The organism is Mesorhizobium sp. CNPSo 4684 (assembly GCF_057784315.1).
In genome coordinates, this window is record NZ_JBWLUX010000011.1 from 57532 (window position 1) to 115202 (window position 57671).

52 protein-coding genes and 1 pseudogene (2 of these 53 only partly in view) are annotated in these 57671 nt (G+C 62.6%); 28 read left to right on the top strand and 25 right to left on the bottom strand.

Going from position 1 to position 57671, the window contains the following annotated elements:
- From AC04SG_RS11995 to AC04SG_RS12020, 6 genes are all read right to left on the bottom strand, one after another.
- Positions 1–1116: the 5' portion of an ABC transporter ATP-binding protein/permease gene (locus tag AC04SG_RS11995; RefSeq protein ID WP_488551189.1), read on the bottom strand. Its footprint begins 918 nt before the window's first position; the window shows 1116 of its 2034 coding nt (coding positions 1–1116); it begins with the start codon at positions 1114–1116; its stop codon lies off the left edge, out of view.
- 66 nt (positions 1117–1182) lie between these two features.
- Complete coding sequence (locus AC04SG_RS12000) at positions 1183–2295, bottom strand: NAD(P)/FAD-dependent oxidoreductase (RefSeq protein ID WP_488551190.1); 1113 nt, start codon at positions 2293–2295, stop codon at positions 1183–1185.
- Between the two features lie 9 nt (positions 2296–2304).
- Positions 2305–3480 carry an N-acetylglucosamine-6-phosphate deacetylase gene (gene nagA / locus AC04SG_RS12005; RefSeq protein ID WP_488551191.1) on the bottom strand — a complete coding sequence of 392 codons (1176 nt, stop codon included), beginning with the start codon at positions 3478–3480 and terminating at the stop codon, positions 2305–2307.
- A complete protein-coding gene (locus tag AC04SG_RS12010) occupies positions 3477–4508 on the bottom strand; it encodes an SIS domain-containing protein (protein ID WP_488551192.1) in 1032 nt (343 codons plus the stop codon). The genes nagA and AC04SG_RS12010 overlap by 4 nt, the downstream gene beginning before the upstream one ends.
- A complete protein-coding gene (locus tag AC04SG_RS12015; RefSeq protein ID WP_112561221.1) occupies positions 4505–5287 on the bottom strand; it encodes a GntR family transcriptional regulator in 783 nt (260 codons plus the stop codon). Before AC04SG_RS12015 ends, AC04SG_RS12010 begins: the two co-directional genes overlap by 4 nt.
- Positions 5284–6162 (bottom strand): glucosamine kinase nucleotide-binding domain-containing protein, encoded by an 879-nt coding sequence (locus AC04SG_RS12020; RefSeq protein WP_488551193.1) that lies wholly within the window; start codon positions 6160–6162, stop codon positions 5284–5286. The genes AC04SG_RS12015 and AC04SG_RS12020 overlap by 4 nt, the downstream gene beginning before the upstream one ends.
- A gap of 198 nt (positions 6163–6360) precedes the next feature.
- Here AC04SG_RS12020 and AC04SG_RS12025 point away from each other — a divergent pair, with 198 nt between their 5' ends.
- From AC04SG_RS12025 to AC04SG_RS12055, 7 genes are all read left to right on the top strand, one after another.
- Positions 6361–7317, top strand: coding sequence for an N-acetylmuramic acid 6-phosphate etherase (locus AC04SG_RS12025; protein ID WP_488551194.1), 957 nt, complete (start codon positions 6361–6363; stop codon positions 7315–7317).
- 2 nt (positions 7318–7319) lie between these two features.
- A complete protein-coding gene (locus AC04SG_RS12030) occupies positions 7320–8579 on the top strand; it encodes an ABC transporter substrate-binding protein (RefSeq protein WP_488551195.1) in 1260 nt (419 codons plus the stop codon).
- A gap of 248 nt (positions 8580–8827) precedes the next feature.
- The gene (locus AC04SG_RS12035) at positions 8828–9757 is read left to right on the top strand and encodes a carbohydrate ABC transporter permease (protein WP_488551196.1); all 930 of its coding nucleotides are present in this window, start codon (positions 8828–8830) and stop codon (positions 9755–9757) included.
- 10 nt (positions 9758–9767) lie between these two features.
- Positions 9768–10607: a carbohydrate ABC transporter permease gene (locus AC04SG_RS12040; protein ID WP_436257785.1), complete on the top strand. Its 840-nt coding sequence runs from the start codon at positions 9768–9770 to the stop codon at positions 10605–10607.
- Complete coding sequence (locus AC04SG_RS12045) at positions 10604–11071, top strand: DUF4304 domain-containing protein (RefSeq protein WP_488551197.1); 468 nt, start codon at positions 10604–10606, stop codon at positions 11069–11071. Before AC04SG_RS12040 ends, AC04SG_RS12045 begins: the two co-directional genes overlap by 4 nt.
- A 1-nt stretch (position 11072) precedes the next feature.
- A complete protein-coding gene (locus AC04SG_RS12050; RefSeq protein ID WP_488551198.1) occupies positions 11073–12128 on the top strand; it encodes a Gfo/Idh/MocA family protein in 1056 nt (351 codons plus the stop codon).
- Between the two features lie 15 nt (positions 12129–12143).
- On the top strand, positions 12144–13142 hold the full coding sequence (locus AC04SG_RS12055; protein ID WP_488551199.1) for an ABC transporter ATP-binding protein: 999 nt from the start codon (positions 12144–12146) through the stop codon (positions 13140–13142).
- A gap of 19 nt (positions 13143–13161) precedes the next feature.
- On the opposite strand, the gene AC04SG_RS12060 is transcribed toward AC04SG_RS12055, so the two are convergent.
- The 5 genes from AC04SG_RS12060 to AC04SG_RS12080 are packed head-to-tail and all read right to left on the bottom strand — an operon-like array spanning position 13162 to position 17987.
- Complete coding sequence (locus AC04SG_RS12060) at positions 13162–14055, bottom strand: ROK family protein (RefSeq protein ID WP_488551200.1); 894 nt, start codon at positions 14053–14055, stop codon at positions 13162–13164.
- Positions 14052–14855 carry an alpha/beta fold hydrolase gene (locus AC04SG_RS12065; protein WP_488551201.1) on the bottom strand — a complete coding sequence of 268 codons (804 nt, stop codon included), beginning with the start codon at positions 14853–14855 and terminating at the stop codon, positions 14052–14054. Before AC04SG_RS12065 ends, AC04SG_RS12060 begins: the two co-directional genes overlap by 4 nt.
- Complete coding sequence (locus AC04SG_RS12070; RefSeq protein ID WP_488551202.1) at positions 14852–15688, bottom strand: sugar phosphate isomerase/epimerase family protein; 837 nt, start codon at positions 15686–15688, stop codon at positions 14852–14854. Before AC04SG_RS12070 ends, AC04SG_RS12065 begins: the two co-directional genes overlap by 4 nt.
- Positions 15688–16767, bottom strand: a complete 1080-nt coding sequence (locus AC04SG_RS12075) for a Gfo/Idh/MocA family protein (RefSeq protein WP_488551203.1) — start codon at positions 16765–16767, stop codon at positions 15688–15690. The genes AC04SG_RS12070 and AC04SG_RS12075 overlap by 1 nt, the downstream gene beginning before the upstream one ends.
- 14 nt (positions 16768–16781) lie before the next feature.
- On the bottom strand, positions 16782–17987 hold the full coding sequence (locus AC04SG_RS12080; RefSeq protein ID WP_488551204.1) for an ROK family transcriptional regulator: 1206 nt from the start codon (positions 17985–17987) through the stop codon (positions 16782–16784).
- A gap of 421 nt (positions 17988–18408) precedes the next feature.
- On the opposite strand from AC04SG_RS12080, the gene AC04SG_RS12085 reads away from it, so the two are divergent.
- The 3 genes from AC04SG_RS12085 to AC04SG_RS12095 all read left to right on the top strand — a co-directional run bounded on the left by AC04SG_RS12085 (position 18409) and on the right by AC04SG_RS12095 (position 21098).
- Positions 18409–18894, top strand: a complete 486-nt coding sequence (locus tag AC04SG_RS12085; RefSeq protein ID WP_488551205.1) for a hypothetical protein — start codon at positions 18409–18411, stop codon at positions 18892–18894.
- Between the two features lie 167 nt (positions 18895–19061).
- Positions 19062–20501: an aldehyde dehydrogenase family protein gene (locus tag AC04SG_RS12090; RefSeq protein ID WP_192249448.1), complete on the top strand. Its 1440-nt coding sequence runs from the start codon at positions 19062–19064 to the stop codon at positions 20499–20501.
- Positions 20502–20516: 15 nt separating this feature from the next.
- Positions 20517–21098 (top strand): DUF1349 domain-containing protein, encoded by a 582-nt coding sequence (locus AC04SG_RS12095; protein WP_488551206.1) that lies wholly within the window; start codon positions 20517–20519, stop codon positions 21096–21098.
- A gap of 33 nt (positions 21099–21131) precedes the next feature.
- Here the strand turns inward: AC04SG_RS12095 and AC04SG_RS12100 are convergent, their stop codons facing one another.
- The gene (locus AC04SG_RS12100) at positions 21132–21524 is read right to left on the bottom strand and encodes a nuclear transport factor 2 family protein (protein ID WP_488551207.1); all 393 of its coding nucleotides are present in this window, start codon (positions 21522–21524) and stop codon (positions 21132–21134) included.
- Positions 21525–21636: 112 nt separating this feature from the next.
- Here AC04SG_RS12100 and AC04SG_RS12105 point away from each other — a divergent pair, with 112 nt between their 5' ends.
- Positions 21637–22578 (top strand): LysR family transcriptional regulator, encoded by a 942-nt coding sequence (locus AC04SG_RS12105; protein ID WP_488551208.1) that lies wholly within the window; start codon positions 21637–21639, stop codon positions 22576–22578.
- On the opposite strand, the gene AC04SG_RS12110 is transcribed toward AC04SG_RS12105, so the two are convergent.
- Positions 22575–23354: a helix-turn-helix transcriptional regulator gene (locus AC04SG_RS12110; RefSeq protein WP_488551209.1), complete on the bottom strand. Its 780-nt coding sequence runs from the start codon at positions 23352–23354 to the stop codon at positions 22575–22577. The two genes, AC04SG_RS12105 and AC04SG_RS12110, sit on opposite strands and share 4 nt — an antisense overlap.
- Positions 23355–23464: 110 nt before the next feature.
- On the opposite strand from AC04SG_RS12110, the gene AC04SG_RS12115 reads away from it, so the two are divergent.
- From AC04SG_RS12115 to AC04SG_RS12135, 5 genes are all read left to right on the top strand, one after another.
- Positions 23465–25606, top strand: a complete 2142-nt coding sequence (locus AC04SG_RS12115; RefSeq protein WP_488551210.1) for a hydantoinase/oxoprolinase family protein — start codon at positions 23465–23467, stop codon at positions 25604–25606.
- A gap of 14 nt (positions 25607–25620) precedes the next feature.
- Positions 25621–27825, top strand: a complete 2205-nt coding sequence (locus AC04SG_RS12120; protein WP_488551211.1) for a hydantoinase B/oxoprolinase family protein — start codon at positions 25621–25623, stop codon at positions 27823–27825.
- A complete protein-coding gene (locus tag AC04SG_RS12125) occupies positions 27822–28307 on the top strand; it encodes an acetone carboxylase subunit gamma (protein ID WP_488551212.1) in 486 nt (161 codons plus the stop codon). Before AC04SG_RS12120 ends, AC04SG_RS12125 begins: the two co-directional genes overlap by 4 nt.
- 96 nt (positions 28308–28403) lie before the next feature.
- Complete coding sequence (locus AC04SG_RS12130; protein WP_488551213.1) at positions 28404–29231, top strand: SDR family NAD(P)-dependent oxidoreductase; 828 nt, start codon at positions 28404–28406, stop codon at positions 29229–29231.
- A 295-nt stretch (positions 29232–29526) separates the two neighbouring features.
- Positions 29527–30810 carry an O-antigen ligase family protein gene (locus AC04SG_RS12135; RefSeq protein WP_488551214.1) on the top strand — a complete coding sequence of 428 codons (1284 nt, stop codon included), beginning with the start codon at positions 29527–29529 and terminating at the stop codon, positions 30808–30810.
- A gap of 206 nt (positions 30811–31016) precedes the next feature.
- Here the strand turns inward: AC04SG_RS12135 and AC04SG_RS12140 are convergent, their stop codons facing one another.
- The 3 genes from AC04SG_RS12140 to AC04SG_RS12150 all read right to left on the bottom strand — a co-directional run bounded on the left by AC04SG_RS12140 (position 31017) and on the right by AC04SG_RS12150 (position 34328).
- On the bottom strand, positions 31017–32108 hold the full coding sequence (locus AC04SG_RS12140; RefSeq protein WP_488551215.1) for an acyltransferase family protein: 1092 nt from the start codon (positions 32106–32108) through the stop codon (positions 31017–31019).
- Positions 32109–32224: 116 nt separating this feature from the next.
- The gene (locus AC04SG_RS12145; RefSeq protein WP_488551216.1) at positions 32225–33475 is read right to left on the bottom strand and encodes a polysaccharide biosynthesis/export family protein; all 1251 of its coding nucleotides are present in this window, start codon (positions 33473–33475) and stop codon (positions 32225–32227) included.
- 175 nt (positions 33476–33650) lie between these two features.
- Entirely contained in the window at positions 33651–34328 is a 678-nt protein-coding gene (locus AC04SG_RS12150) for a sugar transferase (RefSeq protein ID WP_112560555.1), read from the bottom strand.
- A 607-nt stretch (positions 34329–34935) separates the two neighbouring features.
- Between AC04SG_RS12150 and AC04SG_RS12155 the strand changes: the two genes are divergently transcribed.
- On the top strand, positions 34936–35208 hold the full coding sequence (locus AC04SG_RS12155; RefSeq protein ID WP_488551217.1) for an exopolysaccharide production repressor protein: 273 nt from the start codon (positions 34936–34938) through the stop codon (positions 35206–35208).
- A gap of 46 nt (positions 35209–35254) precedes the next feature.
- On the opposite strand, the gene AC04SG_RS12160 is transcribed toward AC04SG_RS12155, so the two are convergent.
- The 6 genes from AC04SG_RS12160 to AC04SG_RS12185 all read right to left on the bottom strand — a co-directional run bounded on the left by AC04SG_RS12160 (position 35255) and on the right by AC04SG_RS12185 (position 41084).
- On the bottom strand, positions 35255–37090 hold the full coding sequence (locus AC04SG_RS12160; RefSeq protein WP_488551218.1) for an ABC transporter ATP-binding protein: 1836 nt from the start codon (positions 37088–37090) through the stop codon (positions 35255–35257).
- Between the two features lie 5 nt (positions 37091–37095).
- Positions 37096–38064 (bottom strand): phosphoenolpyruvate carboxykinase (ATP), encoded by a 969-nt coding sequence (locus AC04SG_RS12165; protein ID WP_488551219.1) that lies wholly within the window; start codon positions 38062–38064, stop codon positions 37096–37098.
- Entirely contained in the window at positions 38061–39980 is a 1920-nt protein-coding gene (locus AC04SG_RS12170; protein WP_488551220.1) for a lasso peptide isopeptide bond-forming cyclase, read from the bottom strand. The genes AC04SG_RS12165 and AC04SG_RS12170 overlap by 4 nt, the downstream gene beginning before the upstream one ends.
- Positions 39981–39983: 3 nt before the next feature.
- Positions 39984–40358, bottom strand: coding sequence for a lasso peptide biosynthesis B2 protein (locus tag AC04SG_RS12175; protein WP_488551221.1), 375 nt, complete (start codon positions 40356–40358; stop codon positions 39984–39986).
- 127 nt (positions 40359–40485) lie between these two features.
- A complete protein-coding gene (locus AC04SG_RS12180; RefSeq protein WP_488551222.1) occupies positions 40486–40755 on the bottom strand; it encodes a PqqD family protein in 270 nt (89 codons plus the stop codon).
- A gap of 176 nt (positions 40756–40931) precedes the next feature.
- Entirely contained in the window at positions 40932–41084 is a 153-nt protein-coding gene (locus AC04SG_RS12185) for a lasso RiPP family leader peptide-containing protein (RefSeq protein WP_023684233.1), read from the bottom strand.
- Between the two features lie 496 nt (positions 41085–41580).
- Between AC04SG_RS12185 and AC04SG_RS12190 the strand changes: the two genes are divergently transcribed.
- From AC04SG_RS12190 to AC04SG_RS12230, 9 genes are all read left to right on the top strand, one after another.
- Positions 41581–42708, top strand: coding sequence for a nucleotidyltransferase family protein (locus AC04SG_RS12190; protein ID WP_488551223.1), 1128 nt, complete (start codon positions 41581–41583; stop codon positions 42706–42708).
- A gap of 145 nt (positions 42709–42853) precedes the next feature.
- Positions 42854–43876, top strand: a complete 1023-nt coding sequence (locus AC04SG_RS12195) for a glycosyltransferase family 2 protein (RefSeq protein ID WP_488551224.1) — start codon at positions 42854–42856, stop codon at positions 43874–43876.
- 127 nt (positions 43877–44003) lie between these two features.
- Positions 44004–44399, top strand: a complete 396-nt coding sequence (locus AC04SG_RS12200) for a hypothetical protein (RefSeq protein ID WP_192249500.1) — start codon at positions 44004–44006, stop codon at positions 44397–44399.
- A gap of 122 nt (positions 44400–44521) precedes the next feature.
- Entirely contained in the window at positions 44522–45403 is an 882-nt protein-coding gene (gene exoK, locus AC04SG_RS12205) for an endo-1,3-1,4-beta-glycanase ExoK (RefSeq protein ID WP_488551225.1), read from the top strand.
- A 56-nt stretch (positions 45404–45459) separates the two neighbouring features.
- On the top strand, positions 45460–46791 hold the full coding sequence (locus tag AC04SG_RS12210; RefSeq protein WP_488551226.1) for a UDP-glucose dehydrogenase family protein: 1332 nt from the start codon (positions 45460–45462) through the stop codon (positions 46789–46791).
- A 31-nt stretch (positions 46792–46822) separates the two neighbouring features.
- The gene (locus AC04SG_RS12215) at positions 46823–47902 is read left to right on the top strand and encodes a glycosyltransferase (protein ID WP_488551227.1); all 1080 of its coding nucleotides are present in this window, start codon (positions 46823–46825) and stop codon (positions 47900–47902) included.
- 239 nt (positions 47903–48141) lie between these two features.
- Positions 48142–49383, top strand: a complete 1242-nt coding sequence (locus AC04SG_RS12220; protein ID WP_488551228.1) for a glycosyltransferase — start codon at positions 48142–48144, stop codon at positions 49381–49383.
- A gap of 221 nt (positions 49384–49604) precedes the next feature.
- The gene (locus AC04SG_RS12225; protein ID WP_203277735.1) at positions 49605–50774 is read left to right on the top strand and encodes a glycosyltransferase; all 1170 of its coding nucleotides are present in this window, start codon (positions 49605–49607) and stop codon (positions 50772–50774) included.
- Positions 50771–52234, top strand: coding sequence for a lipopolysaccharide biosynthesis protein (locus AC04SG_RS12230; protein ID WP_488551229.1), 1464 nt, complete (start codon positions 50771–50773; stop codon positions 52232–52234). Before AC04SG_RS12225 ends, AC04SG_RS12230 begins: the two co-directional genes overlap by 4 nt.
- 225 nt (positions 52235–52459) lie before the next feature.
- Here the strand turns inward: AC04SG_RS12230 and AC04SG_RS12235 are convergent.
- The 3 genes and pseudogenes from AC04SG_RS12235 to AC04SG_RS12245 all read right to left on the bottom strand — a co-directional run.
- Positions 52460–53512 (bottom strand): annotated as a pseudogene (locus AC04SG_RS12235) (polysaccharide pyruvyl transferase family protein); the annotation flags it as partial.
- Positions 53513–53843: 331 nt separating this feature from the next.
- A complete protein-coding gene (locus AC04SG_RS12240; protein ID WP_488551230.1) occupies positions 53844–54638 on the bottom strand; it encodes a family 16 glycosylhydrolase in 795 nt (264 codons plus the stop codon).
- Positions 54639–54920: 282 nt separating this feature from the next.
- The gene (locus AC04SG_RS12245; RefSeq protein ID WP_488551231.1) at positions 54921–56207 is read right to left on the bottom strand and encodes a glycosyltransferase family 4 protein; all 1287 of its coding nucleotides are present in this window, start codon (positions 56205–56207) and stop codon (positions 54921–54923) included.
- Here AC04SG_RS12245 and AC04SG_RS12250 point away from each other — a divergent pair.
- On the top strand, positions 56206–56604 hold the full coding sequence (locus AC04SG_RS12250) for a hypothetical protein (RefSeq protein WP_488551232.1): 399 nt from the start codon (positions 56206–56208) through the stop codon (positions 56602–56604). The genes AC04SG_RS12245 and AC04SG_RS12250 overlap by 2 nt on opposite strands.
- A gap of 86 nt (positions 56605–56690) precedes the next feature.
- Positions 56691–57671, top strand: partial view of a glycosyltransferase gene (locus tag AC04SG_RS12255; RefSeq protein ID WP_488551233.1) — the 5' portion only. The gene runs 192 nt beyond the window's last position; the window shows 981 of its 1173 coding nt (coding positions 1–981); its start codon is at positions 56691–56693; its stop codon lies off the right edge, out of view.

The window sequence follows — 57671 nt, forward strand, 5'->3', positions numbered from 1 at the left end:
CGAGCCTTCGAGGAATTTTGGCGCGCACAGCAGGATCGGCACGACCGGCGCAAACAGGCTCGATCCCTGCGACACCGCCGCCGTGCGCATGTGCTGTCCGGTCAGCAGCGCCCATTGCCTCAGCACATGGCCGAAATTCCTGTCGATGCCGCCGCGCTCCTCCTCCTCGCCGCCCAGCAAGGCGATGCTCTCGCCGTTTTCGCGCACGCGCGTCAGCGTGTAGCGCAGTTCGGCCTCCGCCTGGTTCTTCCGCTCGGAGAGCTGGACGAAATTGCGGCCGATGACCACCATCGAGGTCGAGGTGATGGCGGCATAGATGATCGCGGTGATGACCAGGAAGCCGGGAATGGTGATGCTCTCGCCGCCGATCGGCAGTGTGAGCGCGCCGCCGATGGTCCACAGCACGACAATGAAGGTCGAGGCCGACAGGAACGCGTTGAGGACGCCGGCGATGAAATCGACCGGCGACTCGGTGGCGATGCGCAGATCCTCGGTCATGCGGGCCTCGGGGTTCTGATGGTCGCCGCCCACGAGGTTCAGCTGGTAGTAGCGGCCGTTTGCCAGCCAGCGCGCGACGACCCCGGTGGTCAGCCAGGAACGCCAGCGGCGCTGGATCGTCATGCGCAGGTAGACCTGCGCGACGACAAGGCTGCCGCTGCAGATCACCAGCGGCACGAATACGGCGCTGAGGAAATAGACTGTGCGGGCGTTGCGCTGCTCGAGGGCATCGAACATCGAGCGGTTCCAGACATTGATGCCATACTGGAAACCGATGTTGACGCAGATCACCAGCAGCACACCGATCGTGAATGGCCAGGCGAGCCGGTCGCCGCGCCGGCTCCAGTAGCCGCGCGCGCTGATCCAGAAACGCCGCAGCAGGTATTTCTTGCGCGCCTGCTCGGCCTCTTCGGGCGTCAGCTGCGGATCGGGTTCGATAGCTTCCGGCGGCGGCCCCGCCTGGCCGTCGACCTCCGGCGCTGCGTCGGCAGGCGTTGGCTTCTTTTCGCGCGACACACCTTCGCGCGTTTGCCGTGACGGCTTTTCCCGGCGCGACTTTGGGGCATCGCTCGGTCTGATGCCGTCGGTCGGTCTCGATTTGGGTTTCGCCTCGGACATACGCCCCGACAACGGCCTCAAAATCAAAAGGTTTCATAGCTTGAGACGACAACAGCCGCAGCCCTGTCATTTCAGGCTGAGCAGCTCCACAATATGGTCGGCGATTGCCAGGCTCGCCGTCAGGCCGGGGCTCTCGATGCCGAACAGATTGACGATCGGCCCAGCGCCGTGCTCGGCCGGGCCCTGGATGATGAAATCTGCCACCGGCTGGCCTGGACCGGACAGTTTTGGCCTGACGCCGGCATAGGCGGGGTGCAATGCGCAATCGGCAAGGCCGGGCCAGTAGCGCCGGATCTCCTCGTAGAAGGCGGCGCTTCGGCCGGGATCGACGGTATAGTCGACGCGATCGATCCATTCGACATCGGGGCCAAAGCGCGCGCTGCCGCCGAGGTCGAGGGTCAGGTGAACGCCAAGACCGCCATGGACTGGCACCGGATAGATAAGCCGCGAAAAGGGCGAGCGGCCGGACAGCGCGAAATAGTTGCCGCGCGCCAGCCATAGCGGCGGAACGAGGTCTTGCGGGAAGCCTTCGATGCGTCTGGCCAATGCCTGGGCGTCGAGGCCGGCGGCGTTGATGAAGGCACCGGCCTTGAGACGGAACCCCTCACCATCGGCGTCACGCGTGTCGATCCGGATCCCGTCGGCTTCGATGGCCGCGCCGGTAACAGTCGTGAGCAGCGCGAAGGATACGCCAGCGGCTTCCGCGTCACCACGCAGCGACAGCATCAGCGCCTGGCTGTCGACGATGCCGGTCGACGGCGACAGCAACGCGCCGGCGCAGGTCAGCGCGGGCTCAAGCTTTTCGGCCTCTGCGCGCGTCAACAGCGTGAGGTCAGCGACTCCGCATTGCGCCGCGTTGATCTGGATTGCCTGCAACCTGTCCAACTGGTTGGGTTCGACGGCAACGGTCAGTTTGCCGGTGCGCCGGTGGGCGACGCCGTGCTCGCGGCAGTAGGCATAGAGGCGCTCGCGACCCGCGACGCAGAGCCGGGCTTTGAAGCTGCCCGGCGCATAATGGAGCCCAGCATGGATGACTTCCGAGTTGCGCGAACTGGTGCCCGTGCCGATGGCTGCGGCCTTCTCGACCACCAGCACCTCACGGCCCGCCAGCGCCAGCGCACGGGCAATGGCGAGGCCGACCACACCCGCCCCGGCAACAATGCAATCGACATCATGCATTGATGGACTTTAGCGCCGACTGTCCGCACCTGCAAAAACCCTGTCGCCGCCGATCCACACGCCCTTGACGTCGAGATCGTCCGACAGGGCGACGATATCGGCCGCGGTGCCGTTGGCGAAGCGGCCGAGCCGGTGCGCCTGGCCGACGGCTTTCGCCGGATAGAGCGAAGCCATCCGTAAGGCCTCCGACAGATCCAGCCCGACAATTCTGTGCACATAGCGGACGGCCGAGATCATATCGAGATCGGCCCCGGCCAACGTGCCGTCGGCCAGCCGCAGGCTGCCATCCTTGCGATAGATGGTGCGGCCGTTGAGGGTGAACGAGGTCATGTCGGTGCCGATCGTCGCCATGGCGTCGGTGACCAGCACGATCCTGCCCGGTCCCTGCTTGGCGCGCAGCGCAATCAGCATGGTGGCCGGGTCGACATGGATGCCGTCGGCGATGATGCCGGCGGACAGGCCGCCTATGTCGATGGCCGCACCAGCCAGTCCCGGCTCGCGGTTGCCGATCTGGCTCATGGCGTTGAACAGATGGGTGACCACACTGGCGCCGGCGTCGGCAAAGGCTCTGGCCGTGGCGTAGCCGGTGTCGGAGTGACCGAGGCTGACGACGATGCCGGCTTTGGCAAGTGCGGCGACCCGGGCGGGCTCGACGGATTCCGGCGCGATCGTCGTGAGCAGCACCGGCAGATTTTTGCGCGCCGCGATCAGGGCAGCCTGATCGGCATCCGTCATCGGCCGGATCAGCGCCGGGTCGTGCGCACCCTTGCGGGCGACCGAGAGATGCGGGCCTTCGAGATGCAGGCCGAGAAACCCCGGCAGCTTCTGCCGTGCCGCTTCAGCGCCGGCGGCAATGGCCGCGGCGGTGATCTCAGGCGTATCGGTGATCAGGGTTGGCAGCAGCGCCGTGGTGCCGAACGGCGCATGCGCCCGGCATATGGTTGCCAGCGAGGCGACATCGGGATGGTCGTTGAGCATCACGCCGCCGCCGCCATTGACCTGCAGGTCGACGAAGCCGGGTGCCAGCATGCCGCCGCCGGTGTCGATCCGGGCAACGCCTGACGGAACAGCGCCGACGGGAAGAATGCCTTCGACCGCATCGCCGTGCACGACAAGGGCGGCGTCATCATGCCAGTCGTCGCCGTCGAAAATCCGGGCGCCAGTCAGGGCAAAACGGTCGCTCATACGGTTTCCGTCACCTTGCGCAGATTGCGCGGTACATCCGGATCGAGGCCTCGATGGCGGGCGAAGGCCTCGACGAAGCCGTAGAAGGACACGATCAGCGTCAGCGGGTCGGTCAAGGGATGGCCGGTGGCGACATGGGGCAGGGATTGCGCGCTCCTCGCCTTGTCCGAAGTGACGAAGACGGCGGCGCCCTTGCCGGCAAGGTTGTCGGCGGCCTCGGCCACCGACGGCTCCGAGGCGTCGCGAGCGGCCAGCGCCAGCACCGGGAAGCCCGGCCCGACCAATGCCAGCGGGCCGTGCATGACTTCGGCAGCACTATAGGCCTCGGCATGCATGCCGCAGGTCTCCTTGAATTTCAGCGCCGCCTCATTGGCCATCGCCGCGGACGGGCCGCGGCCGAGAATGAACAGCGATTGCGGCGTCTCCAGCGCGCCGGCCAGAGCCATCCAGTCGCAGGCGATCGCCTTGCTGAAGTGTTCGGGCAGGCGGGCGAGGGCGGCCAGCAGCTTGTCGTCGCCGGTGCAATGCGCCATCAGCGCCAGCCCGGCCACGGCCGAATTGACGAAGGTTTTCGTCGCCGCGACGCTGCGCTCCGGCCCGGCCAGGATGTCGATGGCAAAATCCGATGCCCGTGCCAGCGGCGAATCGGCGGTGTTGGTGATGGCGACGGTGAGCGATCCGCCGGCCCTGGCCGTCTCGGCCATGGCGACGATATCAGGGCTCTTGCCTGACTGCGAGATCGCCAGACAGGCCGAGCCGGCGAGCTTGAGCTTGGCGCCATAGATCGAGGCGATCGACGGGCCGACCGAAGCCACGGCCAGACCGGCGGTCAGCTCGACGGCATATTTCATGAAGGTGGCGGCATGGTCGGACGAGCCGCGCGCGACGGTAACGATGAAGCTCGGATCGCGCTCGCGAATGCCGCGTCCGGCCTCGGTCAGCACCGCCGCCGAGCCGTCGAGCAGGCGCGCGACGGCTTGCGGGATTTCGTCGATCTCGCGCCGCATATGGGTGGTGTTGGGGATCATGGTCGGCCCTCTTCGCTCGGCCCTGTCAGCCGCAGTTCGGCGACGAAATCATAAGCGTCGCCCCGGTAGATGGAACGGGTGAATTCGATCACCTTGCCGCTCGCCAGATAGGAAATGCGTTCAATGTGCAGTCCGGCAATGCCTGGCGGCACTTCGAGCAGGCGCGCGTCACCGTCGCCGAGATTGGCGGCCGAAATGCGCTGCACCGCCCGCACCGGGCGGTTGCCGGTCAACTCCAGCGCCGCATAGAGAGAAGAGCCTATCCCGGCGGGGTCCGGCAGCACGCTGGCCGACAGCGAGGCGCGCTCGATGGCCAGCGGCGTGTCGTTGGCAATGCGCAGGCGCGACACACGCGCCACCAACTCGTTCGACGACAGGCCGAGCACCATCATCTCGTCGGGCGAGGGCGCATAGAGGCCGCGGTCGAGCCACGCTGAGCGCACCGCCATGCCGCGCCGGGCCATGTCCTCGGTGAAGGAGGTGAGCCGCGACAGCGATTGCTCGACGCGCTCCATGCGCGGCGCCACGAAGGTGCCGGAACCGTGGCGCTGCACCAATATGCCGCCCTTGACCAGGTCCTGGACCGCCTTGCGCACCGTGACACGGGAAATGTCGGCCTTGGTCGCGATGTCGCGCTCCGACGGCAGCGCGTCGCCTGGCCCGATCAGACCGCGATTGACCGCGTCCTCGATGCTTTTCCTCAGCTGCAGATAGAGCGGCGCGCCGCTTTGCGACGATTGCTTCAGCGTGGCGAAGATCTGGTCGGCGGCCTCGCTCATCGCGCCGCCTCCGCTTTGGCGAAGATGCGAGCCGCCATCTGCACGGCGCCGCCCAGCGCATCGTCGAGCGGCGCCTTCAGCAGCGCCTGGTAGCGCTGGGAAAGGCGCGGCGCATAAAGCGGCGCCAGCCCGCCGAGCAGGCAGAGCGGGGCATCGTGCGAAAGGTCGAGGGCGCCGAGCGACGCTTCGACATCGCCGACCGCCTTGTCGACGATCCAGTTGGCGACGGCGTCGCCCTTCCCGGCGTGCTCGAACACCTTGGGCGCGAAGCCGCCGAAATCGCCCGGTTTGGCGTTGGTGGTGAATTCGACCACGTCTTCGGGATTGTTGCGGAAGGTCGCCATCATGCTGTCGGTCAAGGGCGAGCCCGGGCGGACGCCGTCATGGGCGAGCAGCGTCTGTTCGAGCAAATCGCGGCCGATGCGCGCGCCGCTGCCCTGGTCGCCGACCTGGAAGCCCCAGCCGCCTATGGCACGCGATGTGCCGCCCTTGCGCGCCATATAGGCGGTGCCGGTGCCGAGGATGGCCATGGCGCCATCGCCCGAGCCGACCGCCCCTTCGAGCGCGATCTCGGCGTCAGTCTCGACGCGGCTGATGCTGAATGGCAGGATTGCTTCGAGTTGCTGCCGATAGGTGCCGACATTGGCGCCGGCAAGGCCAAGAATGGCTGGTGTCTGCGGGATCAGGTCCGGGTCTTGCCCTGCGGCGATGAATGCCTGCCGTGCCGCCTCGACAATATGGGTCCTGGCGCCGGTGAGATCGGTGCGGATGTTGGCGGCGCCACTTTTGGCACGGCCAATGACAGCGCCATCGCCTGTCGCAAGGGCTGCCCTGCAGCTGGTGCCGCCGCCATCGATACCGAGCACGAAATTCACGCGATTTCTCCTCGGGGCGGATAATACCAATAAAATACCAATAGCCAAGGATTAATTTCCGTTTCAAAAAGATTAAGGCGTATTTTATTGAAAAAACTAGACATTTCGTCGGCTCAGCGATTTCTGACACCTAAATCCGTTAATGCGTGTGGACAAGTGGTATTTTTTTGGTATTGTTCCGTCATCGGAGGGACAGGGATGGCCGAACCGCGCACCGAAGCGCTTCACAGGAATGCCGAGGGACTGGACATCCAGGCCCCGGACACCATCCTTTCTTCTTTGGCTGATGCGCAGATCGAGGCCGCCAAGGCAGTCCGCGACGCCATTCCTGCCATCGCTGCCGCGGCCGAGATCATCGCCGGCCGGCTGAACGGCGGCGGCAAGCTTGCCTATGCGGCGGCCGGCAGCTCCGGCCTGATGGCGCTGGCCGACGCGCTGGAATTGCCCGGCACTTTCGGCATCAAGCGCGAGCGCATCGTCATCCTGATCGCCGGCGGCGACGAGGCCTTCAAGACGCTGGCCGGCGGGCCGGAAGACGACACCGACGAAGCCTCGGCGGCAATTGCCGGCGCCGGCATCGGCAAGGACGACTGTCTGATCGCGATCTCGGCCAGCGGCTCGACACCCTATGCGGTCCAGGCTTTGAAGGACGCGCGTGGCCGGGGCGCGGCGACCATCGCCATTGCCAATAACAAGGACACGCCGCTGCTCAAGCTGGCCGATGTCGGCATCCTGCTGGAAACACCGCCGGAGGTGATTGCCGGCTCGACGCGCATGGGTGCCGGCACCGCGCAGAAGATCGCGCTCAACATGCTGTCGACGCTGACCGCAATCCATCTCGGCCATGTCCATGACGGCTATATGGTCAATCTCACCGCCGACAATATCAAGCTGCGCGACCGCGCGGCACGCATCGTCGCCGCCATCAGCGGCCAAGACAAGGACGCTGCGGCGCGCCTGCTCGAAGCGAGCGGCGGCGTTGTCAAGACAGCCATTCTGCTCGCCGCCGGCGCTGCCAACGCCGATGTGGCCGAGAAGATACTGGAAGGGACCGGCCAGAAGCTCAGGCCAGCCCTTTCCGCGATCGAGGGGAACAAGGGCGCGAAGGCCCCTGTTCTCAAAACCGAACCTGAAAAAGGTCAACAGGGAGACTAAGCATGACAACGAAGCTACTGACGGCACTGCTTCTCGGCACCAGCATTCTCGGCACCGCCGGGTTGGCTCACGCCGCTGACGTAACGCTCAATATCGAAAGCTGGCGCGGCGACGACCTCACCATCTGGAAGGACAAGCTGATCCCGGCCTTCGAAGCCAAGAACCCGGGCATCAAGGTGGTGTTCGCGCCGTCGGCTCCGACCGAGTATGACGCAGCGCTCGGCGCCAAGCTCGCCGCCGGCTCGGCTGGCGACCTGATCACCTGCCGCCCGTTCGACAAGTCGCTCGAACTGTTCAAGAAGGGCAATCTCGCCGATCTCTCGGCGCTGCCCGGCATGGAAAACTTCTCGCCCGTCGCCAAGGCCGCCTGGCAGACCGACGACGGCAAGTCGAGCTTCTGCGTGCCGATGGCCTCGGTCATTCACGGCTTCATCTACAACAAGGACGCCTTCGACAAGCTCGGCATCAAGGTGCCGACGACGCGTGACGAATTCTTCGCCGCGCTCGACAAGATCAAGGCCGACGGCACCTACATTCCGATGGCGATGGGCACCAAGGATCTCTGGGAAGCCGCGACCATGGGCTACCAGAACATCGGCCCGAACTACTGGAAGGGCGAGGAAGGCCGCCAGGCACTGATCAAAGGCGAGCAGAAGCTGACCGACGCCGACTGGGTCGCGCCCTATGCCGAACTGGCCAAATGGAAGCCCTATCTCGGCGACGGTTTCGAAGCCCAGACCTACCCGGACAGCCAGAACCTGTTCACGCTTGGTCGCGCCGCCATCTACCCGGCCGGCTCGTGGGAGATCGGCCTGTTCAACACCCAGGCGCAGTTCAAGATGGGCGCCTTCCCGCCGCCGGTCGAGAAGGCCGGCGACACCTGCTACATCTCCGACCATACCGATATCGGCATGGGCCTGAACGCAGCGTCGAAGAATGCCGATGCGGCCAAGACTTTCCTGTCCTGGGTCGCTTCACCGGACTTCGCCACCATCTACGCCAACGCACTGCCGGGCTTCTTCAGCCTGAACTCCAACCCGGTGAAGATGGAAGACCCGCTGGCGCAGGAATTCGTCTCCTGGCGCGACAAGTGCAAGTCGACGATCCGCTCGACCTACCAGATCCTGTCGCGCGGCACGCCGAACCTGGAAAACGAGACCTGGGTTGAATCGGCCAACGTCATCAACGGCACCGATACGCCGGAAGCTGCCGCCAAGAAGCTGCAGGACGGCCTCGACAGCTGGTATAAGCCGGCGAAATAAGAGCTCAACGAGCAGGGTCGTTCCAAGTGGACGGCCCTGCATTTTTCGATAGCATCAACTGCCAACGACGGCGCCGCCCCTCATCCGCCTGCCGGCACCTTCTCCCCGTATAGTGACGGGGAGAAGGGATGCGCTCCAGCGCTGGCGACCCCCTCTCCCCGTTCTTCACGGGGAGAGGGTAAGGGTGAGGGGCAGCGCCGACGTGGGAGCATTTTTGCCCAGACCGTGGATAGGCAGGGACCGCACTCATGGCCGCAGAAACACGACCGAAACGACCGATCCGCTGGCATATCGGCGTCTTCCTGGCGCCGGCGCTGCTGGTCTATACGGCGATCATGATCCTGCCGCTGGCCGGGACGCTGCAGCTGTCGCTGTTCCGCAACATCGAGCAGCACCAGGTCTTCGTCGGCTTTGACAATTTCCGCACCTTGTTCGGCGACCCCAACTGGTCGGTCAATTTCTGGAATGCGCTGCGCAACAATGTCTGGTTCTTCATCATCCACATGCTGGTGCAGAACCCGATCGGCGTCATGCTGGCGGCATTGCTGTCCAGCCCGCGGCTGAGGTTCGCCGCCTTCTACCGCACGGCGATCTTCGTGCCGACCATCCTTTCCTTCGTCATTGTCGGCTTCGCCTGGAAGCTGATCCTGTCGCCGCTATGGGGCGTGGCGCCGCACCTGATGGACTTGGTCGGCCTGAAAAGCCTGTTCACGCCATGGCTCGGCAAGGAGCAATACGCGCTGACCGCGCTCAGCCTGATCTCGGTGTGGCAGTTCATCGGCATTCCGATGATGCTGATTTATGCAGCGTTGCTGTCGATCCCCGAAGAGGTGATCGAAGCCGCCGAATGCGATGGCATTACCGGCATGTCGCAGTTCTGGAAGATCAAGCTGCCGCTGATCCTGCCGTCGATAGGCATCATCTCGATCCTGACCTTCGTCGGCAATTTCAACGCCTTCGACCTGATCTACACCGCGCAAGGGGCGCTCGCCGGGCCGAACTATTCGACCGATATTCTGGGCACCTTCCTCTACCGCGCCTTCTTCGGCTTCCAGTTGCAGGTCGGCGATCCCAATATGGGGGCTGCGATCGCCACGATGATGTTCCTGATCATCCTTGGCGGCGTCTGCGTCTACCTGTTCCTCGTCCAGACGCGCCTGCGTCGCTACCAGTTCTGAGGAGCGAGAGATGAGCCTAGCCACCCGTTCACTGCCCCGCACCATCGGCGCCCACGCGATCCTGTTGACCTACACGGTAATCGCGCTGTTCCCGGTGATCCTGGTCATCATGAACTCGTTCAAATCGCGCGCCGGCATCTTCAGCGAACCGCTGACGCCGCCGACGCCGAAAACCTTCGACCTGATCGGCTACACCACGGTGATCGGCCAGGGCGACTTCATCCACTATTTCCAGAACAGCCTGGTCGTCACCGTCGCCTCACTGTTCTTCGTGCTTCTGTTCGGCGCCATGGCGGCGTTCGCACTGTCGGAATACCGCTTCCGCGGCAACACGCTGATGGGGCTTTACCTCGCGCTCGGCATCATGATCCCGATCCGGCTCGGCACCGTCGCCATCCTGCAACTGATGGTGGCGAGCGGGCTGGTCAACACGCTGACGGCGCTGATCCTGGTCTATACCGCGCAAGGCCTGCCGCTTGCCGTCTTCATCCTGTCGGAATTCATGAAGCAGGTGTCGGACGATCTGAAGAATGCCGGCCGCATCGACGGGCTGTCGGAATACACCATCTTCTTCCGGCTGGTGCTGCCGCTGGTCAGGCCTTCGATGGCGACGGTCGCTGTCTTCACCATGATCCCGATCTGGAACGATCTGTGGTTCCCGCTGATCCTGGCCCCGTCGGAAGAGACCAAGACGGTGACGCTCGGCGCGCAGCTGTTCCTTGGCCAGTTCGTCACCAACTGGAACGCCATCTTGGCGGCCCTGTCGCTGGCGATCATGCCGGTGCTGATCCTCTACGTCATCTTCTCGCGGCAACTGATCCGCGGCATCACTTCCGGAGCCGTCAAGTGAGTGGGGGGCAAGAGGCTATCGTACAGGCTCTTGTAGAGACAGCGAGCCGCTATGGATTCCGGGGCGTTCGCGCCAAAAATTTCTATCGCGAGCGGCCGGAAACGATTTGCGTACTGAACCTTCAGAAGTCTTCCTGGGGACCACAGTTCTATCTGAACGCAGCAGTGTGGTTTACGCGGCTTGGGCCGGAGCGCCGGCCGAAGGAATACAATTGCCACATCATCTGGCGAGTCGACTCTCTGATGACTAGCGAGCAATCCAAGGCATTTGAAGGGGCGCTCAATCTGGATCATCCGATCCCGAATGACCGGAGATCTTCTCTGATCAAAGAAGGGGTCGATACATACGGCTTTGGGCTTCTGGCCCGTTGCGAGAGCGAAGAGACCGCTCTGCAGATCGCCGGTGAGAACGGCCCGAATGTGAGAGTAGCTCTCAAAGCCCGCAGGCAAGAAAAGGCAGATTGAAATGGCTCAACCCCTTCGTGTCGTCGTCGCCGGGCTCGGCAATATGGGCCGCAGCCATGCGCTGGCCTATCACACCAATCCGGGGTTTGAGATCGCGGCGCTGATCAACCGCTCCGACGTGCCGCTGCCGGATGGACTGTCGGGCTATGGCATCAGGCGCTCTTTCGACGACGCCTTGCGCGACGAAAAGCCCGATGTCGCCTGCATCGCCACCTATTCCGACAGCCATGCCGACTATGCGGTGAAGGCATTCGAGGCCGGTTGCCACGTCTTTGTCGAAAAGCCGCTGGCGACCACAGTTGCAGACGCCAAGCGCGTCGTCGCCGCGGCCAAGGCCAACGGCAAGAAGCTGGTGATCGGCTATATCCTGCGTCATCACCCGTCGTGGGTCCGGCTGATCGCCGAGGCGCGCAAGCTTGGCGGCCCCTACGTCTTCCGCATGAACCTCAACCAGCAATCGTCAGGCCCGACCTGGCAGACGCACAAACAGTTGATGCAGACGACGTCGCCGATCGTCGACTGCGGCGTGCACTATCTCGACGTTATGCTGCAGATCACCGACGCCAAGCCGGTCGAGGTGCGTGGCATGGGCGTGCGGCTAACCGAGGAGGTGGCGCCGACGATGTACAATTACGGTCATCTGCAGGTGCTGTTCGACGACGGCTCGGTCGGCTGGTACGAGGCAGCCTGGGGGCCGATGATTTCGGAGACGGCCTTCTTTGTGAAGGACGTGATTTCGCCCAATGGCTGCGTGTCGATCGTCATGAAGGAAGGCGTGAAGTCCGACGATATCGACACCCACACCAAGACCTCGACCATCCGCCTGCACAGTGCCGCAACCGGGCCGGACGGCAAGTTCGCCAGGCCGGACGAGATGCTGTCGATGGAAGGCGAACCCGGCCACCAGGATCTCTGCGATCTCGAACAGGCCTTTGTGCTGAAGGCGATCCGGGAAGACATCGACCTGACCCGCCACATGGACGACGCGGTGAAATCGCTCGCCGTCTGCCTTGCCGCCGACGAGAGCGTGCGCAGCGGCGCAGCCGTCAAACTCTAGAACAAGGACGAAGCCGTGGGCTCGCTGGTAATCGAAAATGTGAAGAAGGCTTTCGGGCCGGTCGAGGTGCTGAAGGGCATCAACCTCGAAGTGAATGATGGCGAATTCGTCGTCTTCGTCGGCCCGTCCGGCTGCGGCAAGTCAACACTACTCAGGGTCATTGCCGGGTTGGAGGATTCGACCTCGGGCCGGGTGGTGATCGACGGCGCGGATGTTTCGGCTACGCCGCCCGCCAAACGCGGCATCGCCATGGTGTTCCAGACCTATGCGCTCTACCCGCATCTGACGGTGAAGAACAATATGGGCCTTGGCCTCAAGCAGGCCGGTACACCCGCCCCAGAGATCGATCGCCGCATCGGCATCGCCTCGTCGATGCTGTCGCTGGAACCTTATCTCGAGCGGCGGCCGGCCGAACTCTCCGGTGGTCAGCGCCAGCGCGTCGCCATCGGCCGCGCCGTGGTGCGCGAGCCGAAACTGTTTCTGTTCGACGAGCCGCTGTCGAACCTCGATGCAGCACTTCGCGTCAACACGCGGCTGGAGATCGCGCAGCTGCACCGCCGGCTGAAGGCGACGATGATCTACGTCACCCACGACCAGGTCGAGGCGATGACGCTGGCCGACAAGATCGTCGTGCTCAATGCGGGAAAGATCGAGCAGATCGGCGGCCCGATGGAGCTCTACAATTCGCCGGCAAATGAATTTGTCGCCGGCTTCATCGGTTCACCGAAGATGAACTTCATCGATGGCGCGCGACTGGGCGAGACGGCCAAGACCATTGGCGTGCGGCCGGAACATCTGACCGTCGATGCGAAGTCCGGCGCCTGGAAAGGCACGGTGGTCCACGCCGAGCATCTCGGCGCCGACACCAACCTCTATCTCGACTGCGAAAAGGCCGGGCTGATAACGGTGCGCATTTTCGGCGTCTACGACGCGGAACCGGGCGCGACGCTGTATGCGACGCCCGAGCCGGGGAAGACGTATCGGTTCGGGGCGGACGGCAAGACGATCAAATAATCCGCTGCGGGCAGGGCGATCACACCGCGCCGAGCAGCACCGCGCCGTGGATGGCCGCCTGCCAGCCCAGGGCCACCCAGCGTATGTCCAGGGGCTGGACAAGAAGCGAATGCGGCAGGCTTTCGGCAATGCGCTGCTTGAGCGCCTGGCGGGGATAGGACTTCATGTCGACGATCCCGCCGCCGATCAGGATCGTCTGCGGGGAAAACAGGGCGGCGGCCGTTGCGATGGTCACCGCCTGCTGCCAGACGATCTCATCGAGCCATTCGCGCAACGACGGCGGCTGCCCGGTCGCCGAAAAAAGATCGGCCACCGGAATATCGTAGTCCGTCGCGAGTTCGACGAGCGTTGCCCCTGAGGCGTAGGTCTCAACCCGGTTTGGTGGTTCGCCATCGCCGGGTCGGTAGATCGGCATATGGCCGATTTCGAGCGCCCAGCCGCCACCCCTGAAAATGCCATCCTTGCCGAGATAGGCCGCACCGATGCCGGTGCCGAGATAGACCGCCAGCACCTCCTTTTGCCGCTTCACCGCGCCGGCAACGCTTTCGCCCAGCAATTGCAGCACGACGTCGCGTTCGAGCCGGACGGGAACGCCGAGTCGCGAAGCCAGTTCGGTGCCCAGCCGGATACCGTTCAGTTCGGGAATGTTGGCCGTGTGCAGCACCGTGTCGAAATCGCGGTCGATGAAGCCCGGCACGGTCGCAACGACGCGCGCGGGCTTGAAGCCGGCATCGCGGCAGGCCGCGGTGACCGCATCGGCCAACCCCGTCACGGGCGCGCCTTGGCGCAGCTGCGCCGTGGGGTAGGTGCGGGAAAACTCCACCGGGATGCCGCGGTCGGCGAAGCCAACCTTGACCGACGTGCCGCCGATCTCCACCACGGCGATCGTGTCATCCGTCGTATTGTCGGTCATGCGAGCGTTTCCAGAAATTCCGAAAGACAGGCGCGGAATTCCCGCCGGTAGGCTTCGCGATCCTGCGATTTGGCGGTGATGGTGCAAAACCGGGCCGACGGGATGAGCCCGGCCAGCGCCTGTGCGTCGGCCAGTCGATGGACGAGGTCATGGTCATGACCGATGACCAGGGTCGGAACCGTGATTGCTCGGATATCGGCCTCGCTGACGCCGGGACCGTCGCCGGCAATTGCCATCAGCAGCCTGCCGAACAGAACCGGATCCGGGCGAGTGAAGAAGCCTTGCAGGCTGGCGAGATTGTCCGGCGCCAGCCTGGCCAGTTCGGCTGATACAGGGCTTTCATCGAAGAGACGCATGGCATGCTCGGGCGAGTGGCGCATCAAGAGATCGCCGACCACGGCGTAGGGCTTCATATTGGCAGGGGCAGCCTGGGACACCCAGGCAGGCCGGGCGAGCACCAGCGCGCGCACGCGAGCCGGCTTGTGCACCGCCAGACGCAGCGCCAGCGCCGCGCCCATCGAGATACCGCCGACGACAGCTGGACCGATGCCGATAGCCTCGGCCAGCGCTTCGACGTCCTCGGAAAACGTCGCGATCGAAAGCCGCTCGAACGGCCCGTAGCCGGATCCGCCCTGGCCACGGCATTCGAGCGTCACCCGCCGTGTCTGCGGCAGGTCGGGAAACACGTCGGCGACCTGCGCTTCATCACCGCCAAGGCCATGCTGGAAGATGACGGGGAGGCCGGCGCCGACATCCCGGTAGGCAAGGTCGACGCCATCGCGGCTGAAGGTCCTTTTCACGCTTTTCCGCTTTCTTCGAGGACGCCGAGAAGGAAGGCACCGACATCCGGCGCCTCGGCTTCCGTCAGACCATGCGTGATCAAAGGACCGTCGAAGCCGGCGGCTCTCAGACGGCTAATGAAATGCGGGAAGTCGACCACGCCCTGTCCAGCGGCGGCAAAACTGCCATCGGCATGGCGGTCCTTGGCATGGGCCATGCCGATCTCTGCAGCCAGCAGATCGACGGCCTCGTCGATCAGGCGATGACGCTCGGCTTTGTCAGCCACTTCGAACAGGTTTGCCGGGTCGAGCACGATGCACAGGCGCGCGCTGTTCATCTCGTCGAGCAGGCGGCGGGCGGCCCGCGCGCTGGAAACGACATTGGCCAGTTCCGGTTCGATGCCAAGCTCGATGTCGAAGCGGTCGGCAATCGCGATCGCTGCTTCCATCTCCGTTCGAAGATCGCTCCAGGCGGCCTCGCTGGCGTTGTCGGGATGCCAGCGCCACTGATCCTGCGCATCCCTGGTGCCGGTGCACAGCGTGATGAGCCTGGTGCCCATATCCGCACATGACGCGGCGAGCACCTCAAGCCGGGCAAGACCTGACACACGAACCGAACGATCCGGATGGATCATGTTGTAGGTTCCCGAGATCGCGGCGATCGAAACGCCGGTTTCACCGCTCGCCACGGCGACGGATCGGGCCGCGCCGGGCTCGATGCTGTCCGGCATCGACGGCAGGCCAAGGCACGCCATGTTGAACTGCGCCGCCGCGTAGCCGGCATCCGCCACCGCGCGCAGCACCGGCAAGGCGCCGGTGGCGGCGAAGGTCTTGGCGAAAATCCCAAGCTGCATCAGACAACCCCGTCAACATCTGCGAGGTTGACGGCGCGGCCGCCGGCGGCAGCGGAGCGGGCGATTGCCGCCATTCCCCTGGCCGATGCGATGCCGTCATCGATGCCGGCGCCGACCATGGGCGCGCCGTTCAGCACGACATCGGCGAAGCCTTCGAGCTGGCGGCGATAAAAGTGACCGTCCGCGCCAAGCGTGCGATGCCAACTGCCATCGGCCTCGCGGAAAATGTCGACCTCGCTGCTCTTGTAGTACCAGGGGTTAAAGGTCTTCGCGAGGACGCTGCCGTTCTGGCCGTAGATCTGGAACCCTTCGTGCCAGTCCATGCGAACGGCGACCGTCAGGTCGAGATGGCCGACCGTACCGTCGGCGAAGATGGTGGTGACGAACCAGCAATAGGCGCCATAGCGCTCGGTGAGCCGGGCCTCAACCGCCTCGATCGGCCCATGCAGATGGCGGGCGGTATCGAGGAGATGGCTGCCATGCGCCAGCATGTAGTACTGGCGCAGATCCGCCTTGGGATTGACCGAAGGCTTGCGCGCCCTGGCGCTGGTGATGATGAGCGGCTGCACCGCATCGGTCATGGGATAGCGATGGGTGCTGTCGCAATACCAGCCTTTGAACGCCAGCCGATCGCCCATCTCGTCATCGACGAAGGCCTTTGCCGCCTGGATGCCCGGATCGAAGCGCTTCATATGGCCGACCTGGAGCACCTTGCCGCTCTTGTCGAGCGCGGCCCGCAAGCCCTCGACTTCCTCGACCGAAACACCCAGCGGCTTTTCGCAAAGCACATGCTTGCCGGCATCCAATGCCAGCTCCGCTGCCTTGACATGGAACGTATCCGATGTCGCGATGATGACGGCATCGAGGTCGGGATCGGCCAGCATCTGGCCATAATCGGCATAGGATTTTTCGGGCGCGAAAGTGGCCGCCATCCTGTCGCGCAGATCGTCGGCGACATCGCAGATGGCATAGAGATCGGCATTGCGCGCCTTGGTGCAGGACTCGAAATGCGCTGCCTGCGCAATCGGGCCACAGCCGAGCACCCCGACACGCAGCCGCTTTTCGTCTTTGCGAGGCATGGAATTTCTCCTGATTAGCGCGCGGCGAGGCCGCGAAGTTGAAATTGCGGATCGCCCGACAAAGCTGCCTGATGCAACAGACAGGCAGCGCCCAACGCCGGACCGTCCGCGCCGACGCGCGACAGTTCGATCCTGGGAACGGGATAGCCTTCGGCGAGGAAGTCCAGCAGGAAAGCTTCCACCTGTTCGGCGACAAAGGGATAAATTGCATTGACGGAGCCGGAGAGGATGATGCGTTCCGGCTGCAAGGTGCAGACGAGAGTCGCCAGGCCGCGGCCGAACCAAAGCGCCCAGTCGCGCGCAGTGGCGACGGCCGCCGGATCGCCGCCGGCAAGCGCTGCGACAAACTCATCCACACCGGCGCGCCGCCCGCTTATGTGGAGGTAGCGAGCGAGCAAAGCATCCTTGCCGACATAGGATTCCAGCCGGCCCGGGCGCTTGGCGTCGAAGACAAACCCTTCATCGCCGATGCGCAGATGCCCGATTTCGCCGGCGCCGCCGAGCCGGCCGCGATGCAGCCTGCCGGCATTGATGATGCCGCCGCCAACGCCGTTCTCGATCAGGATGACCAGCGCATCCTCATCATCCTTTCCCGGCTGCGCCCGGTATGTCTCGGCCACCGCGACGGCATTGGCATCGTTTTCCAGCAGGATTGGAAAATCGCCGCGAAAGGCGTTGCCCAGCAGCTCGGCCAGATTGACACCATGCCAGCCAAGGATGGTGGCATGGTATGAAATGCCGTCGGCAGCGGGGAAGCCGGGCACGGCGACGTTGAGCCCGTATGGACGCGCACCCTCAGGCAATTGCGACCGGATCTCGGCGACAAGTTCCCTAATGATGGCGACTGCGGCTTCAGGCGTGCTGCCGGGGCCGGCAAAGGCTCTCGAGGCGCTGGCACGCTGCGCGCCGGCAAGGTCGACAGCGACAGCGGCGATCCAGTTGACGCCGATATAGGCGCCAAGGAAGAAGCCGCCATTGCCTTCGATCTCGACCAGGATTCCGGGGCGGCCGACGCGGCCCTCGCCGTCTTGCTCGTCATCAGCTTCATCCGACCGCTCACGCGCCAGACCGGCTTCGGTCAGGCCGAGCACCAGGGCGCCGGTGGTCGACCGGGTCAGGCCGAGGTCGCGTGCCAGCGCTGCCCGGCTCAACGCGCCGGCACGAAACAGCGCCGCAAGGGCCCGCGTTTCATTCGGCCGAAGATCGGTCGATACCAGCACGCTTTCCTCCGTAATTTGTTTGATCGGTATACTAATTTACTTTCTATGCGGTTTGAAAGAGCCAAAATAGGGTGCGGTGCAACAAATATTTGGCGTTCCAAGCCTATTGACCCAAATTTCAAACGATGATTTGTATCCAAAAATTACAAATGGCATGGGGAGGATGCGATGCCGGTTCTAGCGCGTCTCGGTCGGCGGTTGGGCGCAATACGCGCAACTGATGGAGTTTCCCGTGCCGCGACGCGGCGCGCTCGGCTGGGGGGTTGCGAGCCGGTCCGCGAGACCGTTGCGCAACTGCCGCCCCTCGGTCATCGTCGGCTGCGCCGTTCGGCAGCCTCAAAGCTGACGCGCAATCCTAGACCGTGCGCTAAAATCGTTCCTCGTGATTCGGCCCGGGTCGGGCCTCAAAGCAAGGAACGGCATGAGCAAGGCTCTTAGTACATTCGCACTGGTTGCAGTATTCACCGCACTCCTCATGGCGCTTAGCCTGGCGGTCGCCAGGCACGGCTATCCCTATGGCGCGATTGGGGTGAGGCGGCTGGACGGCATTGCCGATGCCGGTTCGTTCCTGCCGCTCGCCGCCGTCTACTTCTTCAGTGCCATGCTGATGATGATCCTGCCGATCCGGGCCGCCGGGATCGTCCTCACCCATGCGGCGGATGCGCTGTTCTGGGCGGTGATCGCCCTGTTCGCCACCATTGTCGGTTGCCTCGTCGCCCGCTGGGCCTTCGGCCAAAGCAGCGTGCTGTGGGCGCTGGTCAACTGGCGCTTCCTGTTCGCCGCGGTCATCGTCGGCAGCCATTTCACCATGAACGAGCTGCGCCGCAACATCCTGCTTAGAAGCCTGTTCTTCGTCATCTTCGCAGCCGCGACGCTGGCCTGCCTGTTCTGGTCTTTTCCGACCTGACAAAGGCCCGCTTCATATCGTCCATTTTGAGGTCGCAGCTTTCGCAGCGGCGCGCCATCGGCTATCCAGTCCGCAGCCAGATTTCGGCCCTCACAGTGTCGTCATTTGTCTGATAAATGATTCAGGCATACGGCACCGCCAGTAAACAATTACAAGGAAACCGCGACATGACCCTGTTCCGCAAGAACCTGATCGATGGCGAGTGGGTCGGCGAAGCCGGCTCGCGCAACATCAACCCGTCTGATACCGGCGATGTCGTTGGCGAATATGCCTCGGCCGGCGCCGAACAGGCAAAGCAGGCGATTGCAGCGGCTAAGGCCGCTTTCCCGGCCTGGTCGCGCTCGGCGCCGCTCGCCCGTCACAGTGTGCTGAAGAAGGCGTCGGACGAGATCATGGCCCGCAAAGACGAGATCGGCCGCTCGCTGTCGCGCGAAGAAGGCAAGACGCTGGCCGAGGGTATTGGCGAGACCATCCGCGCCGCCCAGATCTTCGATTTCTTCGCCGGCGAGACGCTGCGCCTGTCGGGCGAGCTGGTGCCCAGCGTGCGGCCCGGCGTCGGCGTCGAGATCACCCGCGAAGCCGTCGGCGTGGTCGGCATCATCACGCCGTGGAATTTCCCGATCGCCATTCCCACCTGGAAGATCGCCCCGGCGCTCGCCCACGGCAACACCATCGTCTTCAAGCCGGCCGAACTCGTGCCGGAAAGCGCCTGGACCATTGTCGACATCCTGCATCGCGCCGGCCTGCCGAAAGGCGTGCTCAATCTGGTGATGGGCAAGGGCTCGGTGGTCGGCCAGGCCATGCTCGACAGCCCCGACCTCAACGCCATCACCTTCACAGGCTCGGTCGGCACCGGCAAACGCGTCGCCGCGGCCAGCGTCGAGCACATGCGCAAGTTCCAGCTCGAAATGGGCGGCAAGAACCCGCTCGTCGTGCTCGACGACGCCGACCTCGCCATAGCTGTCGATTGCGCCATCAATGGCGCCTATTTCTCGACCGGCCAGCGCTGCACGGCCTCGTCGCGCCTGGTGGTGACCGAAGGCATTCACGACCGCTTCGTCGCCGCACTCAAGGAGCGCCTGGACAAACTCGTCATCGGCGATGCGCTCGACGCCAAGACCCAGATCGGGCCTGTCGTCGATGCGAGCCAGCTGAAGCAGGACGAGGACTACATCGCCATCGGCAGCCAGGAGGGTGCCAACCTTGCTTTCGGCGGCGAGCGGCTCGATCGCGAAACGCCTGGCTTTTATCTCCGGCCGGCGCTGTTTACCGAGAGCACCAACGCCATGCGCATTTCGCGCGAGGAAATTTTCGGGCCGGTCGCCAACGTCATCCGCGTAAAGGACTATGACGAGGCGCTGGCGGTGGCCAACGACACCCCCTTCGGCCTGACCTCGGGCATCTGCACCTCAAGCCTCAAGCACGCCACGCATTTCCGGCGCAATTCTGAAGCCGGTATGGTGATGGTCAATCTGCCGACAGCCGGTGTCGATTTCCACGTCCCGTTCGGTGGCCGCAAGGGCTCGAGCTACGGCCCGCGCGAGCAGGGCCGCTATGCCGCGGAGTTCTACACCACGGTGAAGACAGCCTACACATTTGCCGGCTAATCGGCGGGCGAACCGATGACATCGGTGAGAGAGGAGCTGACCTGGCTCAACCCGCCGCCCCACCATGTGTTCGGCGACGACACGGTGCATGTACGCACCGGCAAGGAAACCGACTTCTGGCGCGAGACCTTCTACGGTTTCTGGCGTGACAATGGCCATTTCCTCTACCGGCCGGTCGAGGGTGACTTCAGTGCCGAGGTCACCGTGAAGGGCGACTACAAGGTGCTCTACGACCAGGCCGGGCTGATGCTGCGGCTGAGCGAAACGCACTGGATCAAGGCAGGCATCGAATACACCGACGGGCTGGCCTATTTTTCCGTTGTCGTCACCAACGACACCTCCGACTGGTCGCTGGTCAGCATTCCCCGCGATCCGAATGGCGTGCGCATCCGTCTGACCCGCCACGCCGAGGCGATCCGCATCCAGTATCTGGACTCCACCGATGGCCACTGGAAGCCGGTGCGGCTCGCCTATTTCCCGATCTCGAAATCTGTCGATGTCGGCATGATGTGCTGTTCGCCGCAACGCGAAGGTTTTGAAGTCACATTCTCCGGCTTTACCGTTGGCCCGCCGATTTCCAGGCAATTGCACGACTGACGGCTTGCCGAGGCCGGTCGGGTGTCGAATCGATCAGCGAAGTGGTTCGGCGTTGAACACCTTCTGGACGATTTGCCAGCGGCCGTTGAGGAAGAAGCACGACAGCAGGTCAGTCACCTCACGCGGAGGGATTCGAAGGCTGATCTTGAGCAGCGCCGTGTCGCGCACCAGGTTGATCGAGAGAATCTGGTCCTTGCGCTCGGCACCGGCTTCTCGCGGGGGCTTCAGCGTCCGAACGGTATCCAGCCACGCGGCTACAGGGATCACGACGACAGTCTCGTTTTCCCCTTTCCGCGTAACAAAAGCCGCCTCGTGGAAGATGGAAGCAAACTTGTCGGCGTCCATGTCATAGGCGGCATCGAAGTAGGTTTGAGCCAGAGCGGCCAACTTATCTATTCCCGGCAATTGGATGTCTGACGTGGTCATGATGGCTCCCTTCAGGTCTAGCAATGCGCTTGGTATAAGGGGTTCGGCGGCCGCGTTTAACCGGCCCGCCCTTACCAGCCTTGTTAGCTGAACTACTCAATCACGGGTGATCATGGACCCTGTCCTTCCCTCTGCTGGCGACTTCAACCAGCTCCGCGCGTTTGTCGCGGTGGCGGGCTCTCTCAATTTCAGTCGCGCTGCGGAAAAGCTCGGTGTGTCGTCTTCGGCCCTGAGCCAGATGGTCCGCGGGCTCGAAGAGCGCGTGGGCGTCAGCCTGTTCAATCGGACCACGCGAAGCGTCTCCCTGACCGAGGCCGGCGCCAAACTTTTCGCGCGCGTGAAGCCCGCCGTCGATCAGCTTGGCGAGGCTTTGGGCGAAACAAGCGAAAGCCGAGCCCACCCCGCCGGGACAGTGCGGATGCACTGCTTTCACAATGCCGCCAGCCTTTATTTGACGCCCATATTGCGGGCGTTCAGCGATGCCTATCCGCAGGTGATCCTCGACGTCACGCTCGACGACACCGTGGTGAACATCGTAGCCGAGGGCTATGACGTTGCTATCCGGCTCGGAGAGGTCATCGACAAGGATCTGATCGCGGTGAAACTCGGCCCCGACCTGCGACAGACCGCGGTCGCTTCACCCGACTATCTCGCGCGACGCGGGACGCCTGCTCACCCACGCGACCTGCTCTCCCACAGTTGCATCGGCTGGCGATGGCCTGGCCAGGCGACCCCGCACAAGTGGGAGTTCATGGCGGACGGCAAGTGGTTCGAGGTCGCCGTGGAAGGGCCCGTCATCTCGAGCCAGAAGGACTTTGGCGTGCAGGCAGCGGTCGCCGGGCTCGGCATCGCCTTCGCGAGCGAACAGCTGATCGATGCGCATATCGCCGAAGGGCGCCTCGTCCCGCTGCTCGAGGCCTGGTCGGCGCCCTTTCCTGGTTACTACCTCTGTTATCCGGCACAGCGGCAGATGGCGCCGGCGCTCCGCGCTCTCATCGATACCATCCGCCGGGGGACGCGGGGTCCGTCAGAGGCGACCAACTCCAGAGCTTAACTGTCCGCGCGATGCTGGAAAAACTGCAAAAACAGTTCCCGCTCGGTGGTGATGTCAAGCTTCTCGTAGATGCGGCGGCGATGGTTCTTCACCGTGCCGACTGTGATGCCGAGTCTTTCGGCGATGTTCGCCGTCGGATGTCCCGCCAGGATCAGCTGGACAAGTTCTCGCTCCCGCAGCGACAGTTCCGGCCACAGGCTCGCCGGGATGGTCGGCTCCTGCCGGGGCGAGGCGCCGGGGCCGGTCGGCGCCGAGGTGCGGGAGAACTCGGTGCCGCGCGCCTTGATGTCGAGCGCATGCAGGGCTTCGAACACCGGCAGCCGCTCATCCAACAGGGCGATCTCGCTGTCCTTGAACGATGAGGTCGAGCGGTCGAGGAAAATGCCCAGACACCAGTCGCCGCCATCGGCCAGCATGATGCCGACCTCGTCGCAGATTTCCGACTGCGCCAGGAAGCCGGCTATGTACTGGCCACGCTTGGCCTCGTCGTCGGCGAGCCGCTTCAGCGGCAGGATGCCCAGCCGGCGTTCTCGCCGCCATGAGGCGTAGAACGGGTCGAAGACGTAGTAATTATCGAGATAGCGCCGGACCATTTCGTCCGAGAAGCGCCGATGCTTGATGAATTCCGGCGTCTGCGTCGCCGAATAGCGCGTCACCGTGACCAGATCATGGTCGATGTCCGCGCCGATCAGGTCGATCAGGCAGTCGACATGCCTGTCCGTACTGGTGGCGGCGATCGCCTTTGCCAGCGGCCCCCAGATAGTGCTCATGCGCATGCCCTTTTCTCGGCGATGTCAGCCGCGCAGTCATTGTGTCTTTAGGCATATGGCGCGATCCGGCACCGAACCTCTAGCTTGCGGTCATTCTCGAAGAGGGAAGGCGACCCGTGGACCAGATCACCACCAACCCCATCGTTATCGGCATCGACGCCGGCGGCACCATGACCGACACCATCCTTGTCGATCAGGACGGCCACTTCAAGATCGGCAAATCGGCGACCACGCCGAAGGACGAGGCCGAAGGCTTCCTCGCCTCCGCCGAAGACGCGGCCGATGCCTGGGGCATCTCGCTGGAGACGCTCTTCTCCGGCGTCAACGTCGTGCTCTATTCCGGCACCGGCATGCTCAACACGCTGCTGTCGCGCACCGGCCGCAAGCTTGGCCTGATCACCACCAAGGGCCTGGAAGACATGATCCTGATGGGCCGCGGCCTGCAGGCCTGGGCCGACTATTCCTATGCCGATCGCCTGCATGCGGTCACCCACCACCATCCCGATCCGCTGGTGCCGCGCCGCCGCACCCACGGCGTCACCGAGCGCATCGACCAGTTCGGCGACATCGTGCTGCCGCTCTATGAGCATGAGGTCTCCGCCGCTGCGAAAAAACTGATCGCCGACAAGGTCGAGGCGATCTGCATCATGACCATCTTCTCGCACGTCAATCCGGTGCACGAACAGCGCATCGCCGAGATCTGCCGCGAGGAGGTGCAGAAGGCCGGCGCCGACATCCTGGTCTACACCAGCCACGAAGTCCGCCCGGTCATCCGCGAACAGTCGCGGCTGAACTCGGTTCTGATCGAGGCCTACGCCACATCGCGCGGCCGCAAGCAGCTTAGGGGTATCGAGGACGTCTCGAAGAAATACGGCTTCAAATACGGCGTGCAGACTTTGCTGTCCTTCGGCGGCCTGACCTCGATCAACCATCCGCGCCTGCACGAAACCATGATCTCCGGCCCGATCGGCGGCATTCTCGGCGCCGCCTATGTCGGCAAGCTCATCGGCAACGATTCGCTGATCTGCTCGGACATGGGCGGCACCTCCTTCGACATGGGCGTCATCTCGCGCGGCCAGACCCGGATCGAGAACGAGCCGCTGATGGACCGCTTCAAGCTCAACGTGCCGACGCTGCATCTCGACACGATCGGCGCCGGCGCCGGCATGATCCTCAAGGTCGACCCGCTGACCAAGAAGGTCTCGCTCGGGCCGGAAAGTGCGGGCTCGGATCCCGGTCCGATCTGCTTCGCCAAGGGCGGCACCGAACCCACCATCGCCGATTGCGACGCCATCCTCGGCCGTCTCAACCCGTATTATTTCCTCGGCGGCAAGGTCGTCCTGCAGGTCGAGAAGGCGCGCAAGGCGTTCGAGGAAAAATGCTCCAGCATCCTTGGCGTCGGCGTCGAAGAGGCAGCCGAAGGCATGATCGACATGCTGGAAGCCGACGCCAACAACGCCCTGCGCCGGGTCATTTCGGGCCAGGGCATCCACCCCTCCGAATTCACCCTGCTGTCCTATGGCGGCTCCGGGCCGCTGCATCTGGCCGGTTGCTCCAGGGGCATCGGCTTCAAGGACATCATCACCTTCCAGTTCGCCGCCGCCTTCTCCGCCTTCGGCTGCACCACCGCCGACTTCATGCGCCGGCATTCGGTATCGACACAGCACGACATCGGCGCACGGGCGAGCGATGACGAACTCCTCGCCTTCGGCAAAAAGGTCACCGCTGTCTGGAACGACCTGACCAAGGCTGCGGTCGACGAGATGATCGAGGACGGCCACGCCCGCGACAAGATCAAGACCGTGCCGTTCCTCATGATGCGCTACACCGGCCAGCTCGAGGACGTCGAGGTGATGGCGCCGCTCGCCGAGGTCAATTCGGCTGATGACATGCGTAAGGTCATCGACGAGTTCGAGGCGGTCTACGCCAAGGTCAACCACCGCGTCTCGCGCTATGGCGAGGCCGGCTTCACCATCACCGAACTTGGCCTCATTGCCACAGCCGACAAGGTCAAGCCGGTGCTGCTCAAGCGCCCGCTCGGCAAGTCGGATCCAGCATCGGCCCACAAGGGCGTGCGTGAAGCCTATATTGGCGGCCGCTGGCACAAGGCCAATCTCTACGAGATGGACCTGCTGCAGCCCGGCCACGAGGTCATCGGCCCGGCCATCATCGAACACCCGGCGACAACGCTCGTCGTTCACCCGCAAGACCGTGTCCATGTCGATGAATGGACGCTGCTGCACTACACCCACGCTTGAGAAGGGCGAACGCCATGCTGGACAAACCCGCCTCCACCCTGCGCCTCCGCGAACGGCTGATCGAATCCGAACGGCTCATGGAAGAGACCGGCTGCTATGACGGCATCACGGAACTCCATCTGCGCAACCAGGATCCGCTGAAATTCGAGACCCTGCACACCAAGCTGCGCGCCTATTGTGTCTCGGCCCGCGAAATGGCCCGCCGCATCTCGGCCTCGCCCGGCGTGCGCGAGGTCGGCGAGATGGTGGTCGCCATCTACACACCGGAGGGCGACGCCATCGCGCTCTCCAACGGCATCATGGTCCACGTCCACACGATGAGCCGCTTCATCAAATGGATGATCAAGAACAACTACGAGGAAAACCCGAAGATCCGCGAAGGCGATATCTTCGCCAACAACGACGCCTTCATCGGCACCGTGCAGGTGCCTGATGTGATGGACGTGGTGCCGATCTTCCATGAAGGCACGCTGGTTGGCTGGGCAGGGGCTGTCTGCCACGAGCTGGAAGCCGGCGGCATCACGCCTGGTGGTGACGTCTGTCTCGCACAGGAACGCTTTACCGAAGGCCTGTTCGTCTGCGCCGAAAAGATCGGCGAGAATGACGAGATCCGCCGCGACTACGTCATCCGCTGCGAGCGCAATCTGCGCATGCCGATCTACTGGGTGCTCGACGAGAAGGCCAAGGTCGCCTCCTGCATCGACATGCGCGAAAGCGTCAAGCAGCTGATCTCCGAGATTGGCCTCGACTATTGGATGAAGGTGTCGAAGGAGTTCATCGAGGAAGGCCGCCGCGCCCAGCTCGCCCGCACCCGCCAGCTCACCGTGCCCGGCATCTATCGCGGCCACACCTTCTACGGCCACGTCACCGCCGGCAAACCCGGCTTCCAGCTGCTCGGCGATCCCGACTGGCTCTACAACATCCCGATCGAGATGGAGATCACCACCGACGGCAAGATCACCATGGACTTCGAGGGCACGCAGCCCTGGGGCTACCATTCGATGAATTGCACGCCGGCCGGAATGGATGGCGGCATGTTCGTCACCTTGACCCAGCACATGAATTTCGAAGGCTTGGTCAATGATGGCGCCTGGATGGCGACCGAGCTGAAACTGCCGCATGGCACATGGACCAACCCCGACAACGAGATGGTGGCGACCGCCACCTCATGGGCGCTGCTGCTGCCGGCCTATGGTGTGTTCCAGAGGCTTTTGTCGCGCGGCTTCGTCGCCCGCGGCTTCGTCGAGGAAGCCTTCGTCGGCCAGGTCAACAGCCCGATGATCGAGATGGGGGGCGAAAGCCAGTACGGCACGCCGTTCGGCATGGCGCATTTCGAATGCGCCGCCGCCGGCTCCGGCGCGCTCGCCATCGCCGATGGCCTCGACACCGCCTATGTCGGCTGGAACCCGGAATCGGACATGGGCAATATCGAGGTCTGGGAACAGTCCATGCCGATGGTCTATATCGGCCGCTCGATCGTCCCCAACTCCGGCGGCGCCGGCAAATATCGCGGCGGCTGCTCCTTCGTCTCGACCTGGCTGATCAGCAAGACCTCGCACCTTCGTCTGCACACTTCGGAGCACTCCTCGCGGGTGTTCGACAATGGCGGCATGTGCGGCGGCTATCCGGCGCCGACCTGCCAGAAGCATCGCGCCGTGCGCAACTCCAACATCCATGAACTGGCGGCCAAAGGCGAACCGCTGGCGCATGCGCCCGGCATCGACCCGCATGTCTCCGACTATGAGAAGAACATCGCCGGCGAACATGTTGTGGTCGAGGGCCCCTACATCACCTCGCCGCACAAGTCCGGTGACATCTTCAGCCATTCCTACAATGGCGGCGGCGGTTACGGCGACGTGCTGGAGCGCGATCCGATCAAGACCGCATGGGATGTCGAGAACGGTTACCTCACCCGCGAAGCGGCGATCCAGGTTTTTGGCATCGTGCTGAAGGACGACGCCGACGGTTATCCCCTTGCCGATATCGATGCCACCGTCGAACGCCGCGCCGCCATGCGCAAGCAGCGTCTGGCCAAGGCTATCCCGGTTTCGGACTGGATCGACGCCGAGCGAAGCCGCGTCGAGAAAGCCGACTTCGCGCCGGAAGTGAAGAAAATGTATGCCAGCGCGATCAAGCTTTCGTCGCGCTTCACCAAAGATTTCAGTGAGTTCTGGACCGTCGACGCCAAATCGATCTTCATGCCGGGAGCAAAGCCATGACCTCATACAGCAAGGAAGTCCTCGGCGATCTGGCCGCCGGCAAGCTGCCCTGGCCGCAGACAAGGCGCATCATGAGCGCCTACAAGGATGATGACCGCTTCTTCAAGATGGTCGCCGTCTATCAGGACCGTGTCGTCTGGAAGGATCCGATCCTGCTGCCGGTCTCGGATCACCTCTTCATTTGCCAGAGCGGCGACAAGCGGATCACCCGCTGCGAATGCGGCCATTCCTTCGGCGACTATCGCAAGAACTGGAAGCTGAAGGCCGCGATCATCGTGCGCAACACCGAGGAGGCGCTGCGCGAAATCTACCCCAACAGCGATATCCCCGATCCGCAATGGATGGAAATTCGCGAGTTCATCTGCCCGCAATGCGGCACCATGCACGAGGTCGAAGCGGCGGCACCCGGCTATCCGATCGTACACGATTTCGAGCCGGATCTAGAAGGCTTCTATCGCGAATGGCTGGGCAAACCGCTCTAGTGATGTCGTGGCCGGCGCCGCAGGCAAGGTAGCGTGCGTTGCCGGGCTGGGTCTAAGACTATCGCATCAGATTTCGGCGTCGGAGATCCATTGCCTATGACAGACCTTTCCGGCCGCAGCGCCATCGTCACCGGCGGGTTTTCCGGCATGGGCTTCGCCATTGCCACGGCACTGGCTGAGGCCGGCGCCAATGTCGCCGTCGGCTCCTACATCGCGCCCGCCGGCGCGGACAGATCCGATGCCGCCTACTATCCGGGCGCCGACGAGATCGAGCGTGTGCGCTCCGCCCTATCGGCCCATGGCACCAGGGTCCACGCGGCGCATCTCGATGTCCGCGATAGCGAGATCACCAACCGGTTTGCGACCGACGCAGAAGCCGCTATCGGCCCGACCGACATACTGGTCAACGCTGCCGGCACCACCGCCGAACAGCCTGTCTGCGGTCATTCCGATGCGCTGTGGGACAAGATCGTCGACACCAACCTGACCGGCGCTTTCCGCGTCACCCGAGCCGTGCTGCCCGGCATGATCGAGCGCGGCTGGGGCCGCATCGTCAATATAGGTTCGACGGCGGCCACCGTCGGCTGGAAGGACAACCCGGCCTACTGCGCCTCCAAGGCCGGCCTTCTCGGCCTCACCCGCTGCGTGGCGCTGGAAGGGGCGGCACATGGCGTCACCTGCGTCATGATCAGCCCGACCTGGGTCGAGACCGAACTGATGCGCCGCAACGTGGCGCAGGTTGTCGAGCGCGAGGGCAAGGGCCGCACGGCCGAGGAAGCGATGGCCGAGATCGCCAAGGGCAATCCGCAGCAGCGCTTGCTGCAGCCGCAGGAGATTGCGGCCCTGACCGTCTTCCTGTGTTCGGACCTCGCCAAGGGCATCACCATGGAAAACATCCAGATCACCGGCGGAGCGCTGTGGTAGCGGCCTGATCTTGCGCGATGCTGCATTCGCGCCATCTGGCTATTGCATGGTTGTTCTGGCCGGCGCACTTGCCCCGTGACAACTTTTCCATTGAGTGACAGGCGATACAGGTTATATTGCACTGCACAATGATTGCCCGTAGATCGGGCTCCGGCAAAGGCAGCGGTCGCGTGCGGCCGCCGGCGAGCGTCACGCCCGAGGCCGACGCGGAAAAGCCAGCTCATGGGCGCTTATGCGCGGCTGAAAGGCGGCGTGCCCAGTTGGAAGGCGCAGGAATGAGAAATCCGGTACGGATATGAAGATTCCGAAATCCATTCTGATCGATCCGGAACGCAACAAGGCCTATGCCGCCTTCGCCGTTGCCGTGTCGGTCTTTGCCTTCGCCTATTCCACCAATTTCGGCAAGATCCTGATCCTTGCCTATTATCTGGTGTGGCTGCCGCTGCTGTTCGTCGACTACCGGCGCTTCACGCGCGATCTTTCCGGCATCTGGCTGCCGCTTGTCTTCGTGACCTATATCTGCCTCTCGGTCTTCTGGTCGCAAGCGGCCGGCACCAGTGCGCGGGCAGGGCTGCAATATTTCTCGCACATCCTGTGCGCCTACGTCGCCGCGCGCACCATAAGCGTGCGCACGCTGGTGCTGGGCTCGCTGATCGGCATCTTCGTCGTGCTGCTTTATTCGCTGAGGGTCGGCGGCTATGCGCTCGACACCATCGACGGCACCACCAATTTCGTCGGCGCCTTCGGCTCCAAGAACCAGGTCGGCTTCTTCGCCTCGCTGGGCATCTTCTTTTGCCTTGCCTTTCTCGTCTTTTACCGGCGCAACTGGATGAGTTTCGTGTGGACCGCGCCGATCATGCTGTTGTCGGTCTACATGCTGGCGATTGCCCATTCGGCGACCTCGGTCGCTTCGCTGCCGGCGGTGATCGGCATCGTTGCCTTGCTCACCATGAGCAAAATCCTGTCGCGCGCCTATCGGCGCGTCATGTTTGTCGTCGGCGCCGTCGCACTTGTCTCGGGTGTGGTGGCCGCGCTCAACCTCGGCCTGCTCGACTTCGTGCTCGGCATCTTCGGTAAGGATTCGACGCTGACCGGCCGCACCTATCTCTGGGAACAGGGCTGGCTGGCGGCGCAGCAGCATCCAGTGCTCGGCTATGGCTACGCCGCCTACTGGATACAGGGCTTTGCCGATCCGGAACGGCTCTGGGCGGAGTTTTACATCTCGACCCGCACCGGCTTCCATTTCCACAACACCTATATCGAGACGTTGGTCGAGCTTGGCTTTATCGGCATGACCATACTGGCGCTGATCATCCTGCGCTCCTTCTGGGGCCATGTCTCGAAAGTGGTGTTCGGCGATTGGAGTGCCGATTCGGTGGTGCTTGCCGGGGCGGTCGGCTTGATGCTGATCCGCTCCTTCTTCGAGGTCGAGATACTCGGCCCCTATTTCACGGCCTCGTTCATCGTCTATTACGGCCTGTTCAAGCTGCGCCCGGTGCCGGTGGTCCGGGCAAGGCGGGCCTATGCTCCCGTGCAGGACGAGAAGGCCGCCGGCGGCCGCATGCCGGCACGAGTCTGACAGGTCAGCCGCACAATAGATTCTTGCGAAGAGGGCCCCCCACCCTGACCCTCCCCACAAGGGGGAGGGACCGCTGCCGCGCGCCTTTGCCGATCAGGTTCAGCTGAACGCGCTAATGGAAGTCTCCCTCCCCCTTGTGGGGAGGGATTAAGGGTGGGGGTACTCGTAGGGCGAAAGCCTCCGCTATATGCGGCCGTCCTGGAGGATCAGGCGACGGCCCGCTTGCGCTGCATCAGGCGCTGCAGGAAGCGGCGCAACGGTTCGTCATAGATGCGCGTGGCGATGTCGGCGATGACGATGACCGCAGCCGCCATGACGATGCCGAACCAGGGATGATGCGCGAACGGGTCGATCGAGGCGGCCTTGCCTGCGCCGGCGATGATCATCAGCATCGGCGTGTGGATGATGTAGATCGGGTAGGAAATCCGCCCGAGCCAGCCATAGAGGCCTGACAGGCGGGGTGCCGTCGGCGCTATGGCACCGATCACCACCAGGGCCGGGAAGATGAAGACGACACAGGCAAGATCGTAGGCGATGCGCGCGTCGCCGGCCGGTGCGATGGCGAAGACGACAAGCGTCAGGGGGATCGCAGCCTCGACCCACCAGCCGCGCCGCAGCAAGCCGAGCCCGCTTTGGTAGCGCGCCATGGATCGGCAAAGCAGCACGCCGAGAAAGAAGGAGAAACAGACGCGCGGCAATCCGCTGACGATGGTCTTGCCAGTCATGCCGAAGTCGAGCGTGCCGGCAACGATCGAGGCGACCACCAGCAGCGCCAGGCTGACGGCGATGAGGACTGTCAGCACGCGCTTCGACAGCAGGAAAAAGACAGCGACATAGGCGATGTTGACGATCAGTTCGAAGAACAGCGACCACGACGCCGGATTGAGCGGAAAGATCGTGTGATAGGCATCGCTGACCAGCGGGATGAAGAACATGCCGGTCGTCAGCATCGTGCCGATCTCCGAGAGGGGCATGTATTCCGCCGGGATCAGCCGGTTCTTGACCAGCAAATAGAAGAAGCCGAGCAACGTGCCGGCAAGGTAGAGCGGGTAGAGGCGGATCAGGCGGATCGCCACGAACGTGCCGAAGCCCATGCCGTTTTCGATCTTGCGGTCATAAGCATGCGCGATGACGAAACCGCTGAGCAGGAAGAACAGATCGACCGCGAGATAGCTCGACGGCAGCACCTTGCCGGCGGCCAGGAACGGCGAGAAATGGTAGAGCATCACGCTGATCGCCGCCACGCCGCGGATGGCGTCGAGATTGAGGTAGACATGGCGCGGGGCGGCGGGCTGCATTGTATGCCTTCAAGCGATCCAGATAGAATTGCTCGCCCGCGCCTGGGCGCGAACGAGCCGAAATTGTTCCTCCCGCCTCCGCCGTGCCGGGCTCACGGAACAAGCCCTGCGCGAAACTACTGGCTGGCCGTCGGCGCCAGCTTCACCTTGATGACGTCGCCCGGCAGCACCGGCGTGTCTTCCTTGGCCTCGATCTCGCTCGTCTTGCCGTCGGCAACGCGCACCAGCGAGTAGAGAAGCGTCGGCTCCTCACCGCTTGTGATGGCGGCGGTCGTGGCGGGATCCGATGCCTGGGTTATCAGCCCTTTCTGCATGCCCACCCTGAGCGCCGCCTCGTTCAGGTCGGCTTCGACCTGCTGACGGCTGGAGGCAAGGTTCGAATTCAAGGTGTTCTGGGCATCAATGGCATCCTGCGACGCCTTGCTGATCGACTGCTTGGCGGTCAGGATGGCCGTCTCGTAGTCGAGAATCTGGCCTTGCAGATTGGCGACGGACTGCTCCGAGCTCAGTACACGCGTGTTGACGACCAGGCCCTTCTGCACCAGCGGGCTGATGCTTTCGAGCTGTTGCTTGGCAAGGTCGACCTGCCGCTGCTGGTTGACGATCTTCTTCTGCAGCGCTTCGATTTCGGCCTGCAGGACCCCCTTCAATTCGTCGAGCGCCTGCAGCTTCAGCTTCAGCGCCTTCTGATCGGCCGTCAGGATCTGCATCTCGTCGGCGACGATGGCTGGCAAGCGCGGATCGCCCTCGACCTCCTTCGGCACGTCGAAACTAGCCTTGCCGGCGAGATCCGCATCGATGCGGGCACGCTTGACGATCAGCCGCACGCGCTGGTCGTCATAGATATCGAAATTGCCCTTGGCGGTGACCAGGTCCTTGCCGATCTGCGGGCCATAGTCGGCGTTGCGCCGGATCCCACCGGCGATGCTGACCGCCTTGAGCACGGTCAGCTCGGGCACATAGGGAAACTGGCCAGGCGTCTGGATCTCGCCCGAGATGTAGAACGGCCGGAACTGCACCATTTCCACCGAGGCTTCCGGCTTGTCCGACAGGGCAAGCTTGCGCTGCAGGGCAACGCTGATGGCGGCCGCAACCTCCGACGTGGTCTTGCCGGCGGCCGGCAATTCGCCGACGAACGGCACCGACAAATTGCCGGCCGGGCCGACCGAATATTCGCCGTTCACCGCCGCCCAGTCACGGAACGTGCCTTCGACGGTCTGCCATTCGGCGATGCGGATGTTGAGCTTGTCCTGCGAGCCGAGTCGGTACTCGTCGGCCATGGCCGGTACCGTGAGCGACAGAGCGAGGCATGTGGCGACGAGCCGTGCTGGCCGCATCGGGCCGGCAAGGCGAAAATAGGCTGACATATCTGTTTTCAACTGAACGTTTCCGATCCGTTTTGGCCCCATCCGCCCGATAGGCCTGCTGCCGAATGCCGGTTAAGCACCTCGACTGCAATGCAAGGCCGGCCCATCGCCGAATGGCTTTGGGCCGGATTGGCTTCGGGCCGGACCGGCCCGATTGCTGACCAGTTGCGGTCGGTCAGTAGGAACCGCGCGACATCCACACCGCAGGCACAGTCTTGAGGATGATGCGAACGTCTTCGAACAGCGACCAGTTCTCGACATAGTGACGGTCGAACGCGACGCGGCTGTCATAGGAGACATCGTTGCGTCCGCTGACCTGCCAGAGCCCGGTCAGGCCCGGCCGCGACTTCAAATAGTAGACCGCGGCGCTGCCATAGATCTCAAGCTCGTCGCGCACCACGGGCCGAGGCCCGACCAGGCTCATGTCGCCCTGCAGGATGTTGATGATCTGCGGCAGCTCATCGAGGCTGAGCTTGCGCAGAACGGCGCCGACGCGGGTGACGCGCGGATCGTTCTTCAGCTTGCGGGTCGCGATCCATTCGGCGTTGGCTTCCGGGTTGGCCGCGAGATAAGCCGTCAGCACGCGTTCGCCGTCTTCGACCATGGTGCGGAACTTGAGGCAGGGGAAGATCCGCCCGCCGCGTCCGATTCGCTTGTGTCCGTAGAAGATCGAGCCACCGTCGGAAAGCTTGACCAGAAGGGCCACCATCAGGAACAGTGGGCTGAGCGCCACCAGGCCGACAAGTGAACCGAAAATATCGAAACTGCGCTTTAGCAGCCCGCCGATCGGTGGCGGAAAATCTACGCCGACCTGCGAAAATGCCGCATTGGCCGACTTGGCAACGTCCCTCATGCAAAAGCTCCATACGTTGAACGGATGGTTTATGTCACGATATCAAAAAAATGCTGCAGCGCAACACACAATTTCCTATACGAGTGAAATAGTCACGTCATGAATTGACTAAATAATAAACGCGCCCTGCCCAAATTTTGCCCTTTATGGCAAGTTTGTGACGAATAAGTAGCAACGGTAGGAAATGTAATGCCTTTTTCCGGCCCGTTTTGGGCGAATCGTCCTTCGCCCCAGAGGGAATGGCTTTAACTCGGTTTCGAATCACTCGTTTTGCTAGATTAATCAAATAAAATACTAATCAAGATTGTAGATTCTACTGAAGTAAGAATCGTTTGACGAGTTAGGCCACCACCCCTGCGTGTGCATCGCAGCATGGCAGAGTCCAACGCCATTGCGGATTGAAAATTGTCGCCGGTTGCCCTTGCCGCCAGTTTCGCGCCTTAATAGAGTCGCAAATTATTTCTGTTAGAGTCTGAATGGGTTGGGAAGGCCGGAAGCAACCGGCCGAAAAAGAGCAGCTGAATAAGCTCGCATGGCGAATGGGGAGATACTCGGGTGGGTAAGTCATCGCTTTTGCATGCTCGGGCCGGTTGACGGGCCGCCGATCATGTCATTACCAAAATTCGTCATCGGAATGGTTTTCGCCCTCGCGATCGTGGTCGCGTGGTCGTACTTCGACGGCGCGTCGCTCTCCACAACGGTGCTTCGCGTCATCGGCTGTGCTGTCCTCATCCAGATAGGTTATTTCCTGCTGGTCTATGTGATGATCGCCAGGAGCGCGCCGACATCGGCTGACAGGGCTCGAGACGCCGAACGAAGCCTCGGCGCGGAAAAGGCGTCCGAAGGCGAGAAACTCTCGGCCAGGCGCAGCGTGCATTGAACACAGGCCGAGGTCGTACGCGACCTCGGCCACATTGCAATCGGACTCAGCCTGCTTCGGCCGGCTCGGGTTGTGATTGCTCGCCTGAAAGCATCCTCGACAGGCGGCTGCCGGCCTTCGCCTTCAACCTCTGATATTGCCCGACTTCGACGATCCGGCCGGTTTCGATCGCAACCACCCAGTCGGCGAAGGCGATCATCGACGGCCTGTGCGCGATGGTCAGGATCGTCATCGATCCGCGCAAGCCGTCGATCGATTTGGCGATCAGAGACTGGTTCTGCCAGTCGAGCGCGCTGGTCGCCTCGTCGAGAATGAGCAGCAAGGGCTTGCGCAGCAACGCGCGCGCCAGTGCAATGCGCTGGCGTTCGCCGCCTGAGAGCCGCACGCCACGGTCGCCGACCACCGTGTCGAGCCGCAGTTCCAGCTTTTCGACAAAGTCAGCGCCGTGCGCCGCGCGAAGTGCAGTCCACAACTCCGCGTCACTGGCTTGTGGCGCGGCAAGACGCAGATTGGCGGCGATCGTGTCGTGGAGCAGGAACACATCCTGCGGTACATACGCCACCCGATCGCGCCAATGCCGACGGTTCGTCGAATTGATCTCGACGCCATCGGCCAGGATCTTGCCTTCGCTCGGCTCCAGCAGGCCCAGCAGCATGTCGGCAAGCGTGCTCTTGCCCGAGCCTGACGGGCCGATCAGTGCCGTTACCTTGCCGGCGGGAAGACCGAAGGTGATGTCGCTCACCACCGGCTTGCCGCCGGGCTCATAGGCAAAGGAAACATTGCGGATGTTGAGCCCGATATCCAGCCACAGCTTGGCATCGGATTCGAGGTTCGCAGGCTCGCGCTCGGCGTCGAAACGCGCCTGCATGTCACGCATCGAGGCATAGGCAGGCAGATTGATCAGCACTTGCTGCGCTTGCATCTGCATATCCATGAAGCGCGGCGCAATGCGCATGAACACCAAAAGCAGCACGACGATCTCGGCCAGCGAGAGGTTGAAGCGAACCAGGGCGACGTAGATGAACAGGCTGAGCCCGATGACGCTGGCGACCTGGAACAAAGCGGTGCCGATGGTGCTGTTGCGCACATAGTTGATGTTGTCGGCCTTCATCTTCTCCAGTGTCGCGCGAAGCTGCGCGTAATAGGTCTCCTCGACATTCAGGCTCTTGGCCACCTTGATGCCGCCGAGGAACTCCGAGACCGTGCGGTACTGCTCCTGACGATTGGTGGTCAAAACCCGGCCGAAAGCGCTGGCTCGCGCACGAAACGGCTGCAGAGCCAGGAACGTGACGATGCCGACGACGATGGCGAAGGCCGTCATGACAGGCGAAATAAACAGCGAAACCACGAGATAGCCTGCCAGAAGCACAGCGATCTGCACCAGCATCAGCAGCGAGAAGGCGGCTGACTGAACGCGGTCGATGTCGCCGGTCAGCGCATGGTCGAGGTCGGAACTGCGCATGCGCGCAAAAATGCCCCACCGCGCTTTGCCGATGCTCTCGAACAGGTTCATGCGCAGGCGGTTGATGAAGTCGAGCAGCAGCCGCGCCATGTAGACGGATTTGTAGCGATTGAACGCTGCTTGCAACGCGACAAGCCCGACCAGCAGGCAAAGCACTGTCGTCAATTGCAACGTCCCGTCCGGCGCCAGCCAGCGCACGAAGTCGTTGTTCGGCAGCTTGACCGCAAAATTCTGCTCGGGCCGGCCGACCAGATGCAGCAGCGGCACCAAAAGCAGGATCGAGATGCCTTCCGTCAGGCTCCCCAGGATCAGGAACAGCAGCGCCGTCAGCGTCCTGCGCCCGCCAATCCGGGCCATGGCGGCGCCGAACCCGGCGACATCTCGGTAAAACGACAGTTGCAAGATCTTCGATACCGACATGTTGCTCACCGCGGCCGGTTGTCGGCGGCCAGATCGTTTTCGATCAGGGCGACGGCCTCGCCGATACGGTCGAGCCCGGTCGGCACTTCGAGGCGGCAGACGCCGATCTGGCTGGCGAGGGCTGCGCATTGGCGGAGGTGCGTCGTGGCAAAATCGCCGACCAGGGCCGGGCGACCGAACCGCGTCACATAGGAGAATTTGATGATAGCCGGCAGGGCGCCCATGTTCGGCAGCGGCGTAATCGCTGCCTTTTCGCCGCGCTCGAGGATGTAGATCCGCGTTGCCGGCACCATGTCGCTTGAAAATCCGCCACGCAGGCGATGCTGCATCTTGTCGATCGCCGCATGCACCTGCGGGCGTATCTCTGCTTGCCGGATGGGAAACGCGGCGGCGGCATCGGCGGCGAGCTTCAACTGCGGAAAGCCCGGAACGATCATCGGCTGTTCGGTGAGATCGAGCGCTACGACATCGTCGGTCAGCATGCGATGTCCGGCCCCGATCATAGCGCTTGCCGTCGTCGATTTGCCGGCGCCTTTGTCGCCCATGAAAACAGCGCTCTTGCCGCCGACGGCAATGGCGCTGGCATGCAGGATGAGCAGGCCGCGCTGGTGCAGGAGCAGCGCCATGACCGGGCCGAGCAGCGGAAACGCCAGCAGCGCATCGTCGACATCAGGCGCCGGCTCGACCTCGATGCGGCAGGCATCGGTGATCAGGAAGGCGCCGACGGTCTGCCATGCCAGATATTGCTGCCGCGGCTCGAAGCGGAAAGCAGTTCCAGTCTGGGGCGAAGGTTTTGGCAAGTCGATCGGGCCGACCGTGATCAGGACGTCGGCAGGAGCTGGTGCGCTCGGCTCCAGCTCGGGCAGCTCGATCTGCGAAGCGACCGTCAGGCCATAGGCCTTGTAGAAGCGCTGTACGCGGGGAGCACTTGGGTGCCGGTCATCGGCGGCGAGTGGCATGTTGGCTGGCATCATGCGTGGCTCTCGCGCAGTTGCACCTGCCTTAACCACAGCGACAGCGCGATCGAGCGCCAGACATACTGGACATCGGGCAATGTGGCGGCCTCAGGTTGGCTGGAAATGCGGCCATAGGCGGCGGTCACTTCGGGCAGGTTGACGTAAGGGGCAATCAGCGCCGCATCCGCCACCAGCACCTTGTCGAGGAGATCGCGGTGATTGCCGAGCATGCCTTTGACCAAATTGGAGGTGAAATCGATCTTGTCGCGCCGCCACTGCACCGCCGGCGGCAGAATTCCTTCCATGGCGCGCCGCAGCACCGAACGGCCAAAGCCTTGGTTCAGCTTTTCCGCGCCAGGCAGCGCCAGGCAGAACTCGACCAGCGGCATGTCCCAGAAGGGGTAGCGCGGCTCGACGCCGAAATTCGCCGCGGCCTTGTCGAGAACCTCGAAAGCGTGCGGTACCATCCCGTTCGACAGCAGCCAGCGATGGGTCAAGGTCTCGCTGGCGCTGACCGCGGGCGGCATGTAGCCAGCCCGGCGAAACCGCTCGACGAGGTCCGTCCGCATCGCCAGATCCGGATTGATCAGGCCGCGCCAGCTTGTCGCCGGCCGCCCAGTTGGACGGCGTCGTAATTTGCTCAGCGCGCGGTTCGCGAGCCGTTTGATTTTGGCGATGCGCCAGGCCGGCCCGTAAAGGGTGAGGAATTGATAGTAGAGGCCGAGCATGCCGTCGCCATAAGTGTTGGAAGCGCTGCGCAACTCGCGCCAAAGCTCCATCCATTTGCCGGCATCGGCGAGTTCGTGCAGATGGCCGTGGCCCTGCGAAACCACCTCGTCGCCGCCATGGCCGTCCAGAAGCACCTTCATGCCTTTGGCGCCGGCGGTTCTGTAGATGTCGCGGGTCAGCGACAGGCCAGGCGCCAGAAACGTTTCTTCCTGCTCTTCCAGGATGCGCTCGAACTCGGCGAAGGGCGCATAGTTGCCGACGGAAATCAGGGTGCCGTCGACCTTCTGCTGCGCAAGCACCGCCTCGATGAAAGGCCGCTCGTCCATCGGCGAGCCTTTTTCGAACACCAGCGAGAAAGTCGGCGGCCTCGGCTTTCGCTGCGCCGCATTCTGCATGCCCGCAACGCAAGCGATCGAGGAGGAATCGAGCCCTCCGCTCAGCATCGCGCCGACCGCCGGCGTGCCGCGCATGCGGTTGCGGACCGATTGCGTAAACAGATGGCGGAATTCCTCGGCAGCGTCCGCCCGCATCGGCCTTGGTGATGGCTCGATCTGCCAGTAGCGGCGCAACACTACCTGATTGCCGGTCACGGTCAGGCTGTGGCGCGCCGGCAGGCGGAAAATGTCGGCGTAGGCTGTTGACTGCGGATCGTCGGGCAGCCCAGCGAGAAATCCGGAAATCTGGTGTTCGCTGATGCGCATGTCGACGCCGTCGACATCGAGGATCGGCCCGATCTCCGAGGCAAAGACGAAGTGCCGGTCGCTCGAATGGTAGTAGAACGGTTTGACGCCGAAATGGTCGCGCACGCAAAACAGCTGCCGGCGCTCGCCATCCCAGAGGGCGAAGGCGAAGTCGCCCTGCAGATGTTCGGGGCAGGCTTCGCCCCAGCGCAGATAGGCGCGCATCAACAGCACGGCGTCAGCGACCGAACTGTCCCTGATGCCGAGCCTGGCCAGCAATTCGTCGCGATTGTCCAGCCGGCAGTCGACGGTGATCGCGAGCTTGCCGCCGGCCATCGTCAGCGGGCCGGGGCCGGCTTCATCGGTGGTGTTGAGCCAGGCGTGGCCAAGAACGACGCTTGCGTCCATCCACCACGAACTGCCGTCAGGCGCGCGATGCTGCATGCGGGCAAGCATGCGCTGGATGTCAGCCGCAGCGGCCGGCTTGCCTTCCTGCCTGAGCAGAATTCCGGCGACGCCGCTCATCGGTCACTGGCCGTGATCGACGAGATGGGTAAACCTGCCAAGCGAGCCGCCAAGCACGATGTGGTCTCCGCTGACCAGCCAGGCATGCGCCTTCAATTCAGTGCCGGTATCGCGCTCGATGCCGATGCGGATCTTCGAAGCGTTGCCCTGGCGGGCAAGCAAATACTGGCCGGAAAGCGCCTGGGTGAGGCAGCTTGCGCCCGGCACCAGCCGCGCCGCGGCCGCAACGCCCCAGGCGACGCGCCTGAGATCGCCGATGCCGGCCGGCGCGCTCGCGTCGAGCCGCGTCACCATGCTGCGAACTTTGTTGTACGAAAGCAGCGTCAGCCCCAGTCTCACCGCTGCAACCACCGCGAGGCAGTGGGCGAGGAAGAGCATCTCCGGCCAGCTCAGCGAGAAAACCCTGGAGCAATTCCAGGGAAAGTGCGTGCGGTTTTCCCGTCCGGAATTGCGTGAAAACAAAGAGATAGAGCGGTTCGCCGTTTCTGTGAAACGGTGAAACGCTCTAGACAAGTTCCTCATCATGGAGCCTCGCAAGCCCGGCGTCCGCCAGGCCTTTCAACAATCCGTCGACATCGGCCTTGCAGCGTTCGGGCTCGACATTGTAGCGCTCGAGCACGGCGCTGCGGATTTCCGCGATCGGCTTCGGCTGCTGGATCAGTTCCCAGATATAGGCCCCGACGCTGTTCAGGCTGTAATAGATGTTGGATCGCATATCGAGCAGCGCCAGGCCGTTGCCGAATTCGCAGGCAACCGCATCCGTGCTCGCGCTCACCCGATCATGCTCCGAGGGGTTCCAGTCCATCCTAAACCTCGCTCACACGACACTGCTCACCACACCAACGCTTCGGCAATTCCGGACAAGCGCAAGAGCCGGGGCCTGAGCCCCGACTCTCCTTAGTGCGCTCTGTTTCAGAGTCCGGACTTTGTCACCCCAACGAGAAGAGAGTCTCAGGAGAAGGTGAGTTCGCCGACCGGCGTATGTGCCGGAAAAGAGGCGTCGAGTGCCGTGGTGCCGCTACCGCCTTGCGTGATGGTCTCGATCGAGCCGTGGACCGTCAGGCTTGGGGTTTCGTACTCATGCTTTTCAACATTCTGTTCCATTTTACTCTCCGATACGGACTGGAAGCGGCCTGTCGATTGCCGGCAGCGATGTATTGCTGCACCGCAATAGCTGCATAGCAGCATTTATGAGTCAAGCCTGATTTACCCGCCGTTAATCAATTCTCGGTTGCGACCGCCTTCAATGGTGATCAAAATGCTTGCACCTGCACTCTAGCCGCGCATCCCAAGCGAATTCAACAATATATCCGTGGTGATTAATTAAGCATCTGATTTAATTACACTAAATTTTCTACTTGGAATGCCCGCCTTTTAGGCTCGAGCAAAGCCGCACGGAAATTGCTGCAGGCGTGCTGTCGGCCGATCCGATTCCGGCGACCCCTGTGCTGCGTTGCACAATTGTGCCGCTAAACGCTATGGTTGTGGTGAGGTCGGCTCCGAAGGAAAAACTGGACGCGGCAGCTTAATTTGGCGATGCTTTGCTTCGCACTTGCAATATAACGCGCCTCACAAAATTTTTGCGGAGATGCTGCAGCATATGGCCTTGCAGGAAGGGACCTTCGAGAGGTTGCGCGCCGCCGGCTGCGCCGACGAAGTGGCCTATGTGCAGGCGTGCCTGCGGCTGTTCTTCAACCCGGAGGCGAGCGCCAGCACTGCGCCTGCACCGGCTATCTCCGTTGCCGATGTCTGCGACATCGCGCGGCTGAACAAGGTCGCGACCTTTGTGCTGAAGGCGCTGTCGCGCCCACCCGTGGGCGAGACCCCGCCTGGGCTGCTCGAGTGGCTCGACACCTACCGCCGGCGCACGATCGCGATGAACTCGTCCGGCATCATGGACTCGATGGCCATCGACGAGGCGCTGCGCGACAGCAAGATCGATTTCGTCTTCCTGAAGGGACCGTTCCAGCAGCAACTGCTCTATGGCGACCATTTCATGAAGCCGTCCGGCGATGTCGACATATTGGTGTCGCCAGCCGGCTTCTTCAAAGCCCGCGATGCGCTGCGCTCGATCGGCTACGAGGTCGCCGGCAAGTCCCGCTCCGTCTGGTGGGTGCGGTTTTTGGGCGAACAGCATATGGTTCGCAGCCAGGGTCCTAAATTGTCCACCGTCGATCTCCACTATCGGCTGCAGCAGCCGGGATCGCCAAGCCCACGCGACACGGACGGCTTTCTGCGCCGCAAGCGCGCGCTTGCGATCGCCGGCTCCAGCGTACCTTTCATCTCGGGTTCCGACACCTTGCTCTTGTCCTGCATCAGTGTCGCCAAGGCGCTGTTCAACCGCGAGCCATGCGCGGGTTATGTCTGCGACATCAGGGCCGCGGCCAGCCGCCTAAGCGAGGCCGAGCAGCAGAATGTGCTCGACTACGCGGCCGAGCAGGGGCTGGCCGACACGCTGCTCCTGGGCTTGCGCGCCGCCGACGTGCTGCTTGGCGGCGCCGGCACGCTGCTCTCGGATCGGGCCACCAGGATCCTGTCACGCATCGGCAATGAAGACCTGTTCCACATGGTTATCGCGCCGTGGCTGTCGTCGCTGAGATGGCCGCAACGGCGCACCGTTTTGTGGGAACTATGCGGCCGCGAACCTGTCCGCTACCTGACCGAAGCAGGCTGGGCCGCGTCCGCCGACCTCAGCCGGCGGATCTTTGAGCGACCGGAAAGCCGGTGATGACGAGGGTCGTCAGACAGCAGGCAGAGAAAGTTCCGTCCCGATTCGCTGGCGATGGATCACGGGAGGATGAATCGGGATCCGGCGCCGTGCGCCGGAAGGGCGAGGGGCCTCGCAACAATTTATGCAATCGAAAGGCCACCCTATGTCCATGACAGAATCCCAGGTCTGCGTGATCATCGCGGCCCGCAACGCGGCCCGCACCATTCCCGCGGCCATCGCCTCGGCGCTGCGCGAGCCGGAGGTGGCGGAAGTCGTCGTCGTCGACGATGCCTCCACCGACGACACCGCAAAAGTCGCCACTGCCGCCGACGATGGCAGCGGCCGGCTGTCGGTTATCCGCCTCGACGTCAATCGCGGCCCTTCCTTCGCCCGCAACGCCGCCATTGCCGGCTCCAAATCGCCATTCATCAGCATTCTCGACGCCGACGACTTCTTCCTCGAGGGCCGGTTCCGCCAGCTGTTTGCCAGCACCGACTGGGATTTTGCCGCCGACAACATCATGCTGATCCGCGACGATACGGCGACCGATGTTTCCAAAATCGTCGCGCCGGCCTTTTCGGCGGATCCGGAGTTCCTCGACTTCGAGCGTTTCATCGAAGGCAACATTTCCAGGAGGCGCGTCCAGCGCGGCGAGCTCGGCTTTCTCAAGCCGGTCATTTCAAGGGCTTTCCTCGACAGGCATGAGCTGCGCTACGACGAAACCCTGCGTCTGGGCGAAGATTACGAACTCTATGCCCGTGCCTTTGCCCTCGGCGCGCGGTTCAAGGTCATCCGGTCCTGCGGCTACGGCGCGATCGTGCGCGCCGATTCGCTGAGTGGCCGGCACAAGACGCAGGATCTGAAGCGCCTGGCCGACGCCGATCTGGCGCTTCTCAAGATCGACAGCCTGCCGGAAGGCTCCAAGGCCGTTCTGCGCAAGCATGAGCGGCACGTGCGCGACAAATACCGGCTGCGCAATTTCCTCGATGTGAAGGCCGAGCGCGGCATGGCTTCTGCAGCCGCCTATGCGCTGGCCAGCCAGTCGAACCTCATTCCCATCGTTTGCGGTGTGGCCTCGGACAAGCTCGATGCGTTGTTTCGTCACGTAGGTTTGTCACCGAGACAGCAGCCGGTCCCGCCCTTGCGGTACCTGATGGCGGGGACCAGCACGTCCCCGAACAAGTAGGCCTCTCCAGTCCGCGGCAACGAGCACGGAAGCTGAAAAAAATGCCTTTCTGAAACTCGGAGGTTGCCTCCGCGTCCCGACGATGGCACTGTATGTTGCGGTGCAGCAATTTTGGAAGGCCAACCGGATGGCTTCAATTTTCGGCTTCAGGTCCAGGGACCCGGCCCGGGACAAGCAGACCGATCTGGCGCGTTTTGACCGTCTGGCAAAGTTGCTGGATCAGATCACGGCCGAGATCGCGGCTGAGAAAACCGGGCTGGAGAATCGCTATCGGTCGAAGTCCACCAACGCGGCCTTCCTGGTCGAGTCGATGGAGAATGGCTCGGCGTCGGCAAGCAGGATGTCTGAGATCGGCGAGTTGACGAAATCGATCCTGAACTGCGAACAACGCATCGCCGAATTGGTGCGCCAGACCAGCCGGATGAAGGAACTGCGTCATTCACTCGACGCGATTGTCGACGAGAATGCCTTGGGTCCTGATTCTCAGGCCGAAGACGTCAAATCCGCAGGCCGCTCCGGCTGAAGCCGGTAATACGAGGCACAAACGAGAAAGTTCGAGGGGACGGAGGATCGGGATCGGCCCGTTGGGATGTGGGCCAGTCGGTGACTTTGGGTTGGGGCGGAACAGCACAAAGGTGAATTGATATGAACGTAGATCCGAAGACGATCCCCATCATGGCCGTCGATGCCATGATTTCGGCGCAGCCAAATCGGCCGTTGCGTCTTCTGTCCGTTGGTGCGCTTCTGCTGGCGGCAGCCGCAGCTCTGTTCGGCGCCGCGCAGCCCTCCCGTGCCCAGGACGCCTCGCCGGAGATGAAAAGCGCGCCGTCCTTCGTCGACGATTTCAAGAGTTTCGATCGATCGCGCTGGTTTGTCTCCGACGGCTGGTCGAACGGCAACCATCAGAACTGCACCTGGTCGAAAAGCCTGGTCAAACTTTCCGACAACATGCTGACGCTCGGCTTCGAAAAGCGCAAATTGAAGGATCGCGAATTCGCCTGCGCCGAGATCCAGACCAAGCAGCGTTTTGGCTACGGAACCTATGAAGCGCGGATGAAGACGGACACCGGTTCCGGCCTCAACGCCGCTTTCTTCACCTATATCGGCCCCGCCGACAAACAGCCGTGGTACGAGATCGACTTCGAGGTCCTGACCAAGGACACCTCCAAGGTGCAGGTCAACAGCTACATCGCCGGCAAACCGAAGAACGAGAAGCTGGCCGAAGTCGAAGGCGGCACCGACAAGGGCTTCAACGACTACGCCTTCATCTGGGAAAAGGACCGGCTGCGCTGGTACGTCAACGGCAAGCTGGTCCAGGAAGTGACCAATCCCGAGCAATTGCCGACCCATTCGCAGAAGATATTCTTCAGCCTCTGGGGCAGCGACACGCTGACCAACTGGATGGGCGCTTTTTCGGATCCCGGCCGCCAGGTGTCGATGCAGGTGCAACGCGTCGCCTTCACCGCGCTCGGCCAGCCGTGCCAGTTTCCGGAATCGCTGGCATGTAGTGTAAGCAGCATAAAGTAGATCTGAACCGGCTCGGCCCATATCAGGCCAAAGGGCGTGAACAGGAATTAACCCGAATGAATTTGACGGTCTTTGGAATTGGCTATGTCGGTCTGGTGCAGGCCGCGGTGTTGGCGGAAGTCGGGCACCAGGTGGTGTGCGTCGATGTCGACGAAAAGAAAGTCGAAAGGCTCAACCAGGGCCTCGTGCCGATTTTCGAGCCGGGCCTGGAGGCTCTGGTCAAGGAGAACCACGCCGCCGGCCGCATTAAATTCACCACCGATGCCGCCGCCGCCGTTAAGCATGGCGAAATCCAGATGATCGCGGTCGGCACGCCACCCGGCGAGGACGGCTCGGCCGACCTCAAATATGTACTTGCGGTGGCCGAGACCATCGGCCGTGAGATGGACAGCCCCAAGATCGTGGTCGGCAAGTCGACCGTGCCGGTCGGCACCTGTGAAAAGGTCAAGGCCAAAATCGCCGAGACCCTGAAGGCGCGCGGCCGCCAGGATCTGGCTTTCGATGTCGCCTCCAATCCGGAATTCCTCAAGGAAGGCTCCGCCGTCGCCGACTGCATGAAGCCCGACCGCATCATCGTCGGTACCAACAGCGAGGACACCGAGGCGGTGATGCGCGAGCTTTATGCGCCGTTCAACCGCAACCACGAGAAGATGATCGTGATGGACGTGCGCAGCGCCGAATTCACGAAATACGCCGCCAATTGCATGCTGGCGACCAAGATTTCCTTCATGAACGAGATGGCCAATCTGGCCGAGCAGCTCGGCGCCGACATCGAGGAGGTGCGCAAGGGCATCGGCTCGGATCCGCGCATCGGCTACCACTTCATCTATCCCGGCCTCGGCTATGGCGGCTCGTGCTTCCCCAAGGATGTCCGCGCTTTGATCAAGACCGCCGAAGGCGTCAAGTTCGATGCCAAGCTGCTGCGCGCCGTCGAGGAGCGCAACAACGAGCAGAAATCCGTTCTGTTCGACAAGGTGCACCGCTATTTCAAGGGTAGCCTCAAAGGCAAGACCTTCGCGCTCTGGGGCCTCGCCTTCAAGCCCAACACCGACGACATGCGCGAGGCGCCGGCGCGCGTCCTGATGGAAGCGCTGTGGAAGGCCGGCGCCAAGGTGCAGGCCTATGATCCCGAGGCGATGCAGGAATGCCAGGCCATCTACGGCCTGCGCGACGATCTGCTTTTGTGCGGCACCAAGGAGGCAGCGTTGCGCGGCGCCGACGCGTTGCTGATCGCCACCGAGTGGAAGAGTTTCCGCGCCCCGTCCTTCGACGCGGTCAAGGATGCGCTGACCACGCCGGTCATTTTCGACGGCCGCAACCTCTACGATCCCAAGGTCATCGCCCGCCACGGCATCGAGTATTTCTCGATCGGCAGGATGGCCGCGTGAGGGCAGGGCGGCACAACGAGGAGCCAGGTTCATGAAAGTTCTGTTTGCAGGCGGCACCGGCTATACGCCGCAATTCAGCGGCGGCGTTCAGTCGAGCACCCACCACCTGGTCGAGCAATTACGTGAGAACGGTCACGAGGCATCCGTGCTGGCAGCGCTTTTCGGCGACGGCATGTTCGGCTTCAGGGCGCGCGCCAAGATGAAGCTCCTTCGTCAGCGCGCGGTCATCGACAATTTCCCGGGCTATCCGGTGGTGCGGGCGTGGTTTCCCTGGGAGGCGGCCGGCTTCGCCGTCGAAAAGTTGAGGCCGGATGTCGCGGTCGTGCAGTGCCACAATTCGGTTCCGATCGGCAAGGCGCTGCAGGCCAAAGGCGTGCCTGTCGTCGTCTACCTCAGGAACGTCGAATTCCACGAACTGGCCGGTGATCTGCGCGAACTGCATTCAGCGCTCTATATTGCCAATTCCGAGTTCACGGCGCGCACCTACAAGGCAAAATTCGATATCGATTCGACGGTCATCCCGCCGACCATCAATCCCGCGTTCTACAGCACACCGACGACCGGTGAATTTGTCACCCTCATCAATCCCTATGAGGAAAAAGGCTTCGATCTTGCAGTGCGCATTGCCGCCGCCTGTCCCGAGATCCCGTTCTTGTTCGTCGAAAGCTGGAAGCTCGACGACGATCATCGAGCCCGGATCGAAGCAACAATCTCTCCCCTCCAAAACGTCAAGCTGGAAGGCCGCACCAGCGACATGAAGACGGTCTACGGCCGCACGAAAATCCTGCTTGCGCCCAGCAAATGGGAAGAGGCCTGGGGCCGGGTGGCGTCGGAAGCGCATTGCAGCGGCATTCCTGTGGTCGGCTCGCGGCGCGGCGGGCTGCCGGAAGCGATCGGCTCCGGTGGCGTGGTGCTGGACTACGATGCCCCGCTCGCCGACTGGGTCGCAGCGGTCAGACGGCTGTGGAGCGACGAGGCCGAGTACAAGCGGCTGTCAGCGGCAGCACGTCAGTTTTCGGAGCGGCCGCAAATGAACCCGGACCGTCAGTTTGCCACGTTCATGGGCATGCTCGACAGCGCAAGGCGTCTCGGCCTGGAGCGCGCAGCCTAAACGCGTCGCGTTGGAATTCATCTGACACGCTGCGGCGCCGGGCGATGGCAGTCGCGCAAGGCTCCATGAGCCAGTTCCAGGCGTCGCGTGCCGATCCCTCCTGATCACTTTTGATTGCTGCAGTGCAATATTTTTGTGGCACCGCAACAATCAACGTGTATTCTGCCTGTCTACATTAGGGCTTGTGCGATATGGACCGCTTGGGGGTCCGGGCAAGCCCCAACCTTATGGGGCGGGTCATGCGCGTGGGCTTTGTCGTCGGCGAATTCCCCCTCCTTTCGGAAACCTTCGTCGCAGACCAGATGGCTGGGCTGCTGGCGCGGGGCTTCGACGTGGAGGTCGTATGCGACAGGACGAAAGGTGACGACCGAATCGACCGGCAAAGCGAGCCGATGGCGACGCTGCTCGCCAGAACTCAACATTGGTGGCGATGGGCCGCGGGACTCAGCAAATTTGTACGGCGGCTCCCGCCGCGCCTGCGATACAAGGCTTCGACCGCTCTTGATGCTGTTTTTGCACGCCGCCTGAACCGCTGTGACGTGATTGTCGCTCACTTCGGACAGAACGGCGAGAGAGCAGCCGCGCTGAAGAAATGGAAGGTCCTCAAACCACCGGTCATAACCATCTTTCACGGCGCGGACGTGGCGATCCCGGCGCGGCAGGCAGTGCTCTCGACGCAATACGCTGGACTGATCAAGCATGGGACCCTGAACCTGCCCGTCAACGATTACTTCCGCACGATGTTGCTGGAGGCCGGCCTGCCCCAGTCGAGCACGACGGTTCATCATATGGGAATTGATTCCCTCGAAATCGGCTATCGCTGGGAATCGTGGGAAGGCACCCAATTGGTCGTGACGACGGTTTGCCGCCTGGTCGAAAAGAAAGGCGTCGAGTTCGCCTTGCGCGCCCTGGCCTCCCTGAAGGCCTCCCATCCTGAGATAGACTGGCGCTACGACATTATCGGCGACGGCCCACTGCGGATGGATCTGGAGAAGCTGGCGCTGGAACTGGGTTTGACCGGGCGCGTGACATTCCTCGGCAGTCTCCCTCACGCGGAGGTGAAACAACGGCTTCGCAAGGCGCATCTCTTCCTGCTGCCGAGTATCACCGCCAGTGACGGCGATATGGAAGGCATTCCGGTCGCGCTCATGGAAGCGATGGCCGCCGGGTTGATTGCGGTGAGCACGTATCATTCCGGAATCCCGGAGCTCATCGAGGATCGTGAGACAGGGTTGCTTGCACCCGAGCGAGACGTTTCGCTGCTTGCCGGCAAGCTTGCCTGGGCCGCGGAGCATCCGGCGGAATGCGAGCGTATCGCGCTTGCCGCACGCCGCAAGGTCGAGGAGGACTTCAACGCAGATGCTCTGAACGAACGTTTTGCGCAGATCGTTATCCAACTGGCCGCGCAAGGCTTTGCACCTGAACCTGCCAGGCATGTCGGCGTTGCCGAGGGCTTGGCGGATCCTTCGTCTGCCGGCTGACACCGCCCTTGAGCGATTGATCGGCAGAGACGCCAAATCGAGGGAATCTTGCTACGCTGCACCAAAAATGTTGCAGTGCAGCAAGACCTGTACTAACGTCTGCGCGGGTGGGCCAAACAGCGGTCGAATTTCATGCTGCATGTCTTGTGCCTCGCGCACGACGTTTTCCGCCCGGCTGTCGTCAGGGGCACACCAGCTCCCCGCACGGGCGCATCCTGCCGATGAAGATTTGCTTCGTAGTCGACAAGTTTCCCTCATTGTCCGAGACTTTCGTTCTCGACCAGATAGCCGGGTGCCTTGAGCGCGGCATGGAAGTCGGTGTGGTTTGCAACGAGACGTCCTTCGGCAAGGACCGCAATATCGACGATCCGCGCTGGCAGGCGCTGCCAGGAAAGGTCGTATGCTGGTGGGGCGGTCTGGGTCGCTATCGCCCGCTGCTCAGGAAGTGGTCCGGCAGGTTCTGGGACAAGCTCTCGACGGCCATCGACATTGCTCACGCGCGAAAATTGCAGGGCGCCGACGTCATTGTCGCCCACTTTGGCAACAACGGCATGCGCGTGGCGCGCGCCATCAAGCGCGGCAGGATTTCCGCTCCTCTGGTGACGATATTTCACGGCCGCGATGTCGGCGAGCCGCTGCATGACAATACGCTCGCGCGCTACAAAATCGTGTTCGAAAAGGGCGTTCTTCAACTGCCGGTCAACGGCTTTTTCCGCGATGCCTTGATTGAGGTCGGTGCATCGCCGGAGCAGGTTGTGGTTCACCATATGGGGGTGCGGCCAAATGAGATCGACTACCAGTGGCGCTCGTGGGAGCAGGCGACGCTCTCTTTCATCTCGGTCTGCCGCCTGACCGAAAAGAAGGGCATCGAATATGCGCTTCGCGCGCTTGCCGGCCTGCCGCGCCGCGACTGGGTCTATTCGGTGATCGGCGGCGGAGAACTTCTTGAGGAGTTGAAGGCGATCGCTACAAATCTCGGCATCGCCGACAGGGTGAGTTTTCTTGGGTCCCGGCCGCACAGCGAAGTCAAGCAGCGTCTGCGCGATGCGCATGTGTTCCTGCTGCCCAGCGTCGGCGCGCGCGATGGCGATCTGGAAGGCATTCCGGTTTCGCTGATGGAAGCGATGGCCGCCGGCCTGACGGTGGTCAGCACATATCATTCCGGGATTCCCGAACTGATAGATGATCACAAGACAGGCTTTCTCGTGCCTGAGCGGGACGTTGCGGCGCTGACCGGCAAACTTGCCTGGATCGCTGAGAACCCGAAGCCGTGTGAAGAGATCGCCCTCGCTGCGCGCAAGAAGATCGAGGCGGAGTTCAACTCCGATCTGCTGAACCAACATTTCGTGGAGATCGCCATGCAGCTTGGCGAAACGAGGTCGCTTGCATGAACGCCAATCCGCCCCCCCAGTTCGGTCGTGTCGCCCTGCGCGGCGGGCTGGTTACCATCGGCGCCCAGGGCTTCAAGATGGCGATCCAGTTTCTCTCCGTCATCGTGCTCGCCCGTCTGCTCGTTCCCGAGGATTTCGGTCTGGTGGCTTCCGTCGGGCCGATCGTGGCCTTTGTCGGACTGCTTCAGAATCTGGGCCTGCAGCAGGCTGTGGTTCAGCGCAAGGACATCAGCAACCAGCAGCTCAACCAGGTGTTCTGGATCAGCGCGCTGGTCGGGCTGGGCAGTGCCGTGGTGGTGGCCGGCCTGGCGCCTGCCGTCGCCGCGTTCTACGGCGATCAACGCATGTCCGGCATCACCCTTGGCTCCGCCCTGCCGCTGCTTCTCGGCAGTCTGGCCGCGGTTCCGCTGGCGTTGATGAATCGCCACCTGCAGTTCGGCCAGCTCGCACTGAACGACGTGATAAGCGCCGCCGCCGGACTTCTGACCGCCGCGATCGCGGCCTATGCGGGGCTCGGCTACTGGTCGCTGGTCATCGGCCCGGCGGTTTCGGCGGTTGTCGCCCTGGCTGCCGCCTGGCGGGTGGCGCGATGGACGCCGTTGCGGCCGGACCTGAAAGTCGACGCCGACATATTGTCGTTCGGCGCCAACCTGACCGGCTTCAACCTTGCCAACTTCTTCTCGCGCAATCTCGACAACATTCTCATCGGAAAATATTCCGGTGCGATCGAGCTCGGCTATTACGACCGCGCCTACAAGCTCCTGCTGTTCCCGCTGCAGAACATCAACCAGCCGCTGACGCGGGTTATGGTGCCGCTGCTCAGCCGCATCCACGACGACAAGGCCCGCTTTCGCGATATCTACGTGCGCACCAACTGGATGCTGGCGGCCGTTACCATGCCGGGCATCGCCGCGCTGACGCTGACCTCCGATCAGATCGTCGGACTTCTCTTCGGTGCGGGCTGGGCGCCGGTCGCGCCGATCTTTGCCTGGCTGGGCATCGCCAGCCTCGTCCAGTCCGTTTCAAGCACGACGGGGTGGATATTCATCTGTCAGGGCAAGACGAAGACGATGTTCCACTGGGGCATCTACTCGTCGCTGACGACCGTCGCTGCCTTCCTCGTCGGCCTGCATTGGGGCGCCGTCGGCGTTGCCGCGGCCTATGCCATCAGCGGGTACGTGCTGCGCGTTCCCGTGCTCGCGGTACTGGTCCATCGCGTCGGTCCGGTGACCGCCACCGACTTCGTGCTCATGCAGGGGCTTTTCATCGCCTCGTCCCTGCTTGCCTGGTTCTTGTACCTGTGGTTGCCGGCGTCTCTAACCGGCCAGTCAGACCTGCTCGCGGTCTTTCTGGCGCTTGCCCTCAACTACGGCATCGGTCTCGTTTTCATGCTTGCCGTCCCGCAGTCGCGACGCGCTTTGTTCACCACCCTGTCCAACGCCGCGCGCAACATCCGCTGAGCGACTACCGATCAGCGACGCCAGCAGGTTTGTGGCCGACATTGCCGAAGCGTGTTCCTCAAGCACGGCCTGAAGGCTTGTCTTGCGATAGCGGTCGAGATTTCCCGCAAACCGGCCGAGCTTTTCGCGCGCCTCTGCGGGCGTCACGGTGTCGATGTCGAGCAGCACATCGTCGACACCTATGCGCTTGGCCACTTCCTTGGTCTTGAACTCATAGGCGATCGGCAGCACCGGCGTGCCGACGCAAAGCGACATGATCATCATGTGCATGCGCGTCGCGACGACGAAGTCGAAGCCCTTCACCAGCGCCATCAACTGGTCCGGCGTGTGGAACGCTGCGTCGACGGTCACATGCCTGGCGATCTCAGGATCGAGCTCGGCGACGATCGCCCGCGCGGTCTTGGAATCGTCATGGGCATATTCCGGCACGCCCTGACACGTGGAGACAAAGGTCACCTCCTTGCCAAGGTCCCTGACAAGAATTGTGGCGATCTCGCTGATCGAATCGAGATAGCGGCGCATGCCGCCTTCACCGTCGCTGACGTAGTTCCAGTGGCGTACGGAAATGGCGACGCGGCCAGTGGGCGCCGGCGGCTGGCTGGAAGCGAGTGACTTGCCGATCCTATCGGTATCGGCCAGGGCGAATACGGCATCGGCCACCACGTGGCACTTGCCGAGATCCTTCACCAGATCCTGGATATGGGTCCGCGACCGTTCATCGCGCAGCAGGATGAGCGGGCTGCGGTCAAAGATCGGGCCAAGCTCCTGGCGGTTGTAACTTTTGTTGAACGGGCCGAGGGATTGCGTGAAGAAGACCGGATCCTTGCCAAATAGGGCATCAAGCCGGAACTGATTGAGGCGTCGTTCGAGATTGTAGTTCTCGACGAGATAGGTTCCCCCTGTCGTGACCACCATGTCCGCGTCGGCGTAAATGTTGAGACCGCGCCGGTCGCCCTGGCTGAAAAAAGTGCCAAGCGCGCTGCTGGTGCCAAACCAACGCAGGGCCTGGAGAACGAGCCGATTGTAGATCGGCTTGAACCGGTCCTTCAGCCCGCTGCCATTCTTGTATCGGAACAGGGATTCCGACAGCAGCTTGTGAAATTCCAGGTCCGGATAATCCTTCTTCGGATAGAGCCTTTCTGCAACCTCGGGCTGGCTGTCGAACACGGCGAACCGCAAATTGCCCGGCACGATCGTCTTGAGAATGTGGCGGATCGCCAGCAGAATCGCCGCATCCCCGGTATTCAGGCAGACTGTGTTTTCGACGACGATCTTCATGGAATTACCTCATTGCGTCAGCAAATCCCGCGGCCAGGCCAGCGGTGCTCAAGACGGGCGTAGTGACCGAAAATGCTGCACGCCAGGACAATCCCGATGCGGTCCGCGTCACGATTTAGGGCGTTGCACCGGGCTGATGGCCAACGCACGGCTCGAGCGGCACTCAAGCAAGTCCGAGATTAGCGGATCAATTTTGCACTGCAACAAAAAAACGTGCACTCATTGCTACGCCGCACCGAAAATGTTGCGATGCAGCATTAATTCGCACCGGCACGACCAACCATCTGCTCGATATTCGACATAAGCAGCTTTCGCTGCCGGTTTCTTGCCCTCACGGGGCGATATCGCTTCGCCTGTAACCGTGAAGTGTCATGACCAATCTGTCCGAAGCAGCCATTGGCTCCCATTTGCCGGCCCAGCGTGTGTCCATGACAGCGCCTGCCGCAACCCAAAGGTCGAAGTATGGCTTCATGGGATGGTTCGGAAAGGCGCCGCTGTTGGTGTCGGCCGGCGTAACCACAGCAGCTTCCTTCCCGTCGATGAAGAAGGCAACGCGTTTCCCGGCCTCATACTCTATGCCAAGGCGGTATCGCTTGCCCGACAGATCCCCAAGCAGGATCCATTTTACCCAAACGCTCTTGTGCTGGTTGTCGACGTCCGCCCAGACGGTGAGCTGCAACCCTTTCGTGCCGACGATCTCAAAATCGATTTCCTCATGGGCTTTGTCGTTGAATGTCCAAAGCGGCGCTGCGATCAACCCAGGCTTCATCGTCGGGAGCGTTACGTCCACTTCCCACCTTGCCGATGAAAAATCGGATTTGCCACCGGATATCACCTCCGCGGACGCTTTCTCGCTGACGCTAAGCTGGAGTGCGCCGTCGACGATTTTGACGTTCGCGGCCTTCCAGTCATAGCCTCCGAGCTTGGGCTCGCTCCATTGCGACGGCACGAAGGGATTGGTGTATTTCCAGAGCTGGAGCTTGACCGCCGACCAGTCGGGAAGCTTGTCGAGGGCAGCGTCCCCAGCTCCTGCCACAACGCTCTCCGCCAGCGCCTGTCCAGCAACCGACTGCACTGCCGTGGAGGCAGCCAGAAACACCAGGAGTTTTCTGCGTGTGCAATTCATGCGTGGCCTCCGTTGGCGCCTTTAACCTTTCGGCGGCGACTTCAAGCCGGCCGTTTGATGCGGCTTTTCGACGTGTAACAGCTTACGTGCCACCTTGATGATTGAGCCTTGCACCAAGGATATGGCAATTTTTCGCCGCACTGCATCAAAAATGTTGCAAAGCAGCAAATTCGCTCTCCCTTGCCACACCGTCCGGGAATAAGCCGCCCCCTTCCGATCGGTGGGCCAATGCGCAACAGCAAAGCAACCGCGGTCGCTACTTTCGGAACGGTGCCCAGGTGCTCAAGCCGCGGAGGCGGTCGGGATGCGGTGGGGTTGCTCCGGTGCATTTTCATTAGGCACAAACGGCGGTGATACGGACGGCAAGGATTCAGCCGGCAAGGATTGCGGAGAGGAAACGTCAAGAGCCGGATCGAGTTGCGCCGGATCCGTCGCGCGCTCCAGCGCAACACGATCGTAAAGCGCATCGAGAAATGCGCCTGCGGGTTCGGCCGCAAACATGGTTTCCGCCGTCCTGCGGGCTTGGCGCCGTAGCGGCGCCATCAGTCCGGGGTGGCCGATATAGGTCTTCAACCGGTCAATGGCCAAGCAGGCAAGGCGCTCGACTTCATCGCGGAAATATTGGGCAAAATTCGCGTCGCCGCGGAAGTCGTATCCCGGGTTCCACCAATCACCGACCTCGTTCAGCTTCACGGGCAATGAAATCCCGTTGACGCCGTCCTCGAGGAATTCCGGCAGAGCGCAGACCCCCGTCCCAAGAACCGGAGTGTGCTCGGACATCGATTCCAGTGCAGAGTACCCGAACGTATCGCCGAACGTGGCGAGGATGCCGAAATGCGAATTGCGCAGCAATTTTCGCACCGCCTGGTTTGGCAGCACCCCGTGATGTTGGACATTCTTCAGTCCGAGCAGTTTGAGATAGGGGTCGAAGAACCCTGGAGCTGTCGGGTCTGTCCATATCGGACCGCCGACCTGGAGACTGGAAACGATGTTCACCCGGATTGGCAAATTCTGCTCCAACGCCTTTTCCGCGATTTTGACCGCAACACATCCGCCCTTGCGGCCGAAATGAGCACCGACGAATGTCAGCACCAGTTCCGCTGCAGTGTCTTGGGACATCGCATCCTCAACCGCGGGCACGACGATATTCGGGTGACGAACCATCAGCTTTGCGGTCAGGAGGTCCAGCTGCGGATTTCCGGCATGCTGGGCCAGAAAACATCTGCGGGCAAAATGCGATAAGGCGATAATGCGGCGGCAGCCGGGGGTCGTGATCCGCGAGACCAGATATCGCGCCATAAGCCCGCGTTTGCGAAGCGCGAACTGCCGCGGCAAATGGGATTCGAATGACATGATGTACTTCGAGGAATTGACAGGTATCCGGTTGAACGCATGCACCATGTCAACGGACAGAGCAGGTTCGATCAGCGTCACACCTTCCAGCTTCGACGAGACCAGGTTGAACGGCAGAAATCGCTGTCGCAGGATCGTATGTCGGGACGCTCGCGGCGTAACGAAACTGGTCGGATACTTGTCGTCATAGACGGCAATACGAAGAGACTTGCCCATGCAGCACCCACCCGTATTTAAACAGTTGGCATCAGGGGTCTTCGCAAGCTATTCCAAAAGTGCAGCTGAGCTGCCGTGCATTCATCATCCCGCACTGCAGCAGAATGCCGCGCGGATCCCCTGGCCAATTCAAAACCCCAACTTCCCTAGGGTGAATTCAACATCATTTTTTGTTGCGGTGCAACACAATATTAGCAATTGGTTTACCACGATCACCGGCATCGGAGTTTTGATGGTCGGCGTGATCGGGTCGCGATTTTGCCGCGCACAGGGCAAAATTGCCCGAAACTGCCGGCTCCGCATGTCGTACCACTTTCTGCGGCTCACCTGTGTTGCCACTTTTTGCGCGCTACCGACTTCCGGCGATATATTTGTGCGGCGCGGTAGAGGTCGCTAATTTTGCTACGGTGCACCAAAAATGTTGCGATGCAGCAAAAGCTGCGTTAGCATTCCTTTGGGTGGGCCAACAGCGGTCGAGTTTTCATGCTGCATGTCTTGTACCTTGTGCACGACGTTTCCGACCCGGCCGTGCGCCGGCGGATCATAATGCTCAGGGCAGGCGGCGCGCGGGTCACATTGGCCGGCTTCCGTCGGACCACAAATGCTGTTCTCGACGTCGAGGGGCTGCAGCCGATCGACCTTGGCGCGACGCGTGACGGCCGATTCGGCCAGCGCATGGCAGCGGTCGCCAAGGCGGCGCTGTCGATAGGCTCGAAGCTTGGGGCGATGTCGAAGCCCGATCTCATCATCGCGCGCAATCTGGAAATGCTGGCGCTGGCCAGACGTGCCAAGGCAGCCTTTCGCGGCGGCGTGCCGATTGTCTACGAATGCCTCGACATCCACCGCCTGGTGCTGCGCAACGACATGCTGGGCCGGGCGCTGCGCACTGCGGAACGCTATCTCGCCCGCGACGTAAAGCTTCTGGTGACCAGCTCGCCGGCCTTCATCGCCAATTATTTCAAGCCGTTCGGGCAAGTCGCGGCGCCGGTGGAGCTGGTTGAAAACAAATACTTCGAAACCGCGCCGATCTCGACGGACGACCGCTTGAAGGCGGAAAACCCTGTCGCGCCACCTTGGCGCATCGGCTGGTTCGGTGCGCTTCGCTGCCGCCGCTCGCTGGAGCTGCTGGCCGATTTCACGCGCCGCCAGGGCGGGCGCTTCGAGGTCGTCCTGCGGGGCCGTCCGGCACTCTCTGAATTCCCGGATTTCCACGCTTTTGTCGAAGCCGAGCCCTATCTCTCTTTCCGTGGCCCCTACCGTAACCCGGAAGACATGGCGGCGATTTACGGCGAAGTGCATTTCTCCTGGGCCATCGACTTCTTCGAGGAAGGGCAGAATTCGGAATGGCTGCTGCCCAATCGCCTCTATGAGGGCTGCCGCTTCGGCGCGGTGCCGATCTCGATGGGCAACACCGAGACCGGGCGGTTCCTGAACCAGCAGGACATTGGCATCCTGCTGTCCGAC

Coding starts and splice junctions, on each gene's coding strand:
- AC04SG_RS12250 (WP_488551232.1), top strand. CDS start 56,206: ATGCAGCACCCACCCGTATTTAAACAGTTGGCATCAGGGGTCTTCGCA.
- AC04SG_RS12185 (WP_023684233.1), bottom strand. CDS start 41,084: ATGGAACAGAATGTTGAAAAGCATGAGTACGAAACCCCAAGCCTGACG.
- AC04SG_RS12195 (WP_488551224.1), top strand. CDS start 42,854: ATGTCCATGACAGAATCCCAGGTCTGCGTGATCATCGCGGCCCGCAAC.
- AC04SG_RS12220 (WP_488551228.1), top strand. CDS start 48,142: ATGCGCGTGGGCTTTGTCGTCGGCGAATTCCCCCTCCTTTCGGAAACC.
- AC04SG_RS12100 (WP_488551207.1), bottom strand. CDS start 21,524: ATGACCACGTCAGACATCCAATTGCCGGGAATAGATAAGTTGGCCGCT.
- AC04SG_RS12240 (WP_488551230.1), bottom strand. CDS start 54,638: ATGAATTGCACACGCAGAAAACTCCTGGTGTTTCTGGCTGCCTCCACG.
- AC04SG_RS12190 (WP_488551223.1), top strand. CDS start 41,581: ATGGCCTTGCAGGAAGGGACCTTCGAGAGGTTGCGCGCCGCCGGCTGC.
- AC04SG_RS12130 (WP_488551213.1), top strand. CDS start 28,404: ATGACAGACCTTTCCGGCCGCAGCGCCATCGTCACCGGCGGGTTTTCC.
- AC04SG_RS12035 (WP_488551196.1), top strand. CDS start 8,828: ATGGCCGCAGAAACACGACCGAAACGACCGATCCGCTGGCATATCGGC.
- AC04SG_RS12210 (WP_488551226.1), top strand. CDS start 45,460: ATGAATTTGACGGTCTTTGGAATTGGCTATGTCGGTCTGGTGCAGGCC.
- AC04SG_RS12175 (WP_488551221.1), bottom strand. CDS start 40,358: ATGCTCTTCCTCGCCCACTGCCTCGCGGTGGTTGCAGCGGTGAGACTG.
- AC04SG_RS12000 (WP_488551190.1), bottom strand. CDS start 2,295: ATGCATGATGTCGATTGCATTGTTGCCGGGGCGGGTGTGGTCGGCCTC.
- AC04SG_RS12230 (WP_488551229.1), top strand. CDS start 50,771: ATGAACGCCAATCCGCCCCCCCAGTTCGGTCGTGTCGCCCTGCGCGGC.
- AC04SG_RS12060 (WP_488551200.1), bottom strand. CDS start 14,055: ATGACCGACAATACGACGGATGACACGATCGCCGTGGTGGAGATCGGC.
- AC04SG_RS12120 (WP_488551211.1), top strand. CDS start 25,621: ATGCTGGACAAACCCGCCTCCACCCTGCGCCTCCGCGAACGGCTGATC.
- AC04SG_RS12030 (WP_488551195.1), top strand. CDS start 7,320: ATGACAACGAAGCTACTGACGGCACTGCTTCTCGGCACCAGCATTCTC.
- AC04SG_RS12040 (WP_436257785.1), top strand. CDS start 9,768: ATGAGCCTAGCCACCCGTTCACTGCCCCGCACCATCGGCGCCCACGCG.
- AC04SG_RS12095 (WP_488551206.1), top strand. CDS start 20,517: ATGACATCGGTGAGAGAGGAGCTGACCTGGCTCAACCCGCCGCCCCAC.
- AC04SG_RS12165 (WP_488551219.1), bottom strand. CDS start 38,064: ATGATGCCAGCCAACATGCCACTCGCCGCCGATGACCGGCACCCAAGT.
- AC04SG_RS12135 (WP_488551214.1), top strand. CDS start 29,527: ATGAAGATTCCGAAATCCATTCTGATCGATCCGGAACGCAACAAGGCC.
- AC04SG_RS12245 (WP_488551231.1), bottom strand. CDS start 56,207: ATGGGCAAGTCTCTTCGTATTGCCGTCTATGACGACAAGTATCCGACC.
- AC04SG_RS12025 (WP_488551194.1), top strand. CDS start 6,361: ATGGCCGAACCGCGCACCGAAGCGCTTCACAGGAATGCCGAGGGACTG.
- AC04SG_RS12090 (WP_192249448.1), top strand. CDS start 19,062: ATGACCCTGTTCCGCAAGAACCTGATCGATGGCGAGTGGGTCGGCGAA.
- AC04SG_RS12160 (WP_488551218.1), bottom strand. CDS start 37,090: ATGTCGGTATCGAAGATCTTGCAACTGTCGTTTTACCGAGATGTCGCC.
- AC04SG_RS12155 (WP_488551217.1), top strand. CDS start 34,936: ATGTCATTACCAAAATTCGTCATCGGAATGGTTTTCGCCCTCGCGATC.
- AC04SG_RS12200 (WP_192249500.1), top strand. CDS start 44,004: ATGGCTTCAATTTTCGGCTTCAGGTCCAGGGACCCGGCCCGGGACAAG.
- exoK (WP_488551225.1), top strand. CDS start 44,522: ATGAACGTAGATCCGAAGACGATCCCCATCATGGCCGTCGATGCCATG.
- AC04SG_RS12145 (WP_488551216.1), bottom strand. CDS start 33,475: ATGTCAGCCTATTTTCGCCTTGCCGGCCCGATGCGGCCAGCACGGCTC.
- AC04SG_RS12225 (WP_203277735.1), top strand. CDS start 49,605: ATGAAGATTTGCTTCGTAGTCGACAAGTTTCCCTCATTGTCCGAGACT.
- AC04SG_RS12010 (WP_488551192.1), bottom strand. CDS start 4,508: ATGATCCCCAACACCACCCATATGCGGCGCGAGATCGACGAAATCCCG.
- AC04SG_RS12105 (WP_488551208.1), top strand. CDS start 21,637: ATGGACCCTGTCCTTCCCTCTGCTGGCGACTTCAACCAGCTCCGCGCG.
- AC04SG_RS12170 (WP_488551220.1), bottom strand. CDS start 39,980: ATGAGCGGCGTCGCCGGAATTCTGCTCAGGCAGGAAGGCAAGCCGGCC.
- AC04SG_RS12070 (WP_488551202.1), bottom strand. CDS start 15,688: ATGCAGCTTGGGATTTTCGCCAAGACCTTCGCCGCCACCGGCGCCTTG.
- AC04SG_RS12125 (WP_488551212.1), top strand. CDS start 27,822: ATGACCTCATACAGCAAGGAAGTCCTCGGCGATCTGGCCGCCGGCAAG.
- AC04SG_RS12015 (WP_112561221.1), bottom strand. CDS start 5,287: ATGAGCGAGGCCGCCGACCAGATCTTCGCCACGCTGAAGCAATCGTCG.
- AC04SG_RS12075 (WP_488551203.1), bottom strand. CDS start 16,767: ATGCCTCGCAAAGACGAAAAGCGGCTGCGTGTCGGGGTGCTCGGCTGT.
- nagA (WP_488551191.1), bottom strand. CDS start 3,480: ATGAGCGACCGTTTTGCCCTGACTGGCGCCCGGATTTTCGACGGCGAC.
- AC04SG_RS12150 (WP_112560555.1), bottom strand. CDS start 34,328: ATGAGGGACGTTGCCAAGTCGGCCAATGCGGCATTTTCGCAGGTCGGC.
- AC04SG_RS12050 (WP_488551198.1), top strand. CDS start 11,073: ATGGCTCAACCCCTTCGTGTCGTCGTCGCCGGGCTCGGCAATATGGGC.
- AC04SG_RS12110 (WP_488551209.1), bottom strand. CDS start 23,354: ATGCGCATGAGCACTATCTGGGGGCCGCTGGCAAAGGCGATCGCCGCC.
- AC04SG_RS12215 (WP_488551227.1), top strand. CDS start 46,823: ATGAAAGTTCTGTTTGCAGGCGGCACCGGCTATACGCCGCAATTCAGC.
- AC04SG_RS12085 (WP_488551205.1), top strand. CDS start 18,409: ATGAGCAAGGCTCTTAGTACATTCGCACTGGTTGCAGTATTCACCGCA.
- AC04SG_RS12140 (WP_488551215.1), bottom strand. CDS start 32,108: ATGCAGCCCGCCGCCCCGCGCCATGTCTACCTCAATCTCGACGCCATC.